The organism is Vibrio sp. E14, assembly GCF_020515785.1.
Lineage (GTDB): Bacteria > Pseudomonadota > Gammaproteobacteria > Enterobacterales > Vibrionaceae > Vibrio > Vibrio diabolicus.
Genome location: NZ_JAHPJI010000001.1, coordinates 1095761 through 1153431 on the forward strand (window position 1 = coordinate 1095761; position 57671 = coordinate 1153431).

Annotated in this window: 45 protein-coding genes (2 of these 45 running past the window's edge); 15 read left to right on the forward strand and 30 right to left on the reverse strand. The window is 45.4% G+C overall.

Annotated elements, in window-relative coordinates:
* Both LIX84_RS04705 and LIX84_RS04710 read left to right on the forward strand, forming a co-directional pair.
* Nucleotides 1-1622: the 3' portion of a S8 family peptidase gene (locus LIX84_RS04705; protein WP_226420764.1), read on the forward strand. 157 nt of this gene lie to the left of the window's left edge; the window shows 1622 of its 1779 coding nt (coding positions 158-1779); its start codon lies beyond the left edge, outside the window; the stop codon is at nt 1620-1622.
* 12 nt (nt 1623-1634) lie between these two features.
* Nucleotides 1635-2090, forward strand: coding sequence for a hypothetical protein (locus LIX84_RS04710; protein WP_012842506.1), 456 nt, complete (start codon nt 1635-1637; stop codon nt 2088-2090).
* 147 nt (nt 2091-2237) lie between these two features.
* Here LIX84_RS04710 and LIX84_RS04715 read toward each other — a convergent pair whose 3' ends face one another.
* From LIX84_RS04715 to LIX84_RS04725, 3 genes are all read right to left on the reverse strand, one after another.
* Nucleotides 2238-3167, reverse strand: coding sequence for an SRPBCC family protein (locus tag LIX84_RS04715; protein ID WP_226420765.1), 930 nt, complete (start codon nt 3165-3167; stop codon nt 2238-2240).
* Nucleotides 3168-3255: 88 nt separating this feature from the next.
* On the reverse strand, nt 3256-4497 hold the full coding sequence (locus LIX84_RS04720; RefSeq protein ID WP_226420766.1) for a sensor histidine kinase: 1242 nt from the start codon (nt 4495-4497) through the stop codon (nt 3256-3258).
* Nucleotides 4469-5137: a response regulator transcription factor gene (locus tag LIX84_RS04725; protein WP_226420767.1), complete on the reverse strand. Its 669-nt coding sequence runs from the start codon at nt 5135-5137 to the stop codon at nt 4469-4471. The genes LIX84_RS04720 and LIX84_RS04725 overlap by 29 nt, the downstream gene beginning before the upstream one ends.
* A gap of 90 nt (nt 5138-5227) precedes the next feature.
* On the opposite strand from LIX84_RS04725, the gene LIX84_RS04730 reads away from it, so the two are divergent.
* Nucleotides 5228-6427: a DUF5666 domain-containing protein gene (locus LIX84_RS04730; protein WP_226420768.1), complete on the forward strand. Its 1200-nt coding sequence runs from the start codon at nt 5228-5230 to the stop codon at nt 6425-6427.
* A 157-nt stretch (nt 6428-6584) separates the two neighbouring features.
* Here LIX84_RS04730 and LIX84_RS04735 read toward each other — a convergent pair whose 3' ends face one another.
* Nucleotides 6585-7634, reverse strand: a complete 1050-nt coding sequence (locus LIX84_RS04735) for a Preprotein translocase subunit SecY (protein WP_145535249.1) — start codon at nt 7632-7634, stop codon at nt 6585-6587.
* A 485-nt stretch (nt 7635-8119) separates the two neighbouring features.
* On the opposite strand from LIX84_RS04735, the gene LIX84_RS04740 reads away from it, so the two are divergent.
* Nucleotides 8120-8581, forward strand: a complete 462-nt coding sequence (locus tag LIX84_RS04740) for a hypothetical protein (protein WP_074189701.1) — start codon at nt 8120-8122, stop codon at nt 8579-8581.
* Nucleotides 8582-8674: 93 nt separating this feature from the next.
* Nucleotides 8675-9148 (forward strand): copper chaperone PCu(A)C, encoded by a 474-nt coding sequence (locus LIX84_RS04745; protein WP_005395626.1) that lies wholly within the window; start codon nt 8675-8677, stop codon nt 9146-9148.
* A 339-nt stretch (nt 9149-9487) separates the two neighbouring features.
* On the opposite strand, the gene yegD is transcribed toward LIX84_RS04745, so the two are convergent.
* The 3 genes from yegD to LIX84_RS04760 all read right to left on the reverse strand — a co-directional run bounded on the left by yegD (nt 9488) and on the right by LIX84_RS04760 (nt 12221).
* Nucleotides 9488-10840 carry a molecular chaperone gene (gene yegD / locus LIX84_RS04750; protein WP_226420769.1) on the reverse strand — a complete coding sequence of 451 codons (1353 nt, stop codon included), beginning with the start codon at nt 10838-10840 and terminating at the stop codon, nt 9488-9490.
* 112 nt (nt 10841-10952) lie between these two features.
* Entirely contained in the window at nt 10953-11576 is a 624-nt protein-coding gene (locus LIX84_RS04755) for a hypothetical protein (protein ID WP_005395624.1), read from the reverse strand.
* Between the two features lie 324 nt (nt 11577-11900).
* Nucleotides 11901-12221, reverse strand: coding sequence for a DOPA 4,5-dioxygenase family protein (locus tag LIX84_RS04760; protein WP_005375836.1), 321 nt, complete (start codon nt 12219-12221; stop codon nt 11901-11903).
* A gap of 657 nt (nt 12222-12878) precedes the next feature.
* Here LIX84_RS04760 and pdhA point away from each other — a divergent pair.
* Genes pdhA through LIX84_RS04775 form a run of 3 tightly spaced genes read left to right on the forward strand, consistent with a single transcriptional unit; the run spans nt 12879 to nt 16094 of the window.
* Entirely contained in the window at nt 12879-13973 is a 1095-nt protein-coding gene (gene pdhA, locus LIX84_RS04765; protein ID WP_012842500.1) for a pyruvate dehydrogenase (acetyl-transferring) E1 component subunit alpha, read from the forward strand.
* Nucleotides 13966-14949, forward strand: coding sequence for an alpha-ketoacid dehydrogenase subunit beta (locus LIX84_RS04770; protein ID WP_145535255.1), 984 nt, complete (start codon nt 13966-13968; stop codon nt 14947-14949). Before pdhA ends, LIX84_RS04770 begins: the two co-directional genes overlap by 8 nt.
* A complete protein-coding gene (locus tag LIX84_RS04775) occupies nt 14946-16094 on the forward strand; it encodes a dihydrolipoamide acetyltransferase family protein (protein WP_047009272.1) in 1149 nt (382 codons plus the stop codon). Before LIX84_RS04770 ends, LIX84_RS04775 begins: the two co-directional genes overlap by 4 nt.
* Before the next feature lie 66 nt (nt 16095-16160).
* On the opposite strand, the gene LIX84_RS04780 is transcribed toward LIX84_RS04775, so the two are convergent.
* Nucleotides 16161-17126, reverse strand: a complete 966-nt coding sequence (locus LIX84_RS04780) for an electron transfer flavoprotein subunit alpha/FixB family protein (RefSeq protein ID WP_226420770.1) — start codon at nt 17124-17126, stop codon at nt 16161-16163.
* A 138-nt stretch (nt 17127-17264) separates the two neighbouring features.
* On the opposite strand from LIX84_RS04780, the gene LIX84_RS04785 reads away from it, so the two are divergent.
* Nucleotides 17265-18926, forward strand: a complete 1662-nt coding sequence (locus LIX84_RS04785) for an electron transfer flavoprotein-ubiquinone oxidoreductase (RefSeq protein WP_226420771.1) — start codon at nt 17265-17267, stop codon at nt 18924-18926.
* A gap of 161 nt (nt 18927-19087) precedes the next feature.
* On the opposite strand, the gene LIX84_RS04790 is transcribed toward LIX84_RS04785, so the two are convergent.
* A complete protein-coding gene (locus LIX84_RS04790) occupies nt 19088-26095 on the reverse strand; it encodes a VCBS domain-containing protein (RefSeq protein WP_226420772.1) in 7008 nt (2335 codons plus the stop codon).
* A gap of 366 nt (nt 26096-26461) precedes the next feature.
* Here LIX84_RS04790 and LIX84_RS04795 point away from each other — a divergent pair, with 366 nt between their 5' ends.
* The 3 genes from LIX84_RS04795 to LIX84_RS04805 all read left to right on the forward strand — a co-directional run bounded on the left by LIX84_RS04795 (nt 26462) and on the right by LIX84_RS04805 (nt 30382).
* Nucleotides 26462-27775: a TolC family outer membrane protein gene (locus LIX84_RS04795; RefSeq protein WP_048625183.1), complete on the forward strand. Its 1314-nt coding sequence runs from the start codon at nt 26462-26464 to the stop codon at nt 27773-27775.
* A 5-nt stretch (nt 27776-27780) separates the two neighbouring features.
* Nucleotides 27781-28398 carry an OmpA family protein gene (locus LIX84_RS04800; RefSeq protein WP_168187771.1) on the forward strand — a complete coding sequence of 206 codons (618 nt, stop codon included), beginning with the start codon at nt 27781-27783 and terminating at the stop codon, nt 28396-28398.
* Nucleotides 28399-28726: 328 nt separating this feature from the next.
* A complete protein-coding gene (locus tag LIX84_RS04805) occupies nt 28727-30382 on the forward strand; it encodes an ABC transporter substrate-binding protein (protein ID WP_226420773.1) in 1656 nt (551 codons plus the stop codon).
* Between the two features lie 74 nt (nt 30383-30456).
* On the opposite strand, the gene LIX84_RS04810 is transcribed toward LIX84_RS04805, so the two are convergent.
* The 5 genes from LIX84_RS04810 to artP form a co-directional block, all read right to left on the reverse strand.
* Nucleotides 30457-31029, reverse strand: a complete 573-nt coding sequence (locus LIX84_RS04810) for a protocatechuate 3,4-dioxygenase (protein ID WP_012842497.1) — start codon at nt 31027-31029, stop codon at nt 30457-30459.
* 138 nt (nt 31030-31167) lie between these two features.
* Nucleotides 31168-31836, reverse strand: a complete 669-nt coding sequence (gene artM, locus LIX84_RS04815; protein ID WP_048625186.1) for an arginine ABC transporter permease ArtM — start codon at nt 31834-31836, stop codon at nt 31168-31170.
* Nucleotides 31833-32522 carry an arginine ABC transporter permease ArtQ gene (gene artQ, locus LIX84_RS04820; protein ID WP_226420774.1) on the reverse strand — a complete coding sequence of 230 codons (690 nt, stop codon included), beginning with the start codon at nt 32520-32522 and terminating at the stop codon, nt 31833-31835. Before artQ ends, artM begins: the two co-directional genes overlap by 4 nt.
* 1 nt (nt 32523) lies before the next feature.
* Entirely contained in the window at nt 32524-33267 is a 744-nt protein-coding gene (locus LIX84_RS04825; protein ID WP_005390934.1) for an arginine ABC transporter substrate-binding protein, read from the reverse strand.
* Between the two features lie 88 nt (nt 33268-33355).
* Entirely contained in the window at nt 33356-34084 is a 729-nt protein-coding gene (artP, locus tag LIX84_RS04830; RefSeq protein WP_104970792.1) for an arginine ABC transporter ATP-binding protein ArtP, read from the reverse strand.
* A 428-nt stretch (nt 34085-34512) separates the two neighbouring features.
* Here artP and LIX84_RS04835 point away from each other — a divergent pair, with 428 nt between their 5' ends.
* Nucleotides 34513-36747, forward strand: coding sequence for a hypothetical protein (locus LIX84_RS04835; protein WP_226420775.1), 2235 nt, complete (start codon nt 34513-34515; stop codon nt 36745-36747).
* A 141-nt stretch (nt 36748-36888) separates the two neighbouring features.
* A complete protein-coding gene (locus tag LIX84_RS04840) occupies nt 36889-37884 on the forward strand; it encodes an ABC transporter substrate-binding protein (protein WP_005390942.1) in 996 nt (331 codons plus the stop codon).
* An 82-nt stretch (nt 37885-37966) separates the two neighbouring features.
* Here LIX84_RS04840 and LIX84_RS04845 read toward each other — a convergent pair whose 3' ends face one another.
* From LIX84_RS04845 to LIX84_RS04875, 7 genes are all read right to left on the reverse strand, one after another.
* Nucleotides 37967-38344, reverse strand: a complete 378-nt coding sequence (locus LIX84_RS04845) for a nuclear transport factor 2 family protein (protein ID WP_226420776.1) — start codon at nt 38342-38344, stop codon at nt 37967-37969.
* A 144-nt stretch (nt 38345-38488) separates the two neighbouring features.
* On the reverse strand, nt 38489-39220 hold the full coding sequence (locus LIX84_RS04850; protein WP_226420777.1) for a DUF3726 domain-containing protein: 732 nt from the start codon (nt 39218-39220) through the stop codon (nt 38489-38491).
* Nucleotides 39217-40953, reverse strand: a complete 1737-nt coding sequence (locus LIX84_RS04855; protein ID WP_226420778.1) for a hypothetical protein — start codon at nt 40951-40953, stop codon at nt 39217-39219. Before LIX84_RS04855 ends, LIX84_RS04850 begins: the two co-directional genes overlap by 4 nt.
* Before the next feature lie 101 nt (nt 40954-41054).
* Nucleotides 41055-42656, reverse strand: a complete 1602-nt coding sequence (locus tag LIX84_RS04860; protein WP_226420779.1) for a BCCT family transporter — start codon at nt 42654-42656, stop codon at nt 41055-41057.
* Nucleotides 42657-42766: 110 nt separating this feature from the next.
* Nucleotides 42767-43756 (reverse strand): membrane dipeptidase, encoded by a 990-nt coding sequence (locus LIX84_RS04865; RefSeq protein ID WP_226420780.1) that lies wholly within the window; start codon nt 43754-43756, stop codon nt 42767-42769.
* A 69-nt stretch (nt 43757-43825) separates the two neighbouring features.
* Nucleotides 43826-45286 carry an aldehyde dehydrogenase family protein gene (locus tag LIX84_RS04870; RefSeq protein WP_139059843.1) on the reverse strand — a complete coding sequence of 487 codons (1461 nt, stop codon included), beginning with the start codon at nt 45284-45286 and terminating at the stop codon, nt 43826-43828.
* 72 nt (nt 45287-45358) lie between these two features.
* The gene (locus LIX84_RS04875; protein ID WP_005375789.1) at nt 45359-45757 is read right to left on the reverse strand and encodes a RidA family protein; all 399 of its coding nucleotides are present in this window, start codon (nt 45755-45757) and stop codon (nt 45359-45361) included.
* A gap of 154 nt (nt 45758-45911) precedes the next feature.
* Here LIX84_RS04875 and LIX84_RS04880 point away from each other — a divergent pair, with 154 nt between their 5' ends.
* Nucleotides 45912-46802, forward strand: a complete 891-nt coding sequence (locus LIX84_RS04880; RefSeq protein ID WP_226420781.1) for a LysR family transcriptional regulator — start codon at nt 45912-45914, stop codon at nt 46800-46802.
* Nucleotides 46803-46907: 105 nt separating this feature from the next.
* Here LIX84_RS04880 and LIX84_RS04885 read toward each other — a convergent pair whose 3' ends face one another.
* The 9 genes from LIX84_RS04885 to mmsB all read right to left on the reverse strand — a co-directional run.
* Nucleotides 46908-48293 carry an FAD-binding oxidoreductase gene (locus LIX84_RS04885; RefSeq protein ID WP_226420782.1) on the reverse strand — a complete coding sequence of 462 codons (1386 nt, stop codon included), beginning with the start codon at nt 48291-48293 and terminating at the stop codon, nt 46908-46910.
* Nucleotides 48294-48820: 527 nt separating this feature from the next.
* Entirely contained in the window at nt 48821-49924 is a 1104-nt protein-coding gene (locus LIX84_RS04890) for an NADH:flavin oxidoreductase (protein WP_226420783.1), read from the reverse strand.
* A 755-nt stretch (nt 49925-50679) separates the two neighbouring features.
* Complete coding sequence (gene cyoE / locus LIX84_RS04895) at nt 50680-51600, reverse strand: heme o synthase (RefSeq protein WP_031780178.1); 921 nt, start codon at nt 51598-51600, stop codon at nt 50680-50682.
* Complete coding sequence (gene cyoD, locus LIX84_RS04900; protein WP_012842490.1) at nt 51561-51872, reverse strand: cytochrome o ubiquinol oxidase subunit IV; 312 nt, start codon at nt 51870-51872, stop codon at nt 51561-51563. Before cyoD ends, cyoE begins: the two co-directional genes overlap by 40 nt.
* Nucleotides 51872-52462 (reverse strand): cytochrome o ubiquinol oxidase subunit III, encoded by a 591-nt coding sequence (cyoC, locus tag LIX84_RS04905; protein ID WP_226420784.1) that lies wholly within the window; start codon nt 52460-52462, stop codon nt 51872-51874. Before cyoC ends, cyoD begins: the two co-directional genes overlap by 1 nt.
* On the reverse strand, nt 52452-54488 hold the full coding sequence (gene cyoB / locus LIX84_RS04910; RefSeq protein WP_226420785.1) for a cytochrome o ubiquinol oxidase subunit I: 2037 nt from the start codon (nt 54486-54488) through the stop codon (nt 52452-52454). Before cyoB ends, cyoC begins: the two co-directional genes overlap by 11 nt.
* Nucleotides 54489-54493: 5 nt before the next feature.
* Nucleotides 54494-55375: a ubiquinol oxidase subunit II gene (gene cyoA / locus LIX84_RS04915; RefSeq protein ID WP_005388604.1), complete on the reverse strand. Its 882-nt coding sequence runs from the start codon at nt 55373-55375 to the stop codon at nt 54494-54496.
* A 790-nt stretch (nt 55376-56165) separates the two neighbouring features.
* The gene (locus LIX84_RS04920) at nt 56166-56924 is read right to left on the reverse strand and encodes an SDR family oxidoreductase (RefSeq protein ID WP_005390975.1); all 759 of its coding nucleotides are present in this window, start codon (nt 56922-56924) and stop codon (nt 56166-56168) included.
* Nucleotides 56925-57034: 110 nt separating this feature from the next.
* A protein-coding gene (gene mmsB, locus LIX84_RS04925; RefSeq protein WP_005390978.1) for a 3-hydroxyisobutyrate dehydrogenase crosses the window boundary here: on the reverse strand, nt 57035-57671 show its 3' portion. The gene runs 269 nt beyond the window's last position; 637 of the gene's 906 nt are visible here — the last part of the coding sequence; its start codon lies beyond the right edge, outside the window — the gene reads right to left on this strand; the stop codon is at nt 57035-57037.

Consider the following 57671-nt stretch of genomic DNA (forward strand, 5'->3'; position numbering starts at 1 on the left):
TAAACACCAAGCTCACTCAAGCAATGGGTATTGCGGGTATTGGTGTAAAAGTCGCGGTCATTGATTCTGGAGTGCAGATCGATCACCCAGATCTTGCAGGTAATATAGTTACAGGTAGCAGAAACTTCGTCGAAGACTCTTCTTTCCCATTAAGTTATCCGGTTGATACCAATGGTCACGGTACTGCTGTTGCCGGTTTGATCAGCGCAGTCGGCAACAATGGTGAAGGTGGACGCGGTGTTGCTTCTCACTCTTCTCTTATTGGTTTTAACTGGTTAGCCAACCAGACATTAGAAGGCTGGCTAATCTCTCACGGCATGGACCCAGCCACACACGATGTTCGTGTATTTAACCAAAGCTACGGTTTCAGCCCGATCAACCCAATAACTTTTGATGAAAGCGATCCTCAACTTAAACTTGAAATGGACGTGATAAAAAATGTCAGCGAGAGTAACTCATGGGGACGCGGTGCTGTATTTGTTAAGTCAGCCGGCAATGGTTATCGCTATTTCAATGCGGGAAGATTCTTCGTATTACCAAGTAACTTCTTTGCTGGTGGAGACAACCAAGGCTTGCCGATGCACAACTCCGCTCAGTCTTATGACAACGCCAACTACTTTAATTTAATCACCAGTGCACTACGTTCGGATGGCACGCGAGCGAGTTACTCATCGGTGGGGTCTAACGTGTGGGTTGCCGCACCAGCAGGTGAATATGGGCAAGACTTCCCTGCCATGGTCACCACCGATTTGATGGGTTGTGAAGAAGGGCAAAATACCAGCGACGGACTTGGTATCAATGGCTTACACGGCGGAACGGAGCTAGACCCGAACTGTAACTATACCAGTACAATGAACGGAACCTCGTCTGCTGCGCCAAACACGTCCGGTGCCATCGCGGCAATCATGTCCACGAATCATGCACTTTCTGCTCGTGATGTACGTGCTTTGCTAGCAGAGACAGCAAAAGTAACGGATAAAACGCATCCAGGCGTACAACTTGAATTTACTAACCACAAAGGTGAACAGGTTAGCTACAAGGCCATTTCTCCTTGGCAGAAAAACGCCGCAGGCGTAGATTTCCATACTTTTTATGGCTTCGGCGCTGTCGATTTGGATGAAGCAATGCAACGTGCTCGCATGACGAATCGAGTTTTACCGCCTCAAGTTATTACACCTTGGGTTAATAATGCTAAACAAGTCAGTGTACCCGATGCGAGTCTGGCTGGCGGTTCATCAAGTATCGCTATTGCCGATGATCTGAAGGTAGAATCCGTTCAAGTGAAATTGACATTAGACCACTCTCGCCTGCCCGACTTAGCTATCGAGCTCGTTTCGCCATCAGGGACTCGTTCCGTTTTGCAAACACCACGTAATGGTCTTGTTGGTCAATCTCTTGACCCAACGATTACTGGCTACAAAGACCAACTAATGTTGTCTAACCAGTTCTATGGCGAAGATGCAAAAGGCGAATGGACATTACGAGCAATCGATACGAATGGCGACGAAGTCTTTTCTTACATTGCATATTTTAACTCTTCAACCATCTATGACGTTCCGATGGCAAACAACGCTCAGCCAGGTGTTATTAAGAGCTGGTCGATGCGCATCTTTGGACACTAAGGAGTCAATTACATGAAATACATATCATTTTCTATGCTGGCTCTTTCTATGATGACGGCTAGCGCATACGCTGAGCAACAACTCTCTCAACAACCCGCACCTGAACTGTTTGTGCCTTCAGAAGCGGTTGAGATTAATGGCCAAGATTATCGCAAGGTGCAAACGGGTACAGCTAGGAGCCTATCCGAAGAAGTAAAACTTCAAGCCGGTGATGAAGTGTTTAAGAATGCGTTTAGCAATGTATCCAAGGCCACTGGACTGGTTTACATCACGGTAAACAATCCTAACGAAGCGAAAGCGGTCGCCAAAGAGCTAAAGCTGGAAGTTGTCTTCGCAGAGGGAGAGTCTGCGGTGTTAAAAGCATCTCAAGATCAAGATCTACTGAGCATTAGCGACTATCTAAACGCAGACAGCCGGGTAAAAGCGTCTAAAATTGAACTAAACAGCGGTAAGTACCGTGCACAATAATTCTCTAGCAAGAGAAGTTGGCTGATAAAACCATGCCTCGGCAATTGCTGAGGCATTTTTATAGGTGAGTATAGAAACCCTCTTTTTCTTTTGTAGATTACTACGGAACTAGCATGATATTTAGGGGAGCGTGTCCGGCAACGCCTGTCATTTCTTAAATAAAATAACTTCGGTTCTTAGTTTATCCTGCGTGGTTTCTTGCGGGTTATCTAAGTAGCGCTCAATCCCTAATGGACTGGTTTTGGCTTTCATACCACTCTGACGAACCAAGTTCATCGCTAAAGCCCATGCATTTCCCAAAAACTGATATTCCCCACGGTGCTCGACGACAAATGTTTCACTCTCAGGTATGGTACCGGAAACCGCGCCCTCTGGCGCAGTTACTGCATTATCAAGTGGCAAGCAAGTGATAAACTCAAACGTGCCTTTCTGCATATCCATCGACTGGTAATAACAAAATAACTCGCCGTTCACATATAAGCCCTTGTCATCAACTATCTGCTTTAACTGTTGAACTTGTTCTTCTATTACCGGACCTAATTCTGGAATGGTGGCCTCGCCTTTTATTCCGATGTAGTGAACCTGAGGCAGGGTTCGATTACCAATTTCAACCAAGTCTGAGAGCACTTGCCCGGTTTCAAGTTTGCTTTTGAGCATGCGTAGCCCACGTTGATAATCCATCTCTATCATCGACTTAAACATACTTTTCAAAAAGAACAGATACCAAGGAACGCGTGATTGCATTTGCCATTCGACTAAACAACCATCTTGTGACGGCGTCACTATTAGAGTCACCTTTCCGTGACTCTTGATTGGGCGAAAGAAATGAAGCTCCATATCTAACCGATGTTCTTGAGTGCTTTCCAATACAATGGCACCAGTTCCAATACGCTGACCATTCCATTGGTAACCGGCTCCAACGTGACCTTGATTATCGCTGAATGTCAGCTCGCAGCTCGGTTCAAGAATGATCCAAGGTGACCAATCTGGCCAGTTATTAAAATCCTTGAGATAGCCAATAATCTCGCTTTGATTCTTATTAATTTCAATACTTCTGCTGACCTGATAAGAAAGCATAACGGTTCCTCAAGTTTCCGCGTCACTAACTTCAGTCTAATTCAAATTCCAGTTTTTTCTTGTTTGACTGTGGGTTAGACGCACAAAGCTAGGAACAGAATTCCACTTTCGCACTAAATCGAACACCATCATCGTCCAGTATTAACGCCCATCCCATCCGTTCACATATGCGTTGTACGATAACAAGACCACAACCGTAGCCGGCGTTGTACGTCTCGTTACCATCGTGACGATTCAGGATCTTAAGAGCATGACCATCCAACTCAATCTCAATATCTCCCACACTATAGCTAAAGGCGTTTTTAATCAGATTGTTGATTACAATGGTCACAAAACTCTCTGGTGCATTCACGACACCACTATGTTGTTCGTGCAAAGAGTAATTCGAGTCTTGCTTGGCAAATAAAGGGGCCAGCTCTTCCAGTTGTTTTTGTAAACAAGTAAGAAGTGGATGCTCTCCGTAATGCTGAGGCTCTATTTTCTCTTTACCGAGCAAGAGAAACGCTTCTGTCAGTACGCGCATGTCTTCACAAGCTGACTGCATCCTCGCGATGGCTTTTTGCGCGACTCGAGGTTGATCTGGAATACGCGTTAGAATGTCTGTTGAGCCTTTGATCACCATGATTGGCGTTCTCAACTCATGCGATGCAAAACGACTAAATTCTTGTTCTCGTTTGAAATAGCCCGCGATATCGTTTTTATTATCCAGCAAAGTTTGCTCTATTTGGCGTGTCTCGCTGAACTTGGTTTCAACTTGGAAAGCGGGTTGATCCGGTGACATTTGGCTGATTTTGTCTTCGATTTGCGCTAGTGGTCGAGACAATATTCGCACCATATAAATGCCATACCCGACCATAACAAATGAAAATAAGCCACCAAGCAGTAGCGTAAACTGATGCAGCGAACTTTCGTATTCGTCGAGGTAATCATCGGAGTCATCTTGAAACACAATGTACATAAGCCCCTTCCCTGAGGGGTGTTTCAATACGACAAAGTGTTTGTCTTCTTCACCAAGCAGATATTCGTAAAAACCGGGCGAAGTAAAAGAGAGCAACCAATCCGGTGTCGGTGCTTCACTCCAATATGAGTTGAACTCCAATACGTTTGGCAATGGCGCATCCCAGCCCTGTTTCTCGAAATTCTCACTATAAAGCGCAGCTTCAGTATCAAGCCAGTGATGTAAACTCAGCACTTCGAGTTTGTTTTCTGCCACATAAATCAGCGACCAAAAAAGAGTAAACATCACAAGCGTCATTACCCCAAAACCCCAACGGATCTTGCGATAAATACTTGGATATTCGTTATGCTTTAAGTCGGTAACCTTGTCCATGAATAGTCTCTAATCGTGATTCTTCAAAACCTTTGTCTAACGCGGTTCTTAAACCATAAATATGGCTACGAAGTGCATCACTTCCGGGTGGTTCGTCTCCCCACACACTATCGATCACTTCCTTGCGCGAAACCGATGCTGGAGCACGTTGGAGAAGTAACTTTAAAATCTTGGTTTGAATTCGGCTCAGCTTAATTTCTTTGTCTTTTCTCGTCACTTTGCCTGTGCGCGCATCTAAACAAATGTCCGCAAACTTGAGCGTTCCAATATCTTGCCTTGGACCGCGATTAGCCAAAGCATGAACACGTAAACTAAGCTCTTCCATCGCAAATGGCTTCATTAAATAATCATCGCCTCCCGCTTTAAATGCCGCGATTTTGTCATCTAACGTATCTTTTGCGGTAAGGAAGAGGATTGGCGTTCCACAGAGCTGATCTTGTCGAAGTTTCTGTACCGTACTAATGCCATCGAGCTTAGGCATCATGATATCCATGATGATTACATCGTAATGATTATCCTCGATTAACTTCAGTGCGGCCTCACCATGATACGCACAATCGATAATCATGCCTTCAAGCTCAAGATAGTCCGCAATCGTCTCCGAGACATTGTGGTTGTCATCTACAATTAAAATTTTCATAAAAATCACATTTCTTCACGATCTCTTCACGATATGCCCAATAAGATACAGACAATTTCCTAAACTAGCTCGTAAATTGAGGTTAATACAATGAAAAAACTCGCTCTTATTTCTGTAGTAGGTTTGGCATTGTCTGGTTGTGGTGGTTCAGGTGGTGGCAGCAATAGCGATAGCACGCCAACTCAACCAGTAGTGAAACCAAGTGTAGCGATTGGCTCTGTTGAAGCGGTCAACGCTGAAGAAAACACGTTAACCGTCAATGGATATACATACCATGTGTCTGGGGTGGTTTATGGCGATACATCAATGCAATTGGCCGATGTAGAACCAAAAATGATGGTTCAAGTAGGAACAGATGTTCGTAAAGCGTCTGACGATGGCTTCTTAATAACACTTGAGCCAACCATTACCGGACGTGTTACAGCAATTGATTATGTGAAGAAAACATTTACGGTAAACGGCGTAGATCTGCAGTTTGACGGTTTAAGTGATGATATAGAGATCAACGACTGGGTGATGGTGTCATCCTTGCCGACTGCGGATGCGGGTTATCGAGTGTTGTCTGTGGTCGAAATCGACGTAGATAACGATTACCCAGCCCTTGGAAGCTACTACGAACTGGAAGGTCGCATTACTAGTATCGATGAAAATGCTAGCACGTTTGAGCTTGGTACAAATATAACCGTATCTTACGACAACATTAGCCAACTTAGCATCGGCCAATGGGTGGAAGTAGAAGGTGAAATGCAAAACGGCATCTTCATGGCAAATGAGGTAGAAGTTGAAGGCTACGACGTCATAAGCAATGACAGCGATGTGGAAGGCATCGTGACTTGGGTTGCAAATGATTACAGTGAGTTTTCATTAAACTACCGAGGTGCATTCTTCATCGATAACGCAACACGATTTGAAGATGGCAGCAAAGCGAACCTAAAACAAGGCCAAGAAGTGGAAGTAACGTCTGTCATGAAAAATGGCAAACGCATCGCTACCGTTATTGAGTTTGAGCAACCAGACTTTGACGATAACAACCAATGGCAAGGTAAAGAATTTGAATGTGAAGGATACGTATCAAACTACGATGCTGAAGCAAGAACATTTAACATCGAGCGTTGCGAAAACGACGCAGATCAATTGCTAAACAACACTACCGTTGTGATTGATGTACAAACACGCTTCCAAGGCATCGAAGAACTTAACCTAAATGGTGCTCGTGTCGAAGTCGATGGTGTAATCATCAACGACCAAAATATTGCCCGTGAAGTGGAGTTGGACGTTTACGACAACTGATACCTTCTACGCTAAAGAAAAAGTGTCACTTCGGTGGCACTTTTTTGTTTTTCTATTTTTAAATCCTCTCTCTTCTTTTGGCTCACTTTAGTAGCGAAACCTTACAGTAAAAAAGAGCGCCGATTGACGCTCTTTTCGATCTCTAATTGATAACCAATTATGCGGCCTCTGTCTGACCTATCCAATGATAATGGTGGTTGGCTTTTTTACCCACTAAACCGAGCTCTGCCAATTCCTCAAACACCTTGTCTACCTCTTCCGCAGATAGCCTAAATTGTTTTGCAACGGCTTTTTTAGTGCACGTAATTTGATGCGTTTTAAGTGCATCGCTCACTTGCTCTAACAAAGTTTTCGGTTCTTTTGGCTCTTCAGGCTCCGGCGTTACTGGTATTTCTTGCTCTTCTTCCTCTTTGATATGAGGAAGATACCCCACTGGCTCTGGTTCGATATCGCGAACCGTTTTCAGTATCATGCCCTCATTTCGGCGGTAGAAATGTCGGAACCGTTGCTCTTCACCAATCAGGCCGACAAAAAATGCAGCAAAGAAATCCAAAAGAATCGAAAGAAATACAACCAAGCCAAGCTGAGCTTGCTGAGAGGTGGTACCAAATGCGTTGGCTAGGCTATCAATCAAACCAATCACTGAGCCTTGCGTGACCGGTGGCAAACTATCACGTTCCATAGCCAAGCGTTGCTGCTCTTCGCGTAAGGTTTTGTTTTGCTCCTGAATGCGAGTTACACCGGTCGCGATACGCTCCATCTCGATGTATTTCTGCGCTGCCATATTGTTGAGCTCAATCTGTTTATCGATTGCCGCAATTTGGCGATTAAACGCTTCCACTTTCGCCTGCTCTACCGAAATATGGCTTTGTGCGCTGTTTGTTGCACTGTTAATGCCACCAATACTACCGCCAATGGAGATCGCAGCTAAGACTAAATAAAACACGAGAGCGGTTGCCGCCCCTGTATAGTTGCGATGGGCTCGGCGCTCACCGTATTCATACCAAGCGTAGAACTTACCCGCTTCAAAAATAATCGCTAAACCACCAAATAAGGTTTGCATCATCGGGTTTTCGTCGATCGACAAAAACAGCAATAGAGAAAAAATAGTCGATGCTAAAATCGCAGCACCAGTGAATGCGTATACACTCACCATGGCAAATCGACCTTTAGGGTATCGATATCCAATCTGTTGTTCGTATTTCATTTGAGAAATTTCTTAAGATTAATCGCCCCTCCGACTAAGTAGGACGGACGTTCTGGCATGTACAAAGGAGCGCAGAATACCGTATCCTTTATTAAATTACTGTCATAATTCCGTTAATGGAAAACAAGTGAAGATTCGGTGTGCACTTTGAATCGATATCAGCCAAATCTAGCACGTAAAAACACCACCACGACACCCACTAACCGAAGCTTCAGTGACATATAAGAGAGATTTATTCAATATCTTCAAAAGCGACTAGGCAAGACAGACAAGCTGAATTGGAGGTTATGAATGCCAGCCTAATCAAGACATGCCATCTGCCGTAACACGTTGCTTTAAATCGTAAAGAGCCAAGCTATTAAAGCGTTAAAAATAGGCAATAAAACAAATAATGCACACTTGCATCACCTTTTAGTAAACTGATAATTACATTGTTTGGTTAATTTGTTAGTATCCCGCGCCGAAGAAGATAAGCACTCAATTGTATGGAAAACACTCTAATACAGCATAAACACCATCGCTTGCACGCTATTGCGGTTATTATCGCGGTGTTGTTTCAGTTGTATTTAGCGTCCACAGCGACTCTTAACCCAACACAAGTTCACAACACAACCTGGCTTAACAAAGTTCAAAGTGAAAAGGTCTTACTGTGTACCGCAGATGGTTTCAAATGGGTGGATATCAATACGCTGATTGAAGCTAACGCTCAACCTTCTTCTACGCTCATTCAAGATCTTAATTTACATGAAGGCTTTCAGTTTGAGTGTCCGCTTCTTCAAGCGGTTCAATTCTTTCTTTTGGTTGCGATTGGGCTATACCTGACTACCATCCATTGGCAGCGCCGAGTCAAGAAAGCTCTGACGCCTTACCGATTTTCAAAATGCGATAAGCTCGTTTACAAACACATCGCGCCTAAGCACTCTCCGCCGAGTGTTTTTCCTGCCTAACAGGCATCTAATCATTAACAACTTTATTCAAGAATAACGATGACTCTGTTTGTTGTCCATTCAGAGAAGCTATTCATTCAAAAGGAAAAACACATGCTTAAATCATTTAAAACCGCCGCTATCGCGCTTATTGCTGTCATCGCTAGCCCACTGAGTTTAGCGCACGATTATGAAGCAGGAAAAATTCATATCGACCATCCATGGAGCCGCGAAGCGCCACCAAACGCACCTGTTATCGGTGGTTTTTTTCAATTAACCAACCACGGTGACAGTGAAGATGCATTGATCGCAGCAGAAAGCCCAATCGCAGGACATGTCGAAATTCACACGCACAAGAAAGAAGATGGTGTGATGAAAATGATTAAGATTGACGAAGTGCGCGTTCCCGCCAATGACTCAGTGTTGTTCAAGCCAGGCAGCTTCCATTTAATGATTTTCAATCCAACACAAGCGCTCAAAGAAGGTGACCGCTTCCCTATGACGTTAACATTCAAAAACGCGGGTAAGGTGGAAGTAGAAATGGCGGTTGAAAAACAAGGACACATGGAAAAACACATGCACCATTAATGACGTAAACAAAAATGCCCGCTGATTTAGCGGGCATTTTTATTTCAGCTTAGTAGAAATCATTATTCCGATAGATCATAACCCGATTCTTCAGAAGAATAGCAGCGAGTAGCGCTTAGCGAGACGAAGTCATATACATAACAGCATGCTCGGACAATAAATCTGAATCACGCTCGTCCCTCGCGGTTCAGAATGACATTGAAAGATTTAAGAACCCCCAAAAGGTTCCCTACTCACATGAAACTCAATCTCTCAGCGAAGTCTTCCAACCATCATTTGATAAGCCTAAGCGAAGCCATAAATTTGGTAACAATGCCCATAGCACAATTAGCTTTCTTTCTACTTGAAACAGACCTCAGCCCAACGAGCTAGGCCAGCAGTGACCGAGCCAAAATAATTTCCACTGACAACCGGAATATTTGGCAGTACAGTTTGCACCGCATCGCGCAAAATTGGCGAGCGTGCCGAACCACCAGTCATAAAGATAGCATCGGGTTTCACCCCAGCTTGCTCTACCGCTTCTGTCACCAACGCCGTCATTTTATTCTTCGGCGACTGAATCGCTTCGATCATTTCGTCTCGTTGCACATCGACTTCAATCAGTTCTGACAGTAAGTTGATGCCAGTTCGGTAAGAAGCTTGTTCTGAAAGCGCCACTTTCGCTTCTTCGGCACGGCGAACAATGTTGTAGCCTAAAGCCTCATGATACACCTCTAGCAAACGAGCAAGCTTTTCTGGCTCTTGAGCCTGCTTTTGAAGCAACTTCAACGCGGATAGGTTCTCTCGCGAATAGAAATCACTCTGCGCTTCTACATTGTTGATTGCTATCGGGTTCCAGAATTGGGTGGTCGGCATCACAATACCTGACTCCATTTTGCTTTCCATGCCAAACGGGAACATGAGCTGCTTAAATGCTAACGCAATATCAAGATCATTCCCGCCGACGCGCTGGCCACTATGAGCTAACAAGCTTGCGGTCCTATCCGCTTTGCCACGCCAAGACGGCCCCATTTGAATCAACGAGCAGTCCGTTGTACCACCGCCAATATCGACCACTAGAATGGTTTTGTCTTCGCTGAGTGTCGCTTCATACTCTAGGCCCGCCGCGACAGGCTCAAACTGAAACTCCACATTTTGGAAGCCCGCACGTTTCGCTGCCCGCAACAAAATACGTTCAGCCTGAATGTTAGCCGTTTCACCGCCACGCCCATGGAAGTTTATTGGCCGGCCGATAACAGCATCGGTAATACTTTGCTGCGCATCGTTTTCGGCTTGCGACTTAATATTGTCCATCATCGCGCAGACAAGATCTTCGAAGAAAGCCAATTGCACGTCACGCAAACCAGAAGCGCCAAGAAAAGACTTCGGCGACTTTACGTAATAGATATCACGAGGATCTTCCAAATAAAGATTAAGCGCCGCCTGACCAAATGCAATGTCGTCAGATTCGAGATCAATACTTTCTTCTCTGTTTAAATTGATTGCCCGGCGTAAAACCTGCTCACCAACTTGATCTAATGGTTTAATATCTCGATGGCGAAATAAGTGCTCGGATACCGATTCACGAGTCGGTGCAGCAAGGGTGGAAGGAATAAATGGACTGCTCCCTTCTAGGTTAAGCATTACTGGCTCACCCGATTCCATTTTTGCCACTGAACAGTTTGCAGTGCCATAGTCAAAGCCGATAAACATAGTTCCTCCCACTAATAAGGGCCTGTAGACCGTTAAAAAGCCGGCAATGCTAACTTAATGGCATAGGAATTACTATCCTAAAATCGTGTGTAATTTAACGTGGCAAGTCTATCTAAGGTTTATTGCTCTCTTTTTTCATAGATGGCAAAACAACCGCAACCAATAACGCTAATAATAAGAATACAGGAGTAAGCGTTAACCCGTGCCAGATCGAATAACCGTCATGGAACAACCAGAAAATACCAACAGTCAAGAGATACGCAAAGTAACTGCAAAACACTAAGCTAATCGCAACAAAGCGCGTTCGATTGATAATAAGAATCCGCACTAGATACTGACTAAGAATACCAGAACAGTGCATGGCAAGCTGCCAATTGATGATAAAGAAAGCAAGCGCAATAAACCCTGCAACCACTAGTGAATCGTGAGTATTTAAAATAAAGTAGCTACCAAATCGGCTTATGATGATCGGGTAATCCCCTTCATATACTGTTGACCAAGATATCGCGTTTGCTGCTGCAATATAATTCGCAAAATAAGCGATGGCGTAAAAAGTCGTTTGAGAACTGAACGGCTGAAATACATCCGTACAATATCCTCGCCATTCTTCTTTGTTGGCGGTAGGTCCAACCCAGTTACGTTTTTGATGAGCGACGCGCTCGGCGAATGCAGGTCCGTTGCGAAACAACAACCAAAATATATACAGTGAAAGTATGACCAAGAGTATCGAAAACATACCCTTCCCCCTCAGAAATTATCGGCTCCACTGCCAATGGCGTTGGGGTCGTAAACTGCACTTCCCTGCTATACCTATTTCATTTATCTGAACTTATTATTTTATTGCTGCCAAAACTTATTTAACGACATGCTAAACAGAAACATGGTCTCACTGATGCTTAAGCTCAAAAACCTACTTGTAGGTTTAGCACACAAAAACAGGGCCTGCAGAATGGAGAAAAGGAAATCGCGACTTATTAACGAACATGAAAACGCTAACTTGCTACGGTGACCGCGATGAGGGGAGAAGCATTCAAAGCGGTCATACATGCGGGAAGAACAGCTATTTCTCTAGCTTCTCTTCAAATACACCAATCTCTCTACCCAGCCAAATCGCGCGTTCCGTATGATCGAGCAACTCTTCTTCACTCACAGGATGGATAAGCACAGAAAAATCACCTCGAATCGTATCGAGCCAAGCTAAAAACTCTTCACTCAATGACTCTAGGTGAATTTCAAACATCGGCATTTTATGTGGGCCAACCAATCTTCCAACCAAAGGAAACACACGCAGCACATCTTGACGCTCTTGACGGATGATCTCGTTCAAGGCTTGCGCTTTATCTTGTTCTCTTAAAGGAAAATAAACATGAGCGTGATACATAATTTCTCCATAATCACTTCGACTTGAGCACCATCTACTGTTGATAAGCTCAAGGACCGCCGAGGGTATACATTTGTAATGCCGTCACCCTACCCTGATTCCACTCTGTTGGGAAGAAGTTATGTATTCTCATAAGGCCGGAGTTTCGGGTACAACAAAAAATCTCAATACAACACATAACAACTACTTGAGTTGATTCATTAATAATGACTCACTTTGTCAAATTTTACAGCCAAACTTTGTTGCAAATATGTTTCATTAACCAGTAATTAAATTCGAGTTTAAAAATACCAATAGCAAAATAACAGCACATTACTCTGCCAAATTAGGGTGTAAGCAAAACTTTACTACTGGTCAAAAGTCAAAATGAAGCACAATTTAACAATTTGTTTACACTTATTGTATCTGGCTATACCACGATTTAGTTAGAGGGTTAGATGCAGAAAAAATGTTTCTCTGTGTCTTGCGATGAAATAGCCGCAGCGGTGTTATCGAAAAATAGTTTAAAGGACGTACAGATGCCTACAGCTATAGAAAACACAAGCAACCTTAGGTATGGCCTTTGCGCTGATATCAGAGTTTGAGTACCCATACAAACTCTGGTTTGATATGAACAGCTGCAGTCCAAAAGACACGCAGCGTCAAAAGGAGCTTGAGATGAACGTTCAGGCATTACCCATGCATCGGTTTATCGACCATCATGGGGACCTAGTCGGCCAACTACCCAACTGGGCTGACACTGAAACTTTGGTCGGGTTTTACCGAGACATGGTATTAACTCGCACTTACGACAACAAAGCCGTTGCGTTGCAACGCACCGGCAAGTTAGGGACCTACCCTTCGCACCTAGGTGCTGAAGCCATCGGCATTGCGGTCGGCAGAGCACTGAAAGCCGATGATGTATTTGTCCCTTATTATCGCGATATGCCCGCAATGTGGTGTCGTGGTATTGGCATGGAGAAGAACCTTCAATACTGGGGCGGTGATGAGCGCGGTAGTGATTTTGCGCCTGAGGGCAGCCCAATTCCTAGCCGAGATCTTCCATTCTGTGTCCCCATTGCGACGCAATGTACACACGCTGTCGGGGTGGCTTCCGCACTGAAAATTCAAGGTAACCATGAAGCTGCGCTAGTCATGTGCGGCGATGGCGGTACATCCAAAGGGGATTTTCTAGAGTCAATAAACTGTGCGGGTGCTTGGAATATTCCACTTGTTTTCGTTGTGAATAACAACCAGTGGGCAATTTCAGTGCCGCGTAGCCTTCAATGTGCTGCCGATTTCTTATCAGAAAAAGCGCAAGGCGCTGGTATACCGGGCATTACGGTAGATGGTAACGATGTCGTCGCCGTTTATGATGCAACTAAGACCGCACTTGAGAGAGCGAGAAAAGGGAAAGGCGCAACACTCATCGAAGCGGTCAGTTACCGATTAAGTGACCACACTACTGCCGATGATGCGACTCGTTATCGTAAAGAGGACGATGTTCAAACCGCATGGCAATACGAACCTATAGCACGTCTTAAAACGTATCTCCTTAATCAAGGAGCTTGGAGCGATGAACAAGAGCAACAATGGCTAGAATACTGCAAGGAACAAGTGGAACTGGCAGTTGAGCGCTACCTCAGCTTACCGTCACAAGCACCTGAAACTGGGTTCGATTATTTGTATGAATCGCTTCCCCAAGAGCTTCACGCTCAAAGAGATGAACTCATCAACAAAGCAATGCGAATGCAGGGAGGCAAACATGGCTGAGCTAACGTTAGTTGAAGCAGTAAACCTCGCTCTGCACCACGAAATGCAACAAGACCAAAATGTTGTCTTGTTAGGTGAGGACGTAGGTGATAATGGTGGCGTATTCCGTGCCACCGTAGGGCTCAAACAAGAGTTTGGTCTCAAACGAGTGATCGATACGCCACTCGCTGAAGCGTTAATCGGCGGTGTTGCGGTCGGCATGGCAACGCAAGGATTACGACCTGTCGCCGAATTTCAATTTCAAGGTTTTGTTTTTCCGGCAATGGAGCACTTAATGTGCCACGCGGCACGCATGCGTAACCGAACTCGCGGTCGCCTCACTTGCCCTGCGGTTTTTCGTGCGCCATTTGGTGGCGGTATTCACGCTCCAGAGCACCACTCAGAAAGTGTAGAAGCGCTATTTGCGCACACTGCTGGCTTTAAAGTAGTGATTCCTTCTTCACCTCAACGCGCATACGGCCTGCTTCTCGCCGCGATTCGAAGTAATGATCCTGTCATGTTCTTCGAACCGAAACGCATTTATCGAACCGTAAAATCTGAAGTCGTTGATAATGGCGAAGCACTTCCACTCGACACCTGCTTCACCTTACGTAAGGGGCGAGATATCACGCTTGTTACTTGGGGCGCATGCGTCGTAGAGTCACTTCAAGCCGCACAGACCTTATCTAGTCAAGGGATTGAAGTCGAGGTGATTGATTTGGCGAGCATTAAGCCAATTGATACCGCAACGATTTTCAGCTCACTAGAAAAAACCGGACGTTTACTCGTTGTTCATGAAGCGAGTAAAACTTGTGGTGTGGGCTCTGAGCTTTTAGCTCGAACAGCCGAACACGCCATGTGCTTATTAAAAGCCCCACCTAAACGAGTAACTGGAATGGACACCATTATGCCTTATTACCGTAACGAAGATTATTTCATGGTTCAGGAAGAAGACATTGTGACCGCAGCGCGCGAACTCGTGGAGGATTGGAAATGAAGACGTTTAACTTACCCGATCTCGGCGAAGGCCTCGCTGAATCAGAAATTGTAAAATGGCACGTTAATGTCGGTGACATGGTTAAGTTGGATCAAGTGATCTTAACTGTCGAGACAGCAAAAGCGACGGTCGACGTTCCCGCCCCCTACTCGGGCCGTGTAGTCAGCCGCCATGGGGAAGAAGGTGATATCGTCAATATTGGCGCATTGCTACTCGAAATTGACGAAACTGGCGCAGAGCGCGGGGCAACGGTAGAGAAAAAAGAGACCGCTGACGCCGCAACCGTTGTCGGCAATGTTTCTCATCAAGCGCATCACGTTAACGTCGATGACTTCTGGATTGGAGGCAATCACAACACGACTGAGAGTAATCTAGTTACTGCTCTACCGTCGGCTCGTCTATTGGCACAAAAACTTGGGGTAGATCTTAATCTCGTGTCAGGCAGTGGTCCAAACGGTCTTATCGTTGATGCCGACATTTACGACGAAGCCGGAAAACAGCGTCCGGGCACAGAAGTATTGAAAGGTGCTCGACGCACCATGGTGTCCTCGATGACTGAGTCACACGAGCACGTTGCTGCCGTGACCATTACAGAAGAAGCGTTGCTGGAAGACTGGCTGCCGAACGAAGACATCAGTATCCGCCTAGTTCAAGCGATTGTTCATGCGTGTCAGGAAGAGCCCGCTTTAAATGCTTGGTTTGATGCAGAAACCATGACGCGTTGCGTGCACAATACAGTTAACCTTGGTATTGCTGTAGATAGCCGTCATGGCTTGTACGTACCCGTATTGCGCCACGCAGATGAATACGAGCCACAAGATGTTCGTCGTTGGCTCGATCAAACTGTTGAAGGGATCAGAGAGAGAAAAATCGGTCGAGAGCAATTACAGCACGCGACGATTACGCTTTCCAACTTCGGAGCGATTGCCGGCATTTACGCGACACCTGTCGTCACACCTCCGCAAGTCGCTATTGTTGGTGCTGGTCGAATACTCGACCGAGTGGTGATAAGAAATGGTCAAGCAATTTCGGTGAAAGCAATGCCGCTATCCGTAACGTTTGATCATCGCGCTTGTACTGGTGGTGAAGCAGCAAGGTTTACTAAAGTGCTTGCAGAACACCTGCAACGCCCGAGCGAAAAGTAACTGGTAAAAACCAAATGATAAAGGCTTCCAGTTCGGAAGCCTTTTGTTTGAGAGAACAGATTATATCTACAGCTTCTCTAGCAACTCCGGCATCACCTCAAATAAATCGCCGACCAACCCATAGTCAGCGATGTCAAAAATAGGCGCATCGGGATCGCTGTTAATTGCGACAATCACCTTTGAGTCTTTCATTCCCGCTAAATGTTGAATAGCACCAGAAATTCCGACGGCAATGTATAATTCAGGTGCAACAATTTTACCAGTTTGCCCGACTTGATGGTCATTAGACACATACCCCGCATCAACCGCAGCTCGGGACGCTCCTACCGCTCCACCTAGCTTATCAGCCAATTGTTCGACTAAAGCAAACTTCTCTTTACTCCCGAATGCACGACCACCCGATACCACCACTCTAGCCGCTGGCAATTCTGGTCGCTCACTTTCTGGCGTTTGCTGCGAAATAAACTCACTAAGTTTGTTGATAATCACTGTATCGACTTGAGTAACCTTAGGGACAACTGGTGTGTCTGACAGATCTAGGGCATCAAAAGCCGTACTTCGTATGGTCATCACTTTAAAGGGGTCGTTCGACGCGACTCTCGCCAATGCATTCCCGGCATAAATGGGACGAATCACCGTATCGATAGACTCGATGGTCATCACGTCCGAAAGTTGCCCTACATCGAGCAACGCCGCCACGCGAGGCATCACATTCTTACCAAACGTGCTGGCAGGAGAAAGAATGTGTGAGTAATTTTTGGCTACTTGTGAAATCAAAGGCGCAATGTTTTCCGCTAACCCATGCTCGTATTCCTTTGCGTCAATCCAGATAATTTCTGCAACGCCCTTAACGCACTTCAACTCATCCAAAACCGATTGGCACTGATAACCAATAAGCAATACAGAAACAGGAAGCGATTTATCATCATCCTTGATATCAAATGCCGCTTTAATTGCACACAGCGTCCCTACAGCCAAGGACTGGTTGTCATGTTCCGCAATGACAAGTGTTGCTAATGGTTGGTCGTCCATGGTCATGCCTCGTATAACACGTCAGATCCATTACTTGAGCTTAGTTCACTTCACGTTAACGTCAACTGAGCTATAGTTTTCTGTATAGAAACCCAAAACCTGTCACACAGATGACGATAATAGAAAGGAAGCAGATAGATGGAACGAGAATGCATGGAGTTTGATGTCGTGATCGTGGGAGCCGGACCTGCGGGCTTAAGTGCCGCTTGTCGCCTAGCTCAACTCAACCAAGATAGTGAAGGTGACGCACTTTCAATTTGCGTTGTAGAAAAAGGGTCAGAAGTGGGCGCACATATTTTATCTGGCGCTGTTTTTGAAACCAATGCCTTGGATGAACTTTTCCCCGATTGGAAAGAAATGGATGCCCCGCTATCAGCCTCAGTTCAGCAAGACCATTTCCTTTATCTTACTACTGAGCAAAACCATATTCGCGTCCCTCATTTCATTACGCCACGTCCAATGATAAATGGCGAAAATAATTATGTAATTAGCCTTGCCAACCTTTGCCGTTGGCTCGCTAACCAAGCAGAAAGTCTTGGGGTGGAAGTTTTTCCTGGCTTTGCCGCTGCAAACATCAATTATGATCAGAGTGGCGTCGTGACAGGCATTAATACGAGCGACATGGGACTAGATAAGAACGGCCAAGCCAAATCTAACTTTGAGCCAGGTATCGAGCTAAAGGCAAAATACACCCTTTTTGCTGAAGGTTGTCGCGGACATCTGGGTAAAAAACTTATTCAAAGGTTCGACCTAGACGCAGGCAAGCAACCTCAGCACTACGCGCTTGGCTTAAAAGAGATATGGGAATTACCCTCTGACAGCAAGGATGTATCCGGCAGTGTTATCCACTCCGCTGGCTGGCCTTTGAGCGAGACAAATACCACTGGCGGCGGTTTTCTCTATCACATGGAGAACAACCAAATCGCGGTCGGTTTGATCGTAGATTTAAACTACAGTAACCCTTACTTAAGCCCGTTTGACGAGTTTCAACGCTTTAAGCATCATCCAGCTATCGAGCAACACCTAAAAGGTGCCCAACGTATCGCATATGGTGCAAGAGCCATTGCAAAAGGTGGACTTTCTTCTCTGCCGAAACAGCAATTCCCCGGCGGTTTATTGATTGGTTGTGATGCAGGGACTTTGAATGTCGCTAAAATTAAAGGCAGCCACACAGCCATGAAATCCGGAATCATTGCAGCAGAAGCTGTATATACCGCCCGACAAACTGGAGCTTCTGAGCCAGACTACCAGTCATTGTTTGAATCATCATGGTTGTATGACGAGCTCACCGAAACACGTAACTTTGGTGCGAACATCCACAAGTTTGGCAGCATACTGGGCGGTGCACTTTCGACATTTGAGCATAACCTATGGCAACCACTGGTTAAGAAGCAGTTACCTTGGACTGTCAAGGACTATTCGTACGATCACGAACAGTTAAAACCTAAACAAGAGTGCCAACCAATTGCATACCCAAAACCAGATGGTGAAATCAGTTTTGATAAGCCTTCGTCGGTATTTTTGTCGGGAACACAGCACGAAGAGAACCAACCTTGCCACCTTGTTCTGACTTATCCTCACATTCCAATTGATGTGAATTTGGGTATGTATGACGAACCGAGTCAGCGCTATTGCCCCGCTGGGGTTTACGAAGTGGTGGAAGTGGACAATAAGTTGAAGTTTCAGATAAATGCCGCCAACTGCGTGCATTGCAAAACCTGTGATATCAAAGACCCTTCACAAAACATCACATGGAAAGCGCCAGAAGGCGGTGGCGGACCAAGCTATCAAAACATGTAACCAAAGAACCACTTAAAGTGCAGAAGCAGTGCATTTACTACTGCTAATTTGTAAAGTGGTTAAGCAAAAAGTCGGTAGCTAACAGCGGCAGATAAAGAAAAACAGCACCTGATGATTCAATCAGGTGCTGTTTACTAAAATAACTTTATCTTCAGGTAATATTAATCCACGCTAAAAACTTGGTGATGGAACAGCTGATCAACGATTTCATAAGATGTCGCTGACGACCCTAGCTCCAACCCTGATAAATCAAAGTTCTCTAATGCCACGGACATTGTGTTGCTGTCTTCTCCAGTAATCGTCAAGTTCAGAGTATCTTGGGCACTATCGTAGTCTGCGCTTACGTGTTCCAACAAGTTATCCATATCCGTTGTGTCGTCACCGACAAACTCAAGAATGTCACTCAAATCCAACTTGTCTTCATCCAGCCTAAAGTCTTTAATCACATCTCTTGATGACGTCATGTCCAGTGATTCTTGAGTAAAGGTGAAGGTGTCAATACCCTCTCCACCTGTCAAGATGTCACTGCCTAGGCCTCCCATCAGGATATCGTTTCCAAGCCCACCAACCAGAATGTCATCGCCTGCGCCACCATTCAACGTATCTTCACCTGCTTGACCTAGCAAAATATCAATGCTTTCGCCACCAGTGATGCTATTCGCAAACTCATCTCCCACCGACGCATGGCGCTCAGTTTGCACAATATCGGTGCCAGAATCGTTCAATGTAAGTGTAAAGACGTTTTCACTTATGCCACCTTTACCATCAGACACTTTAAACAAGAAATGTAAATCCGCCTGCTGGTCACCCTGTAGAGTAATATCATCGTTTTGAGTAAAGCTATAACTGCCATTGGATGACACTTCCAAAGTGCCGAACGCTGTCTGGATATGAAGTTGACCATCTACGTCACTGGTTGAAGAAACTAACGGCTGATTTACGGTTACACCGTGCAGATCTGCGCCCAACAGAGTGAAATCGCCTTCTGCCAAAGAAATGGTCATGCTATCACCATCAGCGTCCTGGCTTCCCGCCAGTAACTCACCGGCAATTGGATCGGGAGAGAACTGGTTTAGGTACTGCCCCAAGTCTTCACCTGAGTCGATAAACACCACTTTGTCGCTAAGCTCATCTAGAGCCTCTGCTGCTTTGACATTATCAGAGAGAGCAATACCAATCCCATATACCTTGGCGTCATGAGTCTGTTTGTAATCCTCCCAGCGCTCGGTTAGATCAGGAGAAGTAACAGCGCCCTCGCTAGGGTTGGGTTCGCCATCTGAGATAAAGAATATGGTGTCCTTACTCTCTGACGGTTTTTCTGGACCGAAATAGTCCCAACCATCCTGCCAAGGGTAAACGGCATTACTTGCCTCACCAGGCTCCATTGCAGCCTCTAAAGCTTTATCGTAATCCGTATTGGTACCGTATTCTACGTCACACCAGTTACGCACATATTCTGACACTTCATTTTGGAAACTTAAATCGTTTGAATCACGGCCATTCATCTCTGGTGGGCGTGTCATCAACTCAACTTCACTCAAGGTCAGCCAGCTATGTGTGGATGTATCACCGTCGAAACGTACCAGGCGGATATAAGTGTTTGATTCTCCTCCATCGGCAATCATGTTTTCAACCATGGAATGTAACGCAGCAGCAGCTTTGTAAGCTCTCGATTCAGTTTTCGGTGCGGTTGCATCACGACCCACGGTATTTTCACCGTCAAAGGTACGGGTCATGCTGTTCGAGTGGTCGAACACTACCGTCACTTTATTGATCGGTAAGTCTTCCATCTGAGCAAAGCCCTGGACTGGAGATGAGGTTGGGGCATGGTTCTCAGTGACATTCAGGATAACCTGAGTTGTATCGGTATCAACACCATCGCTTGCAGACACTTCCAACTGATACGTTTGCTGAGTCGAGTGATCCAGTTTTACACCATCTTTCAGCCAAATCTCACCGCTATTCGAGTCAACACGGAATAGATCAGCATCACCACCACTCAATTCATACTTTATGGTGTCACTGCCATCCGGATCAAACGCTTCCACCTGGCCGACTAATACCCCAACTTCTTGCTCAGCGACGTCAAAGCTTGCCGTATCTTCTGTTGGCATACCGTTGGCATCGGTGCCATGGGTTTGGTCTGTATCACCGACACTGATGAATTCTGGTGCGCGATCTCGGATATCAATGGTAACTTCGCTATTTGTAGTATCACCGTCAGCATCGATAACCGTAACGTCAAGCTTCTCTTGTTGATGACCTACAACATTGCTCGCTTGATAGTCGTAGTGACCATTTTCAAAGTTAATGGTCAGCTTGCCGTGGTTGGTATCAATCTGTGCCAGAGAATGATTCGATATTTTCGTGCCATCGCTGGTAGTGACATCACCGTTTACTTTGTTGTAGTAATATATCTCGCCATCGATAGTGATGTGATCTACCCACTGAGCATCACCGCCAATGTCATCCAGAAGGTTGCCTTGCAACTGGCCTGAGACCGTTTTACTAAGCAAATCCACAATCTGAGAATCATCTACAACGACAATAGCACTGCCTTTATCTGTCGCGATCGACTCCAGATGTTCCAGAGACGCACCATTACCGATACCGACAGACCAGATATTTTCAACATCCTGACCGCTACTGCTGATGCCATTTTCCATCGCATTTTGCAGAATGATGCCCTCTTCTTCAGAAGTAGGCTGAACCCGACCATTCACTATGTCCTGATAACGCTGTTCACTTTCAAAATCATCTGATGTTGACCACTTAATCAAGTTTTCACGGGTTTGAATTTCTCCCACGTTCGTTTGATTTGTCCAATAGGTAAAATCGGAAGGTCGACCATCTGAGATAAAGTAAAGCTGGGTATCGGTATTACTAAGCAATGCATCATCTTCTGGATCACTAAGTATTTCATTTATTTGGTCAACGGCCTGGTTATATGGCGTCGATGCATATGGATGTATACCAGAGATAAAGGCATCAATGGCCTCGGCAGAATCTAGCCACTCAGAAATCTGGCCAGATGGTTGTCCGCTGTAAGTTGCAATTCTAAAACTTACTGGACCCAAATCTTGGTATTGCTCAAACATTGACTTAATAGAGTCTTGAGCAAGTTGCCAGCGAGTAACATATTGTCCGTCTGCATCTGTTACCCAGTCGAGCATTGATTCTGACGCATCAAGTGCAATCACAACACTATTACTTTGTGAATCAACATCATTTATTTCGTAGTGAGCTGAAGACGATGACGGTAATGAATCCGTTACATTCAGATGCAAGGTGGCACTCTCAGACTGACCTCCGGCATCCACCTCGACGCTAGCGCGGATATCCAGCATGTCCGCCCCATGCTCCGCATGATCAAGAGGCATATGTTGATCAACTGTGAAATGACCCGTTTTGTTATCTATGTTGGCTTGAACCACTTTGATGCGATCGGCACCTGTTCCAGTATAACCAGTTAGAGTGCTCTGATCTGCACTCACTTCAAACACAACCTCTTTACCATCGCTGGTGAAACCACCTAGGTTTTGCTCGGCGTTGAAGTGATATTCAGCCTCCGTTGCAGACCCGAGGTTTGCGATAAAGTTGCCTTCAGCATGTACGCCAGTATCCGTGCCAACTTGAGATTCATCCAATGCTGCGTGTGCATCGCTGAGCGACATAGGCTCACCCATCACACTAACGGTAACTTTTGCTTTATCAGTCAGACCATCGTCATCACGGATGGTGTATTCGAAGGTATAATCTTTCACTTCACCCGTTTTCAGGGTTTGTTGATCAGCTGGCAGTGACTCTAGGTACTTGGCCGCATCAAAGACCAATTTACCATCTTGCAGATTAAGGAAACTTTCTGATGGATAGTCGATAATAGTCAGAGCGTCACCATCCGGGTCGCTGTCATTCGCTAGAACATCCAGCTCTAAAGTGCCTGAGCCGTTGGTCTGGTAAGCGTCATCAAAGGTCGTCAGGTCCGCTGATACCTGAGTAATAAAGTACTCTGAGCCTTTAGGATCAATGACACCGTCTTTATAGCTGGTAGTAGACATTTCAATACTATCGAAGAAACGCCCATCTGCATTGATGTTGACTACTTGATTACCACCACGGGTACCTTCAAACACACCTGTCGCAACCAAGTCACCTTTGTAGTAAGCCTTCCAAACACCGCGCTCAATACCAGGCTCCCAGCTACCGTTCGAAGTGTCTGTCCATAGGTTTTTCACTTCAACTTCAGCATGATCGGCAACCTGACCATTAGCAAAGGAGAAGCGCATTGCTTCACTTTGTCCGGTTGCATCATCATATCGAATCTGACCATCTTGAACCCGGTCTGAGCCGCTGTCTAGCGCAGAACTAACGCCATATTTGTGGTCGCCGTCACCAACATAATCAGCTTTCGATGCATCAGAAACCTTGTTTCCAGATCGAGTATCAATCACATAATAATCAACTGTGATATCAGCACTGTCATCCCAGTTGCTCTGGTCAATTGTCTTGGTTGTTTTTTCAATGCCCTTATCATCTTCAGCAATAGGGGCTTCATTAATATCGCGAACCAACACTTCGACCTGAGCGGTGTCTTTACCGCCAAACTGGTCACGAGCTTCCACTTCTAGCTGGTAGTTATCGATAGATTCATGGTCCAGATTTGCACCATTTTTGACACTGATCTCACCGGTAAGACTGTTGATTTCAAACAGTTCGCTATGACCGTTTAAGTGATACGTTATCTGACTGTCCTGATCGACATCGAATGCATTTACTTTTCCAATTACACCCGATTGACTGTTTTCATCAACGCTAAACTGGTAACTATCGATGTCGGTTTTACCTTGGGCATCCAGACCAAAGTTGTCATTACTCCCACTAACAAATTCAGGAACATCATTAGTGCCCGTAATATCAATCACGATGTTTTGTTGGGTGCCATCGGTTGCCGTCAGGGTGATGGTGTCTTGCACCTGCTCATCCTCGTCCAACTGTTGAACCTGGCTTTGGTCCAGCGTATACGTCCACTGACCATCCACCAATGCTAGCTCACCATAGGTGCCCGTAACGGCAATGTTGCTAAACACTGGCTCATCGCCATTATCAACATCAGAAATAGTAATGGTACCTGTTGCGGTCGCGACATCACCGAGATTGCCTTCAGTCACCTTACCGGTAAACGTACCTGTCACGACTGGCGTGTCTTCGGTGCCCTTAATATCAATCACGATCTTTTGTTGGGTGCCATCGGTCGCCGTGAGAGTAATGGTGTCTTGTACCTGATCACCCTCGTCCAGCTGTTGAACCTGGCTTTGGTCCAGCGTATACGTCCACTGACCATCCACCAATACCAACTCACCGTAGGTGCCCGTAACGTTGGTGTTTGCAAAAATCGGATCGTCACCATTATCAACATCAGAGATGGTGATGGTGCCTGTTGCGGTCGCGACATCACCGAGGTTGCCTTCGGTCACCGACCCCGTAAACGTACCCGTCACGACTGGCGCGTCTTCAGTGCCCGTAATATCAATCACGATGTTTTGTTGGGTGCCATCGGTCGCCGTGAGAGTGATGGTGTCTTGTACCTGATCACCTTCGTCCAACTGCTGAACCTGACTTTGGTCCAGCGTATACGTCCACTTTCCATCCACCAATACCAGCTCACCGTAGGTACCCGTCTCTGTAGTGTTGCTAAACACTGGCTCATCGCCATTATCAACATCAGAGATGGTGATGGTACCTGTTGCGGTCGCGACATCACCGAGGTTGCCTTCGGTCACCTTGCCGGTGAACGTGCCCGTCACGACTGGCGCGTCTTCGGTGCCCGTAATATCAATCACGATGTTTTGTTGGGTGCCATCGGTTGCCGTCAGGGTGATGGTGTCTTGCACCTGCTCACCCTCATCTAACTCTTGAACCAGACTTTGGTCCAACGTATACGTCCACTGACCACCCACCAATACCAGCTCACCATAGGTGCCCGTAACGGTGGTGTTTGCAAAAATCGGATCGTCGCCGTTATCAACATCAGAAATAGTAATGGTACCTGCTGCGGTCACAACATCACCGAGATTGCCTTCGGTCACCTTGCCCGTGAATGTGCCCGTCACGACTGGCGCGTCTTCGGTGCCCGTAATATCAATCACGATGTTTTGTTGGGTGCCATCGGTTGCCGTCAGGGTGATGGTATCTTGTACCTGATCACCCTCGTCCAGCTGTTGAACCTGGCTTTGGTCCAGCGTATACGTCCACTGACCATCCACCAATACCAACTCACCGTAGGTGCCCGTAACGTTGGTGTTTGCAAAAATCGGATCGTCGCCGTTATCAACATCAGAGATGGTGATGGGGCCTGTTGCGGTCGCGACATCACCGAGATTACCTTCGGTCACCTTGCCGGTGAACGTACCCGTCACGACTGGCGCGTCTTCGGTGCCCGTAATAGAGATCACAACTTCATGCTCAGTGCCATCTACAGATAAAACGGTAATACTTCTGATGACTGGGTCACTGTCATGATCCAAAGCCTGCACTTCTTCGTGCTCATTATTCAGCTGATAATTCCAGTTACCGAAAGCATCAATTGAGAAGACGCCCCAATAACTATCTTGAACCTCACTCTGTGATTGGAATAACGCTTCACCTGTATTTGGATCAGTAACACTGAGGTTGCCAGAAGTTCCAAGCGTCACGTCTTCTTGAACGGCACCTCTATCTTCACCATCAATCAACGCTTCAGTTTCACCAAGCTCTGAGGTTGTGAATCGAGAAATATTAAATAGCGTTGTACTTTGCTCTGTCGTCACGCCGGCGGTTTCAAAAAAAGTACTTGCTAGTACTTCTGCCCCCGTTCGTTCAACAGTACCAGAGGCTGTCAAACTTGAACCCGTAACTTCACCAGCTTCAGTAGCATATTCATCACCTAGTTCACTCGGGTCTTGTCCTTTTTCGATAGCCTCTAATATTTTCGCAAGCTTGTCGGTAGAATCAGTTTGAGCTTCACCTCCTGTGTCAGCAATATATACATGCTGAGGTTGGATCTTCCCTTCTACTAATTCAACGACCACTTCTCCCGGTAACAAGTTTTCTTTAGACGCAAAAGCTTTAATTTGACCATCTAGGCCGATTACAACATAGGTTTGTGCGGTTAATTTTGATGGTCCAACCAAGAGCTTATACCTCATTTAGTAAATACAAAAATCTCAAAGTCCATAAAACTAAGAAAGTAATAAGACTTATTTTCAAGAAGCGATATACACAATTGGGCGTAAGCTAGCATCAATTAACCCACCTAAAACACGCAATTATCCTATCAATAATTTTCATGTTTTAAATTTGTTTTATTTTGCACCGTAAAAACATATGTTATGCGACCTATTTTTAATATTCTTTAAACTTGTCATTAAATTTTCATTGAAATAGCAGCTTACATTCCAAAAAAGCAAGCAAGGAAACGTTTGCCTTGGGTAATATTAGTAATCTTTAATATTTATTTTTGAAAAATAACTGGCGTTAAATTATTTGGGGAGATTTTAGTGAAGCTAAGTAATATTAGTATCGCGTGTTTTGGTTTGCTAATACCACTGGTTTCTAGCGCACAAACTTTAGAACAAGCAATAGCGACAACATTTGCAACGAACCCTGATATCAAAAGTGCGTTTAACGAGTATATGAGTAGTCGTTATATTATCGATAAATCACGTGGAGCATATAAACCTAGTCTCGATATTGACGCGGGTATCGGTTACGAGAGCATTCACCCTTCCGACTCTACTGGTAAGAGTGATACCGAGATGACCCGCAAAGATATGGCAATTACTCTTACCCAGTTGATCTGGGATGGTTCAAAAACCCTATATGACATTGATCGTACCTCTGCAGATGCAGAGTCTGTGCGTTATCAGTTGCTTGCAGATGCCCAAAATGTTGCGTTAGAAGTCATCAAAGCTTATTTGGATGTAGTAAAAACACAAAAGCTGACTGCGCTTTCCACTAGCAACCTAAACACACATAAGCGAATTTATACTGATATTAAAAAGCGTACAGAGTCAGGAATTGGCTCAGTTGCCGACCTTAACCAGGTTAAAGCTCGTTTAGCAAAAGCTCAAAGTAATGTTTTAGCTGCACAAAATAACCATAAAGACGCTCAAACAGCATTCTTTCGCTTAGTTGGTGAAGCACCAACTAACCTTATTTTTCCGCACGCAGACCAAAACTTTATCCCCAATTCTCTAGACGAGGCCCAATCGCAGGCTTTTGACAATCATCCTGTCATAAAAATAGCACTCGCAGATGTCGATTCTGCCAGGTTCCAATATAAACAAGCAGATGCAAACTATTTCCCAGTCATCTCATTTGAAGCGAAACAAAGCTGGAACGATGATGTAGGAGGAGTAAATGGTCTCAACTCTGAAACACAAGCAATGCTCCGTGTCCGATACAACCTTTACAACGGTGGCCGAGACTCTGCAAACAGTGACAGTATGGCCTACCAACTCAATAAAGCGAAAGACCTCAGAGAGCGAGCATACCGAAGTGTGGAGCAAGAGCTCCGCCTTTCTTGGAGCGCTCTTGAGCTGACTAAACAACAAAAGTCTTTTTTAATACAACACGTTGATTCCATGTCAAACACCGTTATTGCATACCAAAAACAATATCGTATTGGAAAGCGCACCCTACTTGATCTGCTGAACACTGAAAACGAGTTGTTTGAATCACGCAAAAACTACTTAGAAACACAATTTGCGCAGCAATACGCACAATATCGAACCCTGACTTCAACCGGGCAGCTTTTAGACGCATTGCGCGTCGACATACCGGAAGAGTGGACTCAATCGGTGGAGTACTAAATACAATGAAAAAGAATCTTCTAATCACTCTGGCTTTAGTCATAATGAGTCATCATAGTGCATACGCAAAAGATGAGCTGGCGTACATTCCTATACCAAAGGCGAATCAGATTGCTGACCTAAACGACTTGGACCAAGATGGTGTGATAAACGCTCGTGATCTTTGCGCAGGTACTCCAATAGGGGCAGAAGTGGACAATGATGGTTGTGAAACCTATTTGCATAAAGAAGAGCAATACCAACTTAAGATTTTGTTTGATAATGACTCTGCTCTTATTAACCAAATTTTTAAAAACAAGATAGATGAGTTGGCTGCATTTCTTAAAAAGTATCCAACCACTTCTATAGAGATACAAGGATACGCAAGTAAGGTAGGACGCGCAGAATACAATTTAAACCTATCTCGCCATCGTGCAGAGAATGTACGCGATCTATTGATAGAAAAAGGAATCCCGGGTGACCGCCTCGCAATTATTGCTTTTGGCGACACACAGCTAGCAGAGCCGGGTATGGATCGTGTCAGCCACGCATTAAACCGCCGCGTTACTGCCACTGTTGTCGGCCAGCAAGGGATGGTTAAAGATGAGTGGACGATATTCACTACCTTCCCAGAAGTAAAATAAACTTATACCCCTGCTTATTTACATAGATGAGTGGGGGTATTTTCATGTCATTACGCCTAACTAATTAGACACAACTAATAAAACAAACACTAACATTAATCATAACTCACTAATATTATAGTAAAAATTAAAAGTGAGCCTTTGCTCTCTATTAGTAGTAATATATTAGAGTCAAAATGAAAACCACCAATACTTTTAAATGGGAAGAAGATAAGCCAATCAATAACACTGAGAGGTTTAAGCAATCACCTTTCTTCACCACAATATGAAATCAATTTATTATATAGCTTTAATAAATCAATCATCTATTGAGGAAACATAATAAAACATGACAGAAACATGTCTTCGTAGATTGAGCCAGTTATTAAAACATTACAAACACTCTCAAACGTATCAGGTAAACCTCGACGATTTAGAACTGGTTTTTTCAACTTCTAGACGCAATATATCTAATATACTGAGAATACTTGACAGCTACAATTGGATCCACTGGGAGCCAGGTCGTGGCCGTGGGAAAGCCAGCACACTAAAAGTGACGGTAACAATACACCAAGCCCTCTACTTTACGATTCGTAATGAAATCAACAATGGTAGTTTTGACGTCATCTCGAGGTTACTTGAGCATTACCGTAGCACCGCTGTAAGCGCACTTAACCAAGCACTCGCAGAAGTTTCAGAAGAAAACAAAGATTCAAATACACTCATCGTCAGCCAGTATCCTTGGGTAGATGAGCTAACCCCTTCACTGACTTATCGTTTTTCAGAACTGCAGGTAATACGCAGCTTGTATGACACCCTATTTACCGTTGATCACTACGGTCAATTAAAAAATCACCTCGCTTGTGAGTACAAAAATGAAGGCAGTTGTATATATATTTGGCTCCGCCCTGATATCTACTGTCACGATGGGCTAACATTACAAGCAGAAGATGTCGTACACTCTTTAAATAAGCTCATTACAACAGATGGTCCCGTCCAAAAATTACTTCAGCAAGTCACTCGTATCAGCTTCGATAATGCCAAACAAGCTATACGTATTGACTTAAAGCAGCCTAATAACTTATTCATTTACTGCTTAGCAACCGCAAATGCGTCTATCACTACTCGACGTCAGAAGAGCTTTAAAGGTCGCAGTATCACAATAGGTACTGGCCCGTTTGTACTTAGGCATTGGGATACCGACAAAATAGTACTGAAGAAACATCATAACTATTTCGCAAAAAAGGCATTATTGGAGCAAATCACGCTCTCTCATCAGGGGACTGAGCTGGATCAATACATCAGTTATAATCAGGAAACTGACGATACCGAATGTTATATGATTCAGGCATTTTCTTTTCTAGCACGTAACCGTCGCGCCGAGTGCTCACTAAGCGAGCAAACTTGGCAGCGCCTATTTTCTTTTATCGAGAGTCGTAGATTTGAATTTGCCAAAGCGAATGGCTTGGAAACGATGCACATTCTCGATGATAGCTCTCACAACGAGAATGTTCCTCAGCTTGAGGGAACGTTGGTCATAACCCATCCAAAGTGGACGATTGATTATTTAAGTAAAGCGAACCAATGGATCGTAGATTTAATCCGTCAAACTGGGTTGCATGTAGAATTTGTGGAGCTAACTGACGCTAGTAATCCTCAACTTGTAAAAGAACAAGCCGACTTGCTCTTTGTCGAAGATGTCGTTGAGCCACCTTTAACCTATGGAATTTATGAGTGGCTATTAACAGGTACAGGTATTCGATTTGCTCTTCACTCTGATGAATTTGAACAGCATGTTAATCACGTACACGATGCAGTCTCAGATCCCACGCCTGAAAAACGTTTGGAGGGAATACTCTCAGAGCTCAGAGATGATACAACAATCTTACCATTGTTCTGGGGGCAAGAAAAAATCACCAGAGCGAAAGGTGTAAGCGGTGTTCAACTCCGTAAATCTGGGTACAGTGATTTCTACAAACTAAGAGTCAGGGCCGGACAAGACTAATCTGTTAGAAGCTTCTGTTTACTAATTACTTTTGTAATCTACGATGTGAGTTTTCAAAATAATGCTTAATCACACTAAGCGAGCACAAAATTGAACTCACCGACGACTCGACCATCAATGTTGACAGGCTCAAACTGCAAATAATCACGGGCTTTTCCGCCCCACCACTCGTTACCAGTTCGCCCTTTCAAATAAAGCTGAGTCGTTAACAGCTCTTTCTCTCCACGCCACAATTTTACGTGGATGTGGGGAGGTCGAGAGCTATATGGAACCGGAAATAACGTTTGAAAAAGGTAATTCCCATCTTCGCCAGTTAAAACTGCACCAAAGCCTGCAAAGTGAGGATCAAACTTATTATTGTTAGGTTGATTCGGGTGATCATAGATGCCTTGTCCATCACATTGCCATATTTCTATTTTCATTTCAGACAATGGGTTTCCTGCTGTATCCATTACCTTACCCTGAAGAAAAATGGGCTCACCAATAAGACCTTTCGACTGCAAAATCAAATTTTGACGAAGTGGCACTGGAACCACGGGATAAAATGGCCCTTCCGTTTGAGGCGGTGTCGGCTTCATTGGGCTAGCGGATTTTAGCGAAGGCGCAAATATTAGCGACCATAAAGCTAAAAAGTGTCTACGTTCCATATCATCACCAGTGATTGTTTACCTTACTTAAGTTTGGTGATTCTTGATGATTTTTCCAGCGTAGCAGTACACTAAAACAAACATGCCTCTGTTCAGGGCAACGCTGAACAGAGGCATTTACAAATTAGCTACTAATAATTAAACGGCTTCAAAGGCTAGTGCTTTCTTCTCTACCTGACGGAAGATAAGAGTGAGCAAACCATTTACGGTTAAATAAAATGCGCCTGCAATACCAAATACCGTCAACGTATCGTAAGTTTGTGCGTTAATGCGCTGCGCGTAACCCATCAGATCCATGATCGTGATCGTGCTCGCTAATGACGTGCCTTTGAAGACCAAAATCACTTCGTTCGAATAAGCCGGAACGGCACGACGAATAGCGTATGGCAGCAGCACTTTTAGCGTTGCGGTTTTGTTCATCCCTAGAGCACGACACGCTTGCCATTGACCAGAAGGAATCGCGTTAAACGCGCCTTTAAACAGCTGAGTGCTGTACGCCGCGGTATTAAGCGCTAACGCTAACATCGCACAGAACCAAGGTTGGCTTAACCATGTCCAAAAAACACTTTCTCTCACTACATCAAACTGACCCGGACCGTAGTAAACCAAGAAGATCTGTACCAACAAAGGCGTACCAGTAAACAAGGTGATGATGCCACGGCTTACCCAATGCAAACCCGGAGTACGTAGGATCAGAGTCAGCGTCATCATCAAAGCTAAGAGGCAGCCGACAACCAAGGAAGCGGCGGTTAATTGAAGGCTAGTACCTAAGCCATCCACCATTTGCCAAACGTGTTGTTCGTTCATGCGGTTGCCTCCTGTCCCATGCTCATGCCTTGAATTGAGAACTTCTTATCAATCAGTTTGACGGCACGTTGTGTAATCAAAGTGATGCCTAGGTAAATCGCCGCAGCGGTTGCGTACCATGTAAAAGCTTCATGCGTCGCAGCAGACGTTAGCTGCGCTTGTTTCAACAAATCCGTTACGCCAATCAGTGATACAAGCGCGGTATCTTTCAACAGAACCAACCATTGGTTAGTTAAACCTGGTAGCGCGTGTCTTACTGCTTGTGGCAAAACAATGCGAACAAAAGCATGTGCCTGACTGACGCCGAGTGCACTTGCTGCTTCTCTCTGCCCTCTTCCAACGGCTTTTAACGCGCCACGTAGAGTTTGAGAAGCATAAGAAGCGAAGATTAACGACAACGCCACCACGCCAGACAAGAACGGGCTAACTTCAATAAAGTCGCCGGTGATTAAAAACAGAACCTGCGTCGAACCAAAATAGATGAACAACACGACAAGGATTTCTGGCAAGCCACGTACAATCGTCACAAACACCGTCATTGGCCATTTAACGAAAACGCGGCGAGACATTTCACCACTGGCGAATACCACTGCCAGAATCAAACCGACTAAAAGGCTTGTGAAGGCTAGCTGGACAGTCATCCAACTAGCTTGAACAAGCGATAAAGAGTAACCCGTTAGTGCCATATTACTTACCGAAGTACTTGTTGTAGATTACGTCGTATTCGCCGTTCGCTTTCACGGTTTTCAGTGCCGTGTTCAGCTTGTTCACTAGCTCATCGTTACCTTTGTTTACTGCGATACCGAAACCGTTACCAAAGTATTTCGGGTTAGTGACGTGCTCACCCACGTACGCTAGGTTGTCTTCTTTCTTGAACCATTCTGCTACGACTGCTGTGTCACCGAATACAGAATCAATACGACCGTTCTTCATATCGATGAATGCGTCTTGGTAGCTAGAGTAAGGAACCGCTGTTACGCCCGGCATTTGCTCAATCAGGTAACTTTGGTGTGTTGAACCGTTTTGAACACCAACGCGCTTACCTTCTAGTGCTTTTTGATCAGCAACTTTTTCTTTGATAGAAACAAACGCAGCTGAGTTCTCATAGTATGCATTCGTGAAATTCACTTGCTCCAAACGCGCCTCGGTAATGTCCATTGCAGAGATAGCCGCATCGTAACGCTTGAATTTTAATGCAGGGATCAGGCTGTCAAAAGATTGGTTATGGAAGGTACATTTGGCTTCCATTTCTTTACATAGTGCGTTCGCCAGATCCACGTCAAAACCTTGGATTTGGTTGTTTTCATCCATGTATTCGAATGGTGCGTACGTCGCTTCCATCGCGAATTTGATCTCTTCTTGTGCTGCTGCGTTTGCTGCCATAGTTGCAGAAGAAAGGCCGATTAGTGAAGCTAGTAGAATCTTTTTCATTGCAATACTCCGTGTGTACTTAGTGGGCTGACACTCGCAATGACAGCCGAGCTTATCTGTTAAATAGACTGAACTTTAAAAACGTAATTTAGTGATTTAGGTAGTCAGCAAACTGGGCGGTTTGCGGGTTAGAAAACGAATCATTTGTGCCGTGCTCGACGATGTGTCCTTTTTCTAGATACAGTACGTGGCTAGCGATTTTCTTAGCAAAATCGACCTCATGCGTTACTACGACTTGGGTGATGCCAGTTTCGCTTAAATCTTTAATAATCTTAACGACTTGGTTAGTAATTTCCGGATCAAGCGCTGCGGTCGGTTCATCAAAAAGCAAGACTTCCGGTTTCATCATCAATGCACGAGCAATCGCCACACGTTGTTGCTGACCACCAGAAAGCTGCATCGGCCATGCATCCGCTTTGTCTGCCAAATGCAGTGTTGCGAGAATTTGCATTGCTTGGTTCTTCGCTTCTTCTTTATCCATGCCAGATACTTTTACCGGAGCCTCAATCAGGTTCTCCATTACTGTCATGTGCGGCCATAAGTTGTACTGCTGGAACACCATGCCTACTTTACGACGAAGTGCTAAACCTTGTTTCTCTTTGATTTCAGTAGAGAAATCAAAAACATCATTTGCGATGTTTAGCTTGCCGTTATCCGCCCCTTCAAGAAGGTTAAGAACACGCAGTAGAGAGCTCTTACCTGCGCCACTTGGACCAAGTAACACCAGTGTTTCCCCGCTTTCACACTTAAAGCTGACATCGTGAAGCACTTGTGTCTCACCGTAGGATTTATTGATTCCGCTTACCTGAATAGTCATGCTGACATACCGCATTAATTGTCACTTGGTATTTATATTACTCAACTGGACTTTTTATGCAATAAAAATGTATAAAAATTTAATTTGTTAATTTTTTGTATGATCAGCAACCACCAAGACAGAGTATTTGACTGGTTTGAAGAGTTAGTTTTAACTGAATTTGTTGAAGAAAAATCCAACAACATGGTGACGACCGAAACAAGGTTAAAATGGTGGTTACTTTTGTGCTGATGTGTAGAGGAAGTTTTGAGTCGATGAGGATGATCTATTCCAAGTACACCCGCTCATTTTTGCACAGCATCCCCTGTTAGTTTTCCTGTAAAGTCCTCAATCGGCGGGGTACTGATTACGACTTCGCGAATGGACTATAATTTCTCTTTGTATCTGACTCTTAATTTGAGTCATCTAAGTATTAATGGGATAACTCCATGTTGAAGTCGCATTGTTTTTCTCTCGTTACACTAGCTTCTCTGAGCTTGCTTTCTATACCCGGCGTTTGGAGTAGAACAGCAATCGTGTTACCTGGATTGCATGAACAGGGTATTGATCTTCAAGATAAGCCTATCTCTGCTGCCGCTGCACTTGAATGGGAGTTGGATAATGCCGATATCGTGTTTGGAGCTTACGAAAATAAGAGTGATAACGAGCGTGTAAAAGCGCTTGGTTACATGTACAACCAAAAGCTGGAACTTAACTCAGGTTGGCTGGAAAACGATATACGTAACCAAGCAGAAATAAATAACATCGATTATGAGGACTTTTTTCTTCATTTTTCGGAAGACACTATCCTAGCTGAAGTCGACTCAAGCCATGGCGAGAATGCTCTACTCAATCGAAAACCGATGATTGTTGGTTATACGGCTAGTGCTGACCACGTCGGTTTTTGGCTATATCAACCACCGCCATGGGATGCTGATGTATTCGGTCAGGCGAATAATGGTGGTGCCCTCTATGTTTATCATTCAGAGAAGTTCGACCGCTTGACCCTTACGTTCTCCCAGTTTGCTCAAGGCGGCAGCGTCACTATTGAATACCCTTCTGCCATCGATTCGTTTGGTCTGGTAACAGAATGGAAAAGCTTCGCAATTAAAAAAGACAAGACTGAGAACATGACTAAAAACCAAACGGTAAACTGGTCTGTTCCTTCGGATTGGGTTCGCGCTACGACACACGATGGTAGCGGACAAACCTATGGTGGCGGTCAGTATTTTGGGGCCACTTTTTTACGCGACGGCGGCCGCCTTTACGTTGCGAAAATTACTTGGCATGACGACAACATAGAAAACCGCCCACGCCTCGAAAACATTCAACTCAAAGATAGCTTCCCTGTCGTCAATGTCTTAGGAGCACCAACGGAGACACCTGAAGGTCAAACCATTCAGCGCTGGCGACAAATTCGAGGTTTTGACGAATCAGCTGATCGAAACCAAGATAATTATCTTTCTTGGCAAGAGTTCAAGAACCGCTCAAATAAGAATGCAACAGCACGATTTCGTTGGGAGTCACGCGTTATTCCATTTGGTCGCATGTGGAATCAAACCTCTTCTTGGGCATTGACTAATCTCGGCAATCCCGATTTTGCCAATACAATGCGCCACTATTATCAAGCTGAATGGGCGAAACAAGGTTTAAACGGTGCGTACAACGACGATACGAATAAGTTACTCGGAGAAAATCAGTTCTACGTTTATTCCGGTGGTGGGGTGGATGAGCTTGGTTTGTTGGCGGGAAGTCAAGCCGCTGATGATGCATACAAAGCGCAATTCTCGGCGTTCTTAAACAAATTGGCGACGCTGGATGCGGATGCGTTAATTGGCCTCAACATAGGCACGGCCAACTTATTCGGTCGTAACGGCCAAAACCACTTGGTTGATGCTGGCTCCTTGTACTTGCGCGAGCACTACCTTTTCCCTTCTACCGGCTTTAGTGGCTATGCTGGCTTGGCTAAATTTTGGGATAACTCTGCACTCGCCAAAGCTGGCCAGAAAGTGATTTATCAAGCGACAACGCGTTATGGTCGCGTTCAATACTTTGGTAACACAGAAGACAATTGGAAACAGGACCAATACTCTGCACTAGCGGTGTTCTACTTAAACTATCACCCTGAGCGCAGTTACTTTAATCAGTGGAACAATGGCTACTTATATGGAAGTAATAACACAACAGGTGACAACTTCTGGAAGGCAGGCGTACCAAAGAATATTGCTTATCAACCTAGCACCTTGCTTGCCGTTGATTTAGGTACACCAGCCAATCAAATCCCAGATGGGTATCAGGCGACTCCGCTAATGATGTCCACCAGCACGCCCTATTCCGCCGATTACACGGTGATTGGAGATGCTTCTATGAGCAAAGTGGCTCATCCTGACTTGCCTAATGGCGCTATCGATTTGTTACCAACCCATACGTACTTTGCGTATCGCGCAGAAGATACGGTAGTGATGCATGGCCCTACGGAGATGGTGTTAGCCCGCGAATTCACCAAAGGCCGAGTGCTGTATCGGACTGATTTCTTTGGCAAGAATATCGATTATTTCTCCTCACCGAAGATAACTATCGCACTTCCAGAGTCTATGCGACCTGTAGATCAAGACGGTAACATCGGCGACTATGTTTCTCACATTGAGATCGGCGGCTACGAAGGGGTGTTCTTGCTGTATTAACTCCCTTTCAACCACTCTCACTAAACGCTTCATAAATCGCCGTTTTTATGCTTAACGTCACTGAAAAAACCTTGTTCACTGAATCTTTGTAAACCGATGTATATACTGAAGTAAATGACAACGACAAGGAAATTCAGTCACATGAAGACGACACCTTCAATGCTCTCTGTTCTGCTGCTATCAGCATTATCAACTCATGCAAATGCGGATGAATGTGGAAAAATAACCATCGCGGATATGAATTGGAATTCGGCCAGCTTAATGGCGCACATCGACCAATTTGTCTTAAATGAAGGCTACCAGTGCGATGCGGAATTGATCCCTGGTGATAGCGTTCCTACAGGCACCTCTATGATTGAAAAGGGGCAGCCTGACGTTGCGCCAGAGTTATGGACAAACGGTATTAAAGAAGCACTTGATAAAGGCATTGCTGATAAACGCTTGCGTATCGCTGGTGAATCGCTTGTCAATGGCGGTGAAGAAGGGTTTTGGGTTCCCGCCTATCTGGTAAAACAGTATCCAGAGCTCGCGACGATAGAAGGCGTCATCAAGCACGCCAAACTATTTGAACACCCAGAGGATGATGACAAGTTCGCCTTTTATAGCTGCCCTGCTGGTTGGACATGCCAAATCACCTCCGGTCACTTGTTTAATGCATTAGGGTTAAGTGAGCACGGCTTTGAGATGGTTGACCCAGGCTCTGGCGCTGCACTAGCTGGTACCATCGCCAAAGCCTATGATCGCAAAATGCCTTGGTTTGGTTACTACTGGTCACCAACACCCGTATTGGGCAAGTATGATATGGTCAAAGTGGATTTTGGTAGCGGAACAGATTTGGAAGAGTATCGCAACTGTACCACCCAGCCTGATTGTACTTCTCCCAAAGTAACAATGTACCCACCTTCTCCAGTTCGCACAGTAACAACTGAGGCATTTGCGAACAAAGAACCCCAAGCATTCGCGTACTTGCAGAAACGCGGATTTACCAACGAGCAAATGAGTGAAATGCTGGCCTGGATGGAAGATAACTACGCAGATGGTGAAGAAGCGATGTTTTACTTCTTTAATACCTACCCTGACTTATGGAAAGGTTGGGTATCTGAAGACGTAGCGATGAAGATCGAAAAAGCGCTCTAGTGATTGACGTCTAACTCGTACCAAATAATTTAGCCTCCCATACCGTTTGAATAAATAGTATTGGAGGCTAATCAACGATTCGTTAATACATGGTGTGACCATTCAATGTTTCTTTAGGAATCTCTTGCAGAGCGTCCCAATGTTCGACGATTTTCCCATTATGATCAAAACGAAAGAAATCCATCGTCACGTATTCAATATCATTAGGCCATGTTTGGTGAGTGTGTAGTGCCACCAAATTCCCTTCAGCAATGGCTCGCACAAACGTAATGTCTTTATTTGGATACTCGTTTCGCATCCGCTCAAAATACTCGATAAAAGCCTCGGGGCCGTTTCCAACTAATGGATTGTGCTGGATGTACTCATCGCCAACGTAGTCTTCAACCGCCTTTCTTGGGTTACCCCGATAGGCGGTTTCGTAAAACGCAATGGCATTTCTTTTGTTCTCTTGCAGGTCCATTTTTCTTCCCTATGTCGCTCTACTTGATATTTAACGATAATCATAGTCTTAGAACCTAAGAAGTGACCGAACATCGCGCACAAAAAAGGCCGCTAAACCGCAGCCTTCATCACTTGAAACTTGGAATCACTGTCCCTTCAGAGCTTAAACCACACCACCAGCGCCCTGCATGGAACGCTCACTGTTCTCCACTAGCAATGCGGTTGCTGTTTGTTTCAATGTTTCCCACTCTTGGTCTTCGACAAAAATACCATTTTGCCAAGAGGCTTGTTGCGTGTTGCTTAACTCATCGCCTTCAATGTGAATGGTGTATCCTTGTGCGCTTTTCTCGATATCGAAATCGTTCACAGAGAGTTCGATAACCATACTATGCAAATCCGTATCATGCCCATCAAACTGATCCGAGAAAAAGACTTCTGGCGCGATTCGTCCACGGTTTAACACATAAAGCGTTCGCTTAGGACTAGAGCCATTGACCCATTGTGCACGGCACGCAATGCCTTTTGCCGAGAGCTTCAATAACTCACTAAAACCTAGCCAACGGTTATGGCACTGCTTCAACGTGATAGTAATCGACTTACTGTTAATCATTTTCTCAAGTGCGAAATCCAACACGGCGGGTAAGTGGCACGCCACACTGCCATTGTGCAAATCCATCTCGATACTCGCTGACGTGCTGCTGGTCACCGATACGGCGCAGTCCGAATCTAACCCAAGAAACAGGCTGGCGTTATTAAAGTGACGCACCCCGTGCAAGCCAACCATTTGCAAGTCCGCCACCATGTTCGCAATGACATCCGCCTCACCACAGTGACGGCGCATGCCAAGAAATGCCTTATTAACCGCGGCCACCAATTCATTGTGAGAGACGATCATAATGCAAATCCTCCGTTGATTTTTAGATTGTCACTTTGCGCAATTTCTTCTCGTTCCGGCATGCTTGGGAAAATCCATGTGTCCGCCAGTTTAGGATCGTGAATTTCATCTAACAGCGGCGCGCCCTGGAAGAAAGTTACTCGAACCCAACGATCCGAGCGCGGATCAAACTTAGTCGCACCAAAGATCGCCAACTTACAGCGCAATAAGTGCATTGGCAGTGCATCTTGACGTAGCACGTTCATTTGAATATCACCCATTGCTCGGTTGCCTAACGTCCATACGCGACGTGTGATCGAACGGTAAGTCGGATTTTGCAACAGAAACTCTGCTACGGACATTTCTTCATCACAACCAAGCAAGGCGTGGTACAAGCGATTCACTTGTCTGCCGATATCAAGCGGCAGCTCTTTTTCTTCTCCTGCTTCCTCCCCACGAACACCAAGCCTTGGCTCTTCTTTGTCTTGTGAGCGATACCAGAACCAGTAGTTGTTCTCGGCTAGTGAGTAATCCGCATCAATCGCCCAGCGGTACTTGCTTTGCAACACTTCCAGTAAATCTTGGATCTTTTTCCCGCCCGGAATAGATAACGTTTCATCCGTATTCATTTGGCTAGCAAATTCATCCACTAAAGATGGGTAGAGTTCGATCAAGCAAGAGGTGAGGATTTCTTGGGCTTCCACACTCATTGTTTTCTTATGCTCGACCAAACTCGCCCAGTTCGGATGTAATGCCATTAACGTTGTTAGCTCCGATAGCAGTTGTTTGATGTCTGCTATCGCTTGATGATTGAGCCTGTCTTGATGTTCATTGATGGTGATGACTTGCTCTAAATGACGCTGTGCTTTTTGCAGCAATCCTTGCAAAGGAGCATGGAACGACGCTTTACACGGCATCGCAAAGACTCGCGCTACCGCACGCTCGCGAGAGGTCATCCATTGGTCAACGATGCACGGGTGATTAATCAAGTATGGAGCCATGCCTAAGCCAGTCGCATTGCCGACACCAAGGTAGCGCTGCAAGCCACGATGCAAAGCCACCGCGTTGTCGCCACCTTGTTGAAGTGCCAGATAGTGCACCCAATCCAGGCTGAATTCGCGCAACATATATACGGCACACATTTGCGCACTAAAAGACTGGCTGAAATCTGAGTTGTTCTCTAGCAGTTTGAAATCGGCGATGCCAAACTTGCCGTTCCCATAAACAGCTGTGGTACGCAGGATATAACCCACTTCCGCCAGCTCTTTTGGCTCGGGCTGCTTGCCTTGAGAAAGGGCGCTAACAATGTGTTCAAACACACGCACGCTTTTGTTTGCGCGAGCCAGAACAAGCACGTTATTCGGATTGCGTCCCGCTTCTTGCAGCGGTACATTTGCTCGCAATCTTTCCAACAAAGTAACATCAACATCGCCTTGAACCAGTGCGAATGTGACGTCCCACTTTTCAGCAATGACGCGGTCATTACGCTCGTCATCAGCAATTTCATCACAGAACACCACCAAATGATAAACGTGCTCTGGCGTGGTCAACTTGTAAATAACGTGACCATAACCACGCGGACAAAGTTGCCACTCATGCTTGGTTACTTGCCAGTTTTGGCTTGCCATATTACGAATCAGACTACGAACAAAGCTGATTCGGTTTTGGTGCATTGCGCCAAGCCTTTCGGCTGCCATGACAATCGCTGCGTCGCGCATAGTTGCTTCCGTATAAGTAGAACGATGTGCATCCATTTTGCTCACCACCTATTTGTTATTGTAAGAATACTAGGGTTTGTGCGGATGCAGGAGGAAAACACCCGCACAAGCTCCACGTTGTTTGAATTAGATAATTGTTATAGCCCTTGCTCTTTCGCCATTTTGATTGCGATTTGCGGTGCATTCCAAAGTGACGGCAACAGAATCAGCGAAACCGGAACCGCGGTAATCACAATGAAAGATTGCAGTGCAGAGATGCCGCCAGAGCCAAGCGAAATCAGGATCAGAGCTGTCACACCCATCATTACGCCCCAAAAGGTACGGATGATCGCATTCGGCTCCGTTTCACCACTGATCACGACACTGATTGTGTAGGTCATTGAGTCGCCCGTCGTGACGATGAAGATCGTGGTTAAAATCAGAAATAGAATTGAAGTCAGCATTGGCATTGGTAGTTGCTGAGTCACCGCAAGCAAAGCACCTGGCAAGTTAAAGCCTTCAAACGCCGCACTCACACTACCCGGTTCAGCAATTTCAAACGCTAGGCCAGAGCCGCCTACAATCGTGAACCAAAAACAGGTGGTGAGCGGAGCCACAATACTGATGGTTGAAATAACTTGGCGAATAGTGCGACCACGAGAAATACGCGCAATAAAGATTGCCATCATCGGACCATAACCAAGGAACCAGCCCCAGAAAAATACTGTCCACCAACTTAGCCAACCTTCGTCACCGCGATAGGTCGCCATTGGGATGAAGTTATCCAGCATGCTCCCTACACCTTGAATGTATCCATTAAAGATAAAATTCGTAGGGCCAAAAAACAGGATGTAAACCATCAATGCCATGGCCAGAATCACGTTGTAACGACTAAGCAGTTGCATGCCTCGACTCAATCCACTGAGCGCTGACAAGGTGTAAAGCGCAATCGCAAACAAGATGATGATAAGCTGAGTGGTAAAGCCATCAGGAATATCAAACAATGCATTTAACGCGTAGCTAACCTGCAAGCCTAGAAACCCAATTGGCCCTATGGTGCCCGCGGCTACCGCGATAATGCAGCATGTGTCAATCAATGCACCGAGCTGGCCTTTAAGCGCTCGTTCGCCCAACACTGGATAAAGTAAAATACGGGGTTTTAGCGGTAAGCCTTTGTCGTAATGCAGGTGCATCACCACGATGGAAGTTAAGCTACCTACAATCGCCCAAGCCAGAAAGCCCCAGTGCATAAAGGATTGCGACAACGCATTCACCGCGCCTTGCTGCGGGTTATCTTGCGCGCCGTATAAAGGGGGTGGGCTAACATAGTGTGCGATAGGCTCAGCCGCGGCCCAGAAAACGCCACCACCAGCCAATAAGGTACAGAAAATAATCGCCATCCAGCGGAAAGAATCCATTTCTGGTTTCGCAATCCCGCCCAACATCACCTTGCCTGTTCGCCCTGCAGCCAAGCCAAGACCAATAAGAAAAGTGAGAAGCAGCAGTAACTGCCAGTATGGACCAAACACCTGAACTGCCCAGCCAAAGCCGGCGTTAACGATCGTAGACAATAGCTCGCCATCGTACAGCGCAATGGCAACGAACAGCGCAATAAAGCCGCCGCTGTACCAAAGTACAGGGTTATTCAGACCTAATTTATCAGTGGTGCTATTCACGGTTGATGTGTTGTGTGTTGCTTGTGCCTCGCCTGATGACATGCTCATCGTGGAAGCTTTCATGCTATCGGTTAAATCAGACATACTCTGACTCCAGAGGTTCTTTGCAGCTGCCAAAGACTGGCTACAAAATGTGAGTTTTACGCCTGCCGTATTGTTGTTATGTTGGCAGGCGGTTCCTAATTTGGGGAATGCTATGAAATAGGCTCTAATCCTTCTTCAAGGAAGTTGAACCAGTTTTCACCCAATATTTTTCCTGCCTCAGATTCACTGAATCCGTGACGCATTAATCCGTTGTAGATGTTCTCCATCCCTGTACTGCCGCAGAACCATGGCAGCGCATCTGGCCATCCCGAGTTACTTGCTGAACCTTCGCCGTAATCCATCGCTTTTGACCAACGCCCGTTGCGCATCCACTCCAACACCTGTTGCGGTTGGTTTAAGCACAGATCGCTACCGATACCTAAATGGTCCACGCCAAACATGTCTGCGGTTTTCGCAACCATCTGGCAGAAATCATCCAGCGTGCACTGGCTGCCATTTGGCAAATGGAACGGATATAAACTGAATCCAATCAAACCACCGCGCTCCGTCAGTGCTTTGATCACGGTGTTGGACTTGTTGCGCAGTGCGTCATGCGCAAATGTCGGGTTAGCATGGCTGATACAAATTGGACGCGAAGAGAGCTCGATAGCTTCCAACGTTGAACGCTCCGCGCTGTGGGACATATCAATGATCATCCCGACTCGGTTCATCTCTTCAATCGCTTGCTTACCGAAGCGAGTTACGCCGGAATCGTTTTGTTCGTAACAACCTGTCGCCAGTAAGCTTTGGTTGTTGTAGGTCAGTTGCATGATCAGCAGACCTTGGCGGCGCATCACTTCAATCAGACCAATTTCATCATCAATCGGTGAGCAATTTTGCGCGCCGAAGAAGATGCCGACTTTGCCTTCTGCTTTGGCTTTTTCTACATCTGCAATTGAATAAATAGGCATGATGAGGTCCGCATTTTGCTCGAAGCGCAAGTTCCATTCAGCAAAACGCGTTAAGGTTTCGCGCGCAGTTTCATGGTAGACGATGGTGGCATGAACGGCGGTAATGCCACTCGCCTTAAGCGTTTGGAAGTACTCTCGATCCCAATTGCAGTACTGCAATCCGTCAATCACAATCCGTTGTTGGTACATAACCACTCCTTAAACAATTTCTTAGCCTTTCAGTGTGGGTAGCTGACACCAGCAGCTACCCTGCTGTTCTTAGTAAGGGCGCTGATAAGCGGTTTTCACCACGGTGTAGAACTCTTTGGCGTACTGACCTTGCTCACGAGGACCAAAGCTAGATTCTTTACGGCCACCAAATGGGACGTGATAATCCGTACCCGCGGTTGGCAAGTTAACCATGACGCAGCCCGTTTGGACTTGCTGTTTGAAGATCGCGCTATTGCGCAAGCTTTGCGTGATAATGCCGCCTGTCAGGCCAAAGCGCGTATCGTTCGCAACTGCAATTGCCTCATCCAGATCAGAAACGCGAATCACGCTTGCCATTGGTGCAAAGACTTCTTCTTGGTTCACTTCCCAGCTGTTTTGTGTGTTCAAGAACAGGGTTGGTGACATGTAGTAACCGTCATGCTCTAGGCTCAGACGCTCACCACCGAAAGCCAGCTCTGCGCCTGCTTGGCGTGCGTTTTCAATCCACTCAAAGTTTGCATTCAGCTGGTTACCATCAACAACAGGGCCCATGAATACGCCCTCTTCCAGTGCGTGACCCACTTTAAGTTCGCTCATGCGTTTGATTAGCGCTTCAACATACGCGTCGTGAATTCCGTCCATAACCACAAGACGAGAAGACGCGGTACATTTTTGACCTGCACCCGAGAATGAGCCTGCGATTGTGGCTTCAACGGCAATTTGAATGTCTGCATCATCTGCCACTACGAGCGCGTTTTTACTGCCCATTTCTAGCTGACAACGCACAAAGTTTGGTGCCGTTGCCGCCGCTACTTTACGGCCTGTGTCCACAGAACCTGTGAAGCTAACGCCGTTCACGTCTTTCGAATTGATAAGGGTATTACCAACTTGCGAACCGCTACCCAAAACGAGGTTAAACGTGCCAGCAGGTAAACCTTGGCGATGGATAATCTCAGTCAGTGCCACGGCACTTGCTGGGGTTAGGTTGGCAGGTTTCCAGACGACACTGTTGCCAAACGCAAGTGCTGGCGCAATTTTCCAAGCCGCTGTTGCTGTTGGGAAGTTCCAAGGAGAGATAATGGCGATAACGCCGACGGCTTCGCGAGTAACTTCAACGGAGACACCTGGACGGACGGAAGCAGCGTTATCGCCAATTTGACGCAGAACCTCAGCAGCAAAGTATTGGAAGAATTGGCCAGCACGGTAAATCTCACCTCGACCTTCAGCAAATGGTTTACCTTCTTCACGCGAAAGCAAGGTGCCCAATTCGTCACATCGTGCAATGAGCTCATCACCAATCGCTTGCAGCACTGCCTGTTTTCGCTCGATTGGTGTACTTTCCCACTCTGGCTGCGCTGATTTAGCCGCTTGAATCGCTTGCTCTACTTGCGACACACTCGCTTGTGCGAAATCACCAATGTTTTCGCTGATATCAGAAGGGTTAATATTGGCGATGGTGTCCATGCCCGATTGCCATTCACCTGCTATATAGAGGGATTTTTCTGCTTGAACATTGTTAATAAAAGTCATGGTTCTTTCCTTGTTCTTCCGATTTGTGATGGCAAGCCACCCACTCACTGATCTCAATTATTCTTGTTGGATTTATTCTGGTTGGCTTGCCGACGCATAGACGACAAACTCCACCAACATTTCTTCTCGTGCTAACCCTGCAACCACCATGGCGGCGCGATTTGGGTACGGCGCTTCAAAATATTCCGCGTACACTTGGTTAACGGTTTTTAAGTATTCTCTGTCGGTCACGTAAATCAGGACCTGCAATACAGAGTCCAAAGACTCCCCTGCACACTCCAGGGTGTGAATTAGATTGTTAAAGGTTTGGCGTGTTTGTGCTTCGATGCCGCCTTCCACAACCGCGCCTGTGTCATCAATAGGAATTTGAGCCGTATACAGGGTTCCATTGTTGACTATCGCCCATTCAAGCGGCGCTTTAGAAGCAAATAGACTGGTTTTAACTGGGTGCTTTTTAGTAGGAGTATTCACGTGCCTTCAACCTTTGTAACGGCTTTGTTTCAATATGGTTAAATGATGCACATTGACAGGCGATAAATCTAACGGTAAATTTTTTACATTTGATAAAGAAAACTTATCACTTCGTTGAGAATAACGTAAATAAAGGGATTAAGAGGCATTAGGGATGAGTATTAAGCTTCAACAATTAATGCATTTTGTGATGGTAGTCGAGGAAGGTGGGTTTCGAGCCGCTTCACATCGTGCAAATCGATCTCAGGCTGCGCTCTCCACGTCGATAAAAGAGCTAGAGAAAATGCTAGGACAAACGCTGTTTGAACCCGGCAACAAAACCAAATTAACGCCTTTTGGTGAGATTTGTTTGCCCAAGGTGGTTCAGTTTCTCAATATCTACAGTGCGCTGGACAACGATCTCAAAGCTGCCGCGGCCGGACAGCAAGGGAGAGTGCGAATTGCGAGCGTTCCTTCTGTTGCAGCGAAACTCATCCCGAGCGTGTTGGGTGCCTTTTGCGAGCAGTATCCAAATGTAGAAGTAAGCTTGATAGACGATAATGCCGCTGGCGTCGAGGCTCGCCTACTCTCCGGTGAGGTCGACTTAGCGCTCGGTAACCCCTCTCACCTCGATGAGGGCGGCATTGACTTTACGCCGCTGTTAGCCGATCCAATAGGCGTGGTGTGTTTAAAGGACAACCCTATTGCGAGTCATCCAGAAGGAATCGAGTGGCAAACTTTGTTGGAACAACCCTTTATCCGTAACGGCACTTGTACACTTCTCGATCCAACCCCAGCAAGAGCTCTGAGTGAGCAAGCGCTCTATTCGGTCGAAAATATTACTTCGCTGTTTTCTGTCTTAGAACTTGGGATTGGTGTCACGACCCTACCGAAGCTTGCTTTCCCGACCAATGAAACACGCTTGGTTTGGATCCCGCTTATCGATCCACCGCTTGAAAGGCAAATTGGTATCTTTACGTTGACCGACCGCACGATCTCGCCTCAAGCAAAAGCGTTTCATGATTTGTGTGTACGTTATCTAAACTATCAAGATGAAGAGACGTAGTTCGAAGGTTTTAGCTAACAGTGGCTCCATTAGATTTTAGAGCCACTGTTATTTGATATTAAGTGACAGCTCCCGTCTTATGAAATGACGACGCTCTTATTGCACTTATTCTGGCTTGATATTCTGATTCATTCTGAACAAGTTATTTGGATCAAACTTCTTCTTCACTGCTTGTAAACGCGCAAAGGTTGGACCGTAGGCAGACTCTGTACGTTCAGCTTCGTCTTGTGTAAGGAAATTGATATACGCTCCGCCACTTGCATAGGGCTTAGTCTTGGCAAAAAATGCCCTTGCCCAGCTGATGCAAGCTTCATCATCTTCTGCTAAATCCCATCTTCCATGCACATTTAATACATAGTTTGCATCACGGCTAGAATAAGCCATAGACTCGGGTTCAGGTCTAGAGGCAGCGCAGCCAAGAGAGGCGATAAAAATCTCACACTGAGGCGATGGTAACTTACCTGCGTATTCTATCGCTGCATCAATCACACCTTCGCTTAGCGAGTTAAAATTGTGCGATTTCCAATAGTTACGTGCGCCCGGAGTAAGCAATGGATCAAACGCTTGCTGCCACGCCGCAAATGGCTGTACACCAACATGCTCACCATGTGCATCACCAAACTCTCTCAACGGTGCAATTAACTTCTCACCTTCAGCCGGGTCACCCGCATAACATATCGCGAGTACAACCACTTCTTTTCCGTGAACGCTTTCAGGTAAGAATGGGAGTGGCGGCGCTTTCCGACTCACCATCCAGACACTTAGATCATCAGGGGCCGACTCAGTGAATTTCGCAAACTGGGTGATAATGGATTTCGCTTGCTCAAATGGAAAGACAATGAGACCACTTAACACCTCTGGACCGACAGGATGTAGCTGGAATTCAAAACGCGTAACGATACCAAAGTTACCGCCGCCCCCACGTAACGCCCAGAATAAATCGGCATTTTCTGTCTCATTCGCGAGCAGTTGACGACCATCTGCAGTTACGACATTTGCAGAGACCAAATTGTCTATCGTCATACCATATTTTCGGCTCAACCAACCAAAACCACCGCCAAGCGTTAACCCCGCAATTCCCGTGGTTGAATTAATGCCGACAGGCGTTGCTAATCCATATTTTTGTGTGGCCTCATCGACATCAGCCAACGTACAGCCAGGTTCAACGAAAGCCCTTCTTTCGCTTTCATCCACTTGAACATGATTCAAAAGTGACAAGTCGATCATCACACCATGATCGCAAACCGCATTGCCCGCAATATTATGCCCACCACCTCGGACCGAAAGTAGCTGATTGTTATCCCGAGCAAAGTTAACCGCCATCACGACATCATCGGCAGACTTGCAGCGAGCGATAACACCGGGACTGCGATCTATCATGCCATTCCAGATTTGACGAACTTCGTCGTACGTAGGATCTCCGGGCAAAACAACATCACCCTGAAATTGATTTTTAAAGTGTTCAATGGTTGCATTTTCTAGACTATTCATATTAGTTGCCTCTCACGTTTTACATGAGGCTTGCAAAGCACAATGCAACGACAAGCTAATACAAGTCCCTCACAATTAAACGTGACGTTTGAGTAGCTATTTTCAGAAAATAAACAAGGCCCCACATTAACTATACCGTAGGGTCACAAATTCCCTTACTCTCTTGGGTTCGATAAAGCTGAAACACAGTTATAAAAATCAGATAGTTATCGCAATGATACCGCACCTCAAAACACCTTCTGTATTCTTTACCCTGTGTGACACTCGCACCTAATTATTAATAAGTTCATTGTAAGTTTAGAATGCAATTTAGTTTCAGATATGAAACTTTGTCTTATAATTAATATTTTTAATAATTAATTATATTACCTTTATTTATCAATTAAATAGGATTATAAAAATATTTCGGACTGCGAATAGTGAATAGCCGTTAGAGGCAGTGATATTGAATTAAATTGAATAGCCTTCTTAGTGTTTTAGAAGACTATTGCGCTATTTATCAATGATATACCGCCACTTAAGGTGAGTTATTTACGACGATTTCGGTTCTTATACACCACGCAAAAGTTACCACGTTTGGTTCGGCATTTTGAGCAGCGCTCGCAATCCACTGGCGCTCGATTACCCTCTTTCCAGCGCTTTATTAACTGAGGCTCAGCCAATAAAGGACGTGACACAGCGAAAAATTGGATATCTGTGTTTTCTGCAATTTTCTCAATCGCATCAATGTCACTCAACCCGCCGACAGTAATCACCGGGACGCTCACATCTTGACTGATCACATGTCCATATTCGTGAAAATAGCCTTCTTCTTGTAGTGTATAACCATCGAACATTTCACCAACAAGCTCGTTTGCTTTGCCGTGAATATTGCCAGACACGATGATCGCATCAACGCCCACTTCTTCGAGTTTCTTACAAACGACGCGAGTTTCATCGAACGTTAAACCGCCGTCAAAGAATTCTGTCGCGGTAAGCTTCACAAGGATTGGAAAAGTATTCCCAACCAGCTTTCTGGTTTCAGAAAAAATTTCTAAAAGGACACGCATGCGATTTTCTAAGCCACCACCGTATTCGTCTTCGCGACGATTATAGTACGGGCTTAAAAACTGGTTAATTAAATAAGTGTGCGCCGCATGAATCTCTACGCCGTCAAAACCAGCGTCTTGAGCACGTTTACTCGCCAATGCGAATGCCTTTACGATGTAGTCGATTTCGTCCTTTGTCATCGCTTTGCCTTGCGTATTTGTACCACGCTCAGGCACGTCACTCGGAGCGAAGATGACACGCTCACCGACGTTGTAGGTGGTTTTGGTGCCACCGTAAGCAATTTGCATCACGATTTTAGAATCGTGTTGATGTACTAGCTCTGTTAGCTTTTTGTATTCTTCAATAAAAGAGTCGTTGTAGATCCCCATCATCCCAGCGTTGGGTTTCTCTTCTTCCACGATATTGGCATAACCCGTGACAATAAGCCCAACTTCCCCTTTCGCAAGCGTTTCGTAAATATCGTAAAGCTTATCCGTCATGTGGCCATCTTCAGTCGCCATGTTCTCCCACGTTGCGCTGCGCACAAAACGGTTCTTTAGGGTCATGTTGCCAATGCGGGCTTCGGAAAACAAAATGCTCAAAACCAGTCCTCTCAATGTTGTCTTTATGGTTCTATCTTTTCCCAAGTAACCAAGAACAAAAAAGGAACAGCGATACACAACGTATGGCTGTTCCTTCTCTGAATCCGTGAGACCTGCAAACTACAGGCGCACCTTAATGCCTCGTGGGTGGCAAAACTTTAATCTGGATTAAGGTTTAGTGAGATAAGCTTGTAAGCAAAGCAACTCGGCCGATTTCTCAGTTTACCTTCACTCTACATTCCGGGGGTAAGATCTTTTCTTTTTCGAATGAGACTTCACAATCAACAAGAACGCTTCCTCCCCCATGTAGGTAAAAGTAATCAAGCACGAAAAATACTTTATTATCACGCTCTCCATACTCTTCTACAAAAACGCCAGCACTCTGGTTGAAATCCAGTTTTTCATTATCTATGAGACATGGAGGAAACTCGAAATACATCATTTATTTCATAATCTGAACGATTAATTGTATCAACTTCAATCACTGGATTAATCTCCATGTTGTGGATAATAAGCCTAACAAGAGTACCTCCAATACGATAAGTTTCCACGGAGCTAACCGAGGACGGAACTTGGGCTAATACGCATGAAGACATTGCAACAATTGAAAGAAGAGTAAAACGACGAAACATGAACCACGACCATAGTAAAAAGGGATAATCATATTATCTCTTTTAGGCATGAATTCGAGTCTAGCAAAGCATGTAGCTCTCAGCATGGGAGCTACATGGAAGTGATATTAAAGAATTTCAAACTCAATAAATAAATGGCAACGGAATAAGCTCTAATCCTAGTACACCACTGATCCCCATCACCACTAGCAGTGAGACTTTAAACACCGACTTTGACCAAGCGATGTAGTTGCTGTCATCAATGCTACGAAAGGTCACTTTCGTCCACATAAAGCAAACGACCGCCGCAACCGCTAAGTATTCATACCCAGCTTCACCAAGTAAAAATAACCCCAACGATACGGCCCCAAACGCCACGACATACGCTTTCATGTGTCGATGCGCTTTATGAATGCCCTCTTTAACTGGTAATACGGGAATCCCGGCTTCTCGGTAGTCTTGCATGCGGAACATGGCAATCGCGTACGAGTGCGGCATTTGCCAGAGACAGAACATGGTAAAGAGTAAAATCGCTTCCAAGCTAATAAAGTTTGTTACCGCTAAATAACCCACTAATGGCGGGACTGCACCTGAAATACTTCCCACTAAGGTTCCATACACCGAGTTACGTTTGTACCACATCGTGTAAAAGAACACGTAATACACGTAGCCAAGCAAAACGACGACAGCGGATAGTGGGTTCACTCGGATAAATAACAGTGCGGTGCCTACCAGCAATAAAGCAAGTGCATAAACAAACGCAATATCGATATTGATGTTGCCTTTCACTGTTTCACGATTTCGTGTACGTGCCATCTTTTGGTCGATATCACGATCGAAAATATTATTCACCACACAACCTGAAGCGATGACTAACCCCACACCAACTAACGTTGTAACGAACAACATTAGACTGGCTGGTTCTGTTTTTGCGGCGAGGAAGAACCCCGCCGCAACAGAAATCAGGTTGCCGAAAATAATGCCCGGTTTGGTGATAGACAAATAACTTTTCAGCATACCTTGGCCTACAACTTCATGTTGACGTTCATGTTGTAGATGATCCATACCGAGCCAGCGATAAGGATAAGTACAACAATGGCGGTAAACATCAGTGATACAAGGTTCCAACGTCCGTCGGATGTTTTTGTTTCCATGTGCAAGAAGTATTTGAAGTGAACAAATATCTGCACTAATGCACATCCAAATAGAATCGCATAGGTTGTTGTATCTGGTAATGATTTCGTCCAAACAAAGTAGAACGGAATTACCGTCAGAATCAGTGAGGCAATAAAGCCTTTCACGTAATCTGACGCACTGGTTTCTACATGTTGATCCATTACATTACCCCCAGTAAGTAAACGATGGTAAAGACACAAATCCAAACGATATCTAGAAAGTGCCAAAATAGGCTTAAGCAGTTAAAGCGCATTGCCATATTGTCGTTCAGACCTTTCGTCGACAGTTGGTGATACGCTACCGCTAACCAAATCAGACCAAAGGTTACGTGTAGGCCGTGCGTACCAACCAACGTAAAGAATGCCGATAAGAACGCACTTGTTTGTGGGCCATAGCCTTCTTCAATCAGGTGATGGAACTCATAGACCTCCATACAGATAAAGCCAAGACCAAGCGCGAACGTTACTAACATCCAACGTTTGAGACCAGCAACGTTGTTGCGCTTCATCGCAATAATGCCAAAACCAAATGTGATACTGCTAAACAGCAGCAGCATGGTTTCGACAAACACGAATGGCAGTTCGAAAATGTCTTTACCTGTTGGGCCCGCAATTGAATTGCTCGACAGCACAGCGTATGTCGCGAACAAGGTCGCAAACAGTACGCAGTCACTCATCAGGTAAACCCAGAAACCAAATAGCTTGTTGCCATTCGTGTCATGGTCGTGATGTGCTGCGATATTAGTTTGCATACGTCACCTCCAGATCATCTTTACTTTCGCTGTCTTTCACTGAGTTTTTCTTCGCTTCTTCAAGCTGAGCTCGACGCTCGGCCTCAATTGCTTTGATCTCTTCAACTTCCACGTAGTAATCCACGTCATCGTTGTAGCTGTGCTGAATACACGTCACGATAATACCGACCAAACTTGCTGCCGCTAGCCACCAGATGTACCAAATCATGCCGAAGCCAAATAGGAGCGACCAAGCCGACACGTAGATGCCTGTTGCCGTATTTTTTGGCATATGAATACGTTCGTACTCCACTTCTTTAGTTGGATCGAACTCGCCACTTTGTTTCTGGTACCAGAAGGCATCCAGCACATCACCTTTTGGCAGGTGCGCAAAGTTGTAGAACGGCGGTGGAGACGATGTTGCCCACTCAAGAGTTCGACCACCCCACGGATCACCATTTAGGTCACGGTTTTGCTCGCGGTCACGGATACTCACGTAAATTTGGATGAACTGAGACAATACGCCCAGCGCAATCACAACCGTACCTGCTGCGGCAATCGACAACAGAGGGAAGTATTCAGGGTTGATGTCTTGGCTTAAACGACGAGTCATACCCATAAAGCCCAGCGCGTAAAGCGGTAGGAACGCCATTAAGAAACCAATAATCCAAAGATAGAACGCACGTTTGCCCCAAGTTTCATTCATGGTGAAACCTGTCGCTTTCGGGAACCAGTAAGTGATCGCAGCGAAACATCCAAACACCACACCACCGATGATAACGTTGTGGAAGTGAGCAATCAGGAATACTGAGTTATGCAGAACAAAATCTGCGCCCGGAACAGCCATTAGTACGCCTGTCATACCACCAACAGTAAAGGTGATCAGGAAGCCCACCGTCCACATCATTGGCGTCGTAAAGCGGATGCGGCCTTTGTACATGGTGAATAGCCAGTTGAAGATCTTCACCCCAGTTGGGATAGAAATGATCATCGTGGCAATACCAAAGAAGGCATTTACGTTCGCGCCAGACCCCATCGTAAAGAAGTGGTGTAGCCAAACGACAAACGCAAGAATCGTGATAACTACGGTAGCCCAAACTAGCGATGTGTAACCGAACAACTTTTTACGTGAGAAGGTTGCGGTGACCTCTGAGAACACACCAAAAATTGGCAAGATCAAAATGTACACTTCTGGATGGCCCCAAGCCCAAATCAGGTTGACGTACATCATTACGTTGCCGCCAAGATCATTGGTAAAGAAGTGCATGCCTAGGTATCTATCCAGCGTTAGCAGAGCGATAGTCACCGTTAGGATTGGGAATGAAATGATGATCAAAATGTTTGCACACAGAGACGCCCAAGTGAAAACTGGCATCTTCATCATTGGCATAGACGGTGTACGCATACGCAAAATGGTCGCGAAGAAGTTCACGCCTGTTAACGTCGTACCGACACCTGATATCTGCAGCGCCCAAATCCAATAGTCGACCCCGACTCCTGGGCTGGCCTCAATACCTGAAAGCGGCGGATACGCTAGCCAGCCGGTGCGACCAAATTCACCTAAGCCGAGAGACATGTTTGTTAGAATGACACCAACAACAAACAGCCAGAAGCTCAAGTTATTCAGATACGGGAAAGCTACGTCACGCGCACCAATCTGTAATGGCACGATGATGTTCATCAGACCAATAACCAATGGCATCGCTACGAAGAAGATCATGATCACGCCATGGGCAGTAAAAATTTGATCGTAGTGATGCGGTGGCAAGTAACCTGCTTCACCCGCAGAAGAAAGGAGTTGCTGACTACGCATCATGACTGCGTCAGCAAAACCACGAACAAGCATCACCATCGCTACTGCGATGTACATGAAGCCAAGTTTTTTATGGTCTACTGAAGTAAACCATTCATTCCACAAATATTGCCACTTTCCGGCTTTAGTTACCGCGTAAACTACGGCTAAACCAACCAGCGCCACAACCGCTAAGGTGATGACGATAATAGGTTCGTGGAATGGAACTGAATCAAGAGTTAATCTTCCAAACATTACGATTATCCTTGGTTTTCAGGCAAACAGTTCATTGAACCAGGATGCTGAGTCACAACGTCGGTGAACAAGAACGGAGGAACGCTAGAGAACAAAGTGACTGGCTCTGCGATACTTGGCGCTGCCAGTGAGCTGTATTGCTCCCAATCTTCAATACGATCAGGGCTCGCCTTCACTTTCTGCACCCAATTTAGGAACGCAGCACGATCAGACATTGCAGAGGCTGTGAACTTCATTTGCGAAAAGCCTTCGCCGCTGTAGTTCGATGCAAAACCCTTGTAGTCACCTTCGTGGTTCGCTATCAGGTTGAGCTTGGTAACCATTCCTGGCATCGCGTAGATCTGTGTACCTAAGCGAGGGATGAAAAACGCGTTCATGATGTTGTCCGAAGTCAGTTTGAACTGCACTGGCACATCTTTCGGGAACGCCACATAGTTCACCGTCGCAATGTTTTCTTCTGGATAGATGAACAACCATTTCCAATCGAGTGACACCACTTCGATGGTCATTGGCTTAACATCACTTTCCAATGGTTTGGAGGGCTCTAGTTCATGAGTCGAACGCCATGTGATCGTCGCAAGAATCGCAATGATGATGATTGGAATTGTCCATACCACCACTTCGATTTTGGTCGAGTGTGACCACTCGGGTGCGTACTCTTCTTCAGTGTTAGAGGCGCGGTATCGGTAAGCAAAGTAAATCGTCATTAGAATCACAGGGATTACAACGATCAACATCAGCAAAAGAGCAGTAATAATTAGCTCTTTTTCCTGCACACCAATGGCACCTTTGGGGTCAAGTAAAGCTGAATTACATCCCGAGAGCATAAGTATGACGGACGCCAAACTTCCCCTCGACAAGATGCGTTTATATCTTGAGGCTTCCATTAACTTTCTCGATGGTTGTCTGGTTTCAAAGCCAATGCCAATCACAGTAAATAAGAGCTCAGAAACAGCGCAGGGGAATGTTTGATAAAAAGGCAAAAATTTTGATAAGTATTTATTCTACTTACAAATTTTTCAGCGCCGTTATCAAGCATCTTAACCAGCTAGAATGAACAATTACTTGCTACGATTGGTATCAAGCTAAGAACCAGTTGTTATAGTCATTAGAATGTTTATGTGTTGAGCATGAGTAACGTCGGGATCAGAGCGAAACAAAACGGAATTGAGTGGAGATCAAAACCACACTATTAGTGTGAGTTTATTGTTACACTTTGAAACACAATGTTACATTTGGCGCATTATGAGGAGTAAAAAGTTAAAGCTCATTAGCCACAACTGGAAACTAACCTTCCATTAATGAAACTCACACTCTTTCAATAGGACATTAACCTCAACACGAACTTCACGTGCTTCAAAGTTAATGTCTTTTGAAACAGACAGTTGCAAATTCATTTTGATGAGACTGACTATCAACTGCATTTACATAGATAGCTTGAGTACGAAGGGGAAATTAAAAGTGGAAAATTGTGATCAATATCAAATTAATGATTTCACTTAGTATTTGAGTGGTATTTACTTCTCATTATTTACTTTTGGCAAACCATTCGCAGGGCGAATCCAAATATGAGTAATAAACACTTACGTTACCCAGAACTGGCTCTCGGAAAAATAGGAAATGTTGAAAGGGAAAGAAGCTTGTCATTCCGGTCTGTGGGACCTAACCCTAGAGCTTTTACATACGAATGCCTCCATCCACTTCTAAAACTCTGCCAGTAAAGTAATCACTCTCAAGAATGTATTTTACTGCATGCGCGATTTCACTTGTTTCACCCATCCTTCCAATTGGGATCATCTTTTCTAGCCGTTCTATGGCTTCTGGTTTCATTTGCTCTGCCATCGCGGTATGTACCACACCTGGTGCAATCGCCGCCGCGCGGATACCGTATCTTGCTAACTCACGGGCCCACGTTGTCGCCATGGTTGCGACCGCCGCTTTAGACGCAGAATAATTGGTTTGACCGATATTCCCTGCTCTCGCGACACTAGAAATATTGATGATAACGCCTTGTGAGCCGCTCTCAATCATCTTGACGGCAGCTTCACGCCCACACAAAAATGTCCCCGTAACGTTGACGTTCATGACCAAATTGAATTGATCCAAAGACATCTTACTGATCACGCCGTCTTTTGATTTTACAAGTAACCCATCTCTTAGCACGCCAGCGTTATTGACTAGCCCATTGAGTTGGCCAAAATCTTGGATAACCGCTTCAAACGTGTTTTCAACATCGATTTCGCTCGTTACATCCACTTGATAAGTCAACGCTTTTGCGCTCAGCATTCGGCACTGCTCTTGTGTTTCCATTAAGCCGCTAGCGTTTACATCTAATAACGCTAAATCTGCACCGGCTTGAGCAAGCGTAATTGCCATCATTTGCCCAAGTCCCTGCCCTGCACCTGTAATGGCAATGACACTATTTTTAATATCCATAGTTACTGCACTCCGTCGCTAATAATGTTCCCTATTTCAAGCCTGTTTAGGAGGTCCGAAATGATGAGTTTTACTTCACCATTTCAGACGGTTTTGTAGCAAAACTCAGTCTAGCCCTTCTTACTCTTGTAAAACTCAAACAAGCTTGAGAAGTCGAGCTCGCCATGGCCGCTCGCGTTGTGGAAAGAATATAAATTACGCGCCAGTGAGCCCATCGGAACCGAAGAGTGTGTTTGTAACGCCGCATCTAACCCCAAACCGAGATCTTTCAACATGAGTTTGCTCATAAAGCCCGGTTGGTAATCGTTGCTGGCTGGTGCACTGTCCATCACTCCTGGGCAAGGATTGTAAAGCTCCAATGCCCAATTTCGGCCAGAGCTTTGCAGCATGATGTTTGATAACACTTTGGGATCGAGCCCATGATCGATACCTAGATTTAGCGCCTCGCACGTACCAGACATTAAAATGCCAAGCATAAGGTTGTTACAGATTTTCGCCATTTGACCATCGCCCGCTTTACCGGCATGGAAAACATTTTTTCCCATGTACTGCAAAATGGCATTGGCTTTAGAAAATGCTTCATCCGAGCCACCAACAATAAAGGTTAATGTCGCCGCTTTAGCGCCGGCAACGCCACCCGAAACGGGCGCGTCGACAAACAACACGCGTTTATTTGCCGCTTCATTGGCGACTAATCGCGCGGAGTCCGGATCAATGGTTGAACAATCAATCATCAAGGTACTTGGC

Excerpts from the sequence above, each read along its gene's own strand:
- LIX84_RS04710 (WP_012842506.1), top strand. The coding sequence starts at position 1,635 with ATGAAATACATATCATTTTCTATGCTGGCTCTTTCTATGATGACGGCT.
- LIX84_RS04715 (WP_226420765.1), bottom strand. The coding sequence starts at position 3,167 with ATGCTTTCTTATCAGGTCAGCAGAAGTATTGAAATTAATAAGAATCAA.
- LIX84_RS04720 (WP_226420766.1), bottom strand. The coding sequence starts at position 4,497 with ATGGACAAGGTTACCGACTTAAAGCATAACGAATATCCAAGTATTTAT.
- LIX84_RS04725 (WP_226420767.1), bottom strand. The coding sequence starts at position 5,137 with ATGAAAATTTTAATTGTAGATGACAACCACAATGTCTCGGAGACGATT.
- LIX84_RS04730 (WP_226420768.1), top strand. The coding sequence starts at position 5,228 with ATGAAAAAACTCGCTCTTATTTCTGTAGTAGGTTTGGCATTGTCTGGT.
- LIX84_RS04735 (WP_145535249.1), bottom strand. The coding sequence starts at position 7,634 with ATGAAATACGAACAACAGATTGGATATCGATACCCTAAAGGTCGATTT.
- LIX84_RS04740 (WP_074189701.1), top strand. The coding sequence starts at position 8,120 with ATGGAAAACACTCTAATACAGCATAAACACCATCGCTTGCACGCTATT.
- LIX84_RS04745 (WP_005395626.1), top strand. The coding sequence starts at position 8,675 with ATGCTTAAATCATTTAAAACCGCCGCTATCGCGCTTATTGCTGTCATC.
- yegD (WP_226420769.1), bottom strand. The coding sequence starts at position 10,840 with ATGTTTATCGGCTTTGACTATGGCACTGCAAACTGTTCAGTGGCAAAA.
- LIX84_RS04755 (WP_005395624.1), bottom strand. The coding sequence starts at position 11,576 with ATGTTTTCGATACTCTTGGTCATACTTTCACTGTATATATTTTGGTTG.
- LIX84_RS04760 (WP_005375836.1), bottom strand. The coding sequence starts at position 12,221 with ATGTATCACGCTCATGTTTATTTTCCTTTAAGAGAACAAGATAAAGCG.
- pdhA (WP_012842500.1), top strand. The coding sequence starts at position 12,879 with ATGAACGTTCAGGCATTACCCATGCATCGGTTTATCGACCATCATGGG.
- LIX84_RS04770 (WP_145535255.1), top strand. The coding sequence starts at position 13,966 with ATGGCTGAGCTAACGTTAGTTGAAGCAGTAAACCTCGCTCTGCACCAC.
- LIX84_RS04775 (WP_047009272.1), top strand. The coding sequence starts at position 14,946 with ATGAAGACGTTTAACTTACCCGATCTCGGCGAAGGCCTCGCTGAATCA.
- LIX84_RS04780 (WP_226420770.1), bottom strand. The coding sequence starts at position 17,126 with ATGGACGACCAACCATTAGCAACACTTGTCATTGCGGAACATGACAAC.
- LIX84_RS04785 (WP_226420771.1), top strand. The coding sequence starts at position 17,265 with ATGGAACGAGAATGCATGGAGTTTGATGTCGTGATCGTGGGAGCCGGA.
- LIX84_RS04800 (WP_168187771.1), top strand. The coding sequence starts at position 27,781 with ATGAAAAAGAATCTTCTAATCACTCTGGCTTTAGTCATAATGAGTCAT.
- LIX84_RS04805 (WP_226420773.1), top strand. The coding sequence starts at position 28,727 with ATGACAGAAACATGTCTTCGTAGATTGAGCCAGTTATTAAAACATTAC.
- LIX84_RS04810 (WP_012842497.1), bottom strand. The coding sequence starts at position 31,029 with ATGGAACGTAGACACTTTTTAGCTTTATGGTCGCTAATATTTGCGCCT.
- artM (WP_048625186.1), bottom strand. The coding sequence starts at position 31,836 with ATGAACGAACAACACGTTTGGCAAATGGTGGATGGCTTAGGTACTAGC.
- artQ (WP_226420774.1), bottom strand. The coding sequence starts at position 32,522 with ATGGCACTAACGGGTTACTCTTTATCGCTTGTTCAAGCTAGTTGGATG.
- LIX84_RS04825 (WP_005390934.1), bottom strand. The coding sequence starts at position 33,267 with ATGAAAAAGATTCTACTAGCTTCACTAATCGGCCTTTCTTCTGCAACT.
- artP (WP_104970792.1), bottom strand. The coding sequence starts at position 34,084 with ATGACTATTCAGGTAAGCGGAATCAATAAATCCTACGGTGAGACACAA.
- LIX84_RS04835 (WP_226420775.1), top strand. The coding sequence starts at position 34,513 with ATGTTGAAGTCGCATTGTTTTTCTCTCGTTACACTAGCTTCTCTGAGC.
- LIX84_RS04840 (WP_005390942.1), top strand. The coding sequence starts at position 36,889 with ATGAAGACGACACCTTCAATGCTCTCTGTTCTGCTGCTATCAGCATTA.
- LIX84_RS04845 (WP_226420776.1), bottom strand. The coding sequence starts at position 38,344 with ATGGACCTGCAAGAGAACAAAAGAAATGCCATTGCGTTTTACGAAACC.
- LIX84_RS04850 (WP_226420777.1), bottom strand. The coding sequence starts at position 39,220 with ATGATCGTCTCTCACAATGAATTGGTGGCCGCGGTTAATAAGGCATTT.
- LIX84_RS04855 (WP_226420778.1), bottom strand. The coding sequence starts at position 40,953 with ATGGATGCACATCGTTCTACTTATACGGAAGCAACTATGCGCGACGCA.
- LIX84_RS04860 (WP_226420779.1), bottom strand. The coding sequence starts at position 42,656 with ATGTCTGATTTAACCGATAGCATGAAAGCTTCCACGATGAGCATGTCA.
- LIX84_RS04865 (WP_226420780.1), bottom strand. The coding sequence starts at position 43,756 with ATGTACCAACAACGGATTGTGATTGACGGATTGCAGTACTGCAATTGG.
- LIX84_RS04870 (WP_139059843.1), bottom strand. The coding sequence starts at position 45,286 with ATGACTTTTATTAACAATGTTCAAGCAGAAAAATCCCTCTATATAGCA.
- LIX84_RS04880 (WP_226420781.1), top strand. The coding sequence starts at position 45,912 with ATGAGTATTAAGCTTCAACAATTAATGCATTTTGTGATGGTAGTCGAG.
- LIX84_RS04885 (WP_226420782.1), bottom strand. The coding sequence starts at position 48,293 with ATGAATAGTCTAGAAAATGCAACCATTGAACACTTTAAAAATCAATTT.
- cyoE (WP_031780178.1), bottom strand. The coding sequence starts at position 51,600 with ATGGATCATCTACAACATGAACGTCAACATGAAGTTGTAGGCCAAGGT.
- cyoD (WP_012842490.1), bottom strand. The coding sequence starts at position 51,872 with ATGGATCAACATGTAGAAACCAGTGCGTCAGATTACGTGAAAGGCTTT.
- cyoC (WP_226420784.1), bottom strand. The coding sequence starts at position 52,462 with ATGCAAACTAATATCGCAGCACATCACGACCATGACACGAATGGCAAC.
- cyoB (WP_226420785.1), bottom strand. The coding sequence starts at position 54,488 with ATGTTTGGAAGATTAACTCTTGATTCAGTTCCATTCCACGAACCTATT.
- cyoA (WP_005388604.1), bottom strand. The coding sequence starts at position 55,375 with ATGGAAGCCTCAAGATATAAACGCATCTTGTCGAGGGGAAGTTTGGCG.
- LIX84_RS04920 (WP_005390975.1), bottom strand. The coding sequence starts at position 56,924 with ATGGATATTAAAAATAGTGTCATTGCCATTACAGGTGCAGGGCAGGGA.